42 protein-coding genes and 1 tRNA gene (1 of these 43 running past the window's edge) are annotated in these 41,878 nt (G+C 69.3%); 10 read left to right on the top strand and 33 right to left on the bottom strand.

All coding sequences use genetic code 11. The features are described 5' to 3' along the window. Positions 1-147 precede the first annotated feature (147 nt). The 17 genes from E3O23_RS05005 to recO form a co-directional block, all read right to left on the bottom strand. Positions 148-453, bottom strand: coding sequence for an AzlD domain-containing protein (locus E3O23_RS05005; protein ID WP_134488759.1), 306 nt, complete (start codon positions 451-453; stop codon positions 148-150). Continuing rightward, complete coding sequence (locus E3O23_RS05000) at positions 450-1,244, bottom strand: AzlC family ABC transporter permease (RefSeq protein ID WP_134488757.1); 795 nt, start codon at positions 1,242-1,244, stop codon at positions 450-452. Before E3O23_RS05000 ends, E3O23_RS05005 begins: the two co-directional genes overlap by 4 nt. Positions 1,245-1,257: 13 nt before the next feature. Beyond that, a complete protein-coding gene (locus E3O23_RS04995) occupies positions 1,258-2,133 on the bottom strand; it encodes a sensor histidine kinase (RefSeq protein WP_134488755.1) in 876 nt (291 codons plus the stop codon). 89 nt (positions 2,134-2,222) lie between these two features. Next, positions 2,223-2,295: transfer RNA gene (locus E3O23_RS04990), tRNA-Asn, on the bottom strand. A 78-nt stretch (positions 2,296-2,373) separates the two neighbouring features. Then, a complete protein-coding gene (locus tag E3O23_RS04985; protein WP_134488753.1) occupies positions 2,374-3,366 on the bottom strand; it encodes a D-isomer specific 2-hydroxyacid dehydrogenase family protein in 993 nt (330 codons plus the stop codon). Between the two features lie 13 nt (positions 3,367-3,379). Continuing rightward, positions 3,380-3,712: a TfoX/Sxy family protein gene (locus E3O23_RS04980; protein WP_134488751.1), complete on the bottom strand. Its 333-nt coding sequence runs from the start codon at positions 3,710-3,712 to the stop codon at positions 3,380-3,382. Further along, the gene (locus tag E3O23_RS04975) at positions 3,696-4,601 is read right to left on the bottom strand and encodes an ABC transporter ATP-binding protein (RefSeq protein WP_134488749.1); all 906 of its coding nucleotides are present in this window, start codon (positions 4,599-4,601) and stop codon (positions 3,696-3,698) included. The genes E3O23_RS04980 and E3O23_RS04975 overlap by 17 nt, the downstream gene beginning before the upstream one ends. A 4-nt stretch (positions 4,602-4,605) precedes the next feature. Then, a complete protein-coding gene (locus E3O23_RS04970; protein WP_134488747.1) occupies positions 4,606-6,294 on the bottom strand; it encodes an ABC transporter ATP-binding protein in 1,689 nt (562 codons plus the stop codon). Further along, a complete protein-coding gene (locus E3O23_RS04965; protein ID WP_134488745.1) occupies positions 6,291-7,367 on the bottom strand; it encodes an ABC transporter permease in 1,077 nt (358 codons plus the stop codon). Before E3O23_RS04965 ends, E3O23_RS04970 begins: the two co-directional genes overlap by 4 nt. 2 nt (positions 7,368-7,369) lie before the next feature. Beyond that, positions 7,370-8,473 (bottom strand): ABC transporter permease, encoded by a 1,104-nt coding sequence (locus tag E3O23_RS04960; protein ID WP_134488744.1) that lies wholly within the window; start codon positions 8,471-8,473, stop codon positions 7,370-7,372. Positions 8,474-8,570: 97 nt separating this feature from the next. Beyond that, positions 8,571-10,208 (bottom strand): ABC transporter substrate-binding protein, encoded by a 1,638-nt coding sequence (locus E3O23_RS04955; RefSeq protein WP_134488742.1) that lies wholly within the window; start codon positions 10,206-10,208, stop codon positions 8,571-8,573. A gap of 177 nt (positions 10,209-10,385) precedes the next feature. Then, positions 10,386-12,251 carry a DNA primase gene (gene dnaG / locus E3O23_RS04950; RefSeq protein WP_134488740.1) on the bottom strand — a complete coding sequence of 622 codons (1,866 nt, stop codon included), beginning with the start codon at positions 12,249-12,251 and terminating at the stop codon, positions 10,386-10,388. A gap of 26 nt (positions 12,252-12,277) precedes the next feature. Further along, positions 12,278-13,528: a deoxyguanosinetriphosphate triphosphohydrolase gene (locus E3O23_RS04945; protein ID WP_174776594.1), complete on the bottom strand. Its 1,251-nt coding sequence runs from the start codon at positions 13,526-13,528 to the stop codon at positions 12,278-12,280. Next, positions 13,521-14,702: a tRNA dihydrouridine synthase DusB gene (dusB, locus tag E3O23_RS04940; RefSeq protein WP_134488736.1), complete on the bottom strand. Its 1,182-nt coding sequence runs from the start codon at positions 14,700-14,702 to the stop codon at positions 13,521-13,523. The genes E3O23_RS04945 and dusB overlap by 8 nt, the downstream gene beginning before the upstream one ends. Positions 14,703-14,915: 213 nt before the next feature. After that, positions 14,916-15,575, bottom strand: a complete 660-nt coding sequence (locus tag E3O23_RS04935) for a DsbA family oxidoreductase (protein WP_134488734.1) — start codon at positions 15,573-15,575, stop codon at positions 14,916-14,918. Between the two features lie 37 nt (positions 15,576-15,612). Further along, positions 15,613-16,431 carry an isoprenyl transferase gene (locus tag E3O23_RS04930; RefSeq protein WP_134488732.1) on the bottom strand — a complete coding sequence of 273 codons (819 nt, stop codon included), beginning with the start codon at positions 16,429-16,431 and terminating at the stop codon, positions 15,613-15,615. Further along, positions 16,428-17,150 (bottom strand): DNA repair protein RecO, encoded by a 723-nt coding sequence (recO, locus tag E3O23_RS04925; protein ID WP_134488730.1) that lies wholly within the window; start codon positions 17,148-17,150, stop codon positions 16,428-16,430. The genes E3O23_RS04930 and recO overlap by 4 nt, the downstream gene beginning before the upstream one ends. Before the next feature lie 76 nt (positions 17,151-17,226). Between recO and E3O23_RS04920 the strand changes: the two genes are divergently transcribed. Both E3O23_RS04920 and E3O23_RS04915 read left to right on the top strand, forming a co-directional pair. Next, positions 17,227-17,928, top strand: a complete 702-nt coding sequence (locus E3O23_RS04920) for a trimeric intracellular cation channel family protein (RefSeq protein ID WP_134488728.1) — start codon at positions 17,227-17,229, stop codon at positions 17,926-17,928. Positions 17,929-17,988: 60 nt separating this feature from the next. After that, positions 17,989-19,362 carry a DHA2 family efflux MFS transporter permease subunit gene (locus E3O23_RS04915; protein ID WP_134488726.1) on the top strand — a complete coding sequence of 458 codons (1,374 nt, stop codon included), beginning with the start codon at positions 17,989-17,991 and terminating at the stop codon, positions 19,360-19,362. A gap of 25 nt (positions 19,363-19,387) precedes the next feature. Here the strand turns inward: E3O23_RS04915 and E3O23_RS04910 are convergent, their stop codons facing one another. Then, positions 19,388-19,756: a hypothetical protein gene (locus E3O23_RS04910; RefSeq protein ID WP_134488725.1), complete on the bottom strand. Its 369-nt coding sequence runs from the start codon at positions 19,754-19,756 to the stop codon at positions 19,388-19,390. A gap of 104 nt (positions 19,757-19,860) precedes the next feature. On the opposite strand from E3O23_RS04910, the gene E3O23_RS04905 reads away from it, so the two are divergent. Beyond that, positions 19,861-20,538 carry a hypothetical protein gene (locus E3O23_RS04905; RefSeq protein WP_198415135.1) on the top strand — a complete coding sequence of 226 codons (678 nt, stop codon included), beginning with the start codon at positions 19,861-19,863 and terminating at the stop codon, positions 20,536-20,538. Positions 20,539-20,583: 45 nt separating this feature from the next. On the opposite strand, the gene leuA is transcribed toward E3O23_RS04905, so the two are convergent. From leuA to hrcA, 9 genes are all read right to left on the bottom strand, one after another. Continuing rightward, positions 20,584-22,350: a 2-isopropylmalate synthase gene (gene leuA / locus E3O23_RS04900; RefSeq protein WP_134488723.1), complete on the bottom strand. Its 1,767-nt coding sequence runs from the start codon at positions 22,348-22,350 to the stop codon at positions 20,584-20,586. Positions 22,351-22,618: 268 nt separating this feature from the next. Beyond that, positions 22,619-23,521, bottom strand: a complete 903-nt coding sequence (era, locus tag E3O23_RS04895; protein ID WP_134488721.1) for a GTPase Era — start codon at positions 23,519-23,521, stop codon at positions 22,619-22,621. After that, positions 23,514-24,833, bottom strand: a complete 1,320-nt coding sequence (locus E3O23_RS04890; RefSeq protein WP_134488719.1) for a hemolysin family protein — start codon at positions 24,831-24,833, stop codon at positions 23,514-23,516. Before E3O23_RS04890 ends, era begins: the two co-directional genes overlap by 8 nt. Next, entirely contained in the window at positions 24,833-25,297 is a 465-nt protein-coding gene (gene ybeY / locus E3O23_RS04885) for an rRNA maturation RNase YbeY (protein WP_134488717.1), read from the bottom strand. The genes E3O23_RS04890 and ybeY overlap by 1 nt, the downstream gene beginning before the upstream one ends. Next, positions 25,294-26,331 carry a PhoH family protein gene (locus tag E3O23_RS04880; protein ID WP_134488774.1) on the bottom strand — a complete coding sequence of 346 codons (1,038 nt, stop codon included), beginning with the start codon at positions 26,329-26,331 and terminating at the stop codon, positions 25,294-25,296. The genes ybeY and E3O23_RS04880 overlap by 4 nt, the downstream gene beginning before the upstream one ends. 37 nt (positions 26,332-26,368) lie before the next feature. Continuing rightward, entirely contained in the window at positions 26,369-26,731 is a 363-nt protein-coding gene (locus tag E3O23_RS04875) for an HIT domain-containing protein (protein ID WP_134488715.1), read from the bottom strand. Between the two features lie 21 nt (positions 26,732-26,752). Continuing rightward, on the bottom strand, positions 26,753-27,493 hold the full coding sequence (locus E3O23_RS04870) for a 16S rRNA (uracil(1498)-N(3))-methyltransferase (RefSeq protein ID WP_134488713.1): 741 nt from the start codon (positions 27,491-27,493) through the stop codon (positions 26,753-26,755). 10 nt (positions 27,494-27,503) lie between these two features. Then, positions 27,504-28,610, bottom strand: a complete 1,107-nt coding sequence (gene dnaJ / locus E3O23_RS04865) for a molecular chaperone DnaJ (protein WP_134488711.1) — start codon at positions 28,608-28,610, stop codon at positions 27,504-27,506. An 81-nt stretch (positions 28,611-28,691) separates the two neighbouring features. Continuing rightward, positions 28,692-29,714: a heat-inducible transcriptional repressor HrcA gene (hrcA, locus tag E3O23_RS04860; protein ID WP_134488709.1), complete on the bottom strand. Its 1,023-nt coding sequence runs from the start codon at positions 29,712-29,714 to the stop codon at positions 28,692-28,694. A gap of 206 nt (positions 29,715-29,920) precedes the next feature. Here hrcA and E3O23_RS04855 point away from each other — a divergent pair, with 206 nt between their 5' ends. Together E3O23_RS04855 and E3O23_RS04850 are read left to right on the top strand one after the other, a co-directional pair. Then, on the top strand, positions 29,921-30,373 hold the full coding sequence (locus E3O23_RS04855; protein ID WP_134488707.1) for a DUF4870 domain-containing protein: 453 nt from the start codon (positions 29,921-29,923) through the stop codon (positions 30,371-30,373). 90 nt (positions 30,374-30,463) lie between these two features. Continuing rightward, positions 30,464-30,841, top strand: a complete 378-nt coding sequence (locus E3O23_RS04850; protein ID WP_134488705.1) for a DUF4870 domain-containing protein — start codon at positions 30,464-30,466, stop codon at positions 30,839-30,841. 18 nt (positions 30,842-30,859) lie between these two features. On the opposite strand, the gene hemW is transcribed toward E3O23_RS04850, so the two are convergent. Genes hemW through E3O23_RS04830 form a run of 4 tightly spaced genes read right to left on the bottom strand, consistent with a single transcriptional unit; the run spans position 30,860 to position 35,872 of the window. Beyond that, complete coding sequence (gene hemW, locus E3O23_RS04845; protein WP_134488703.1) at positions 30,860-32,083, bottom strand: radical SAM family heme chaperone HemW; 1,224 nt, start codon at positions 32,081-32,083, stop codon at positions 30,860-30,862. A gap of 6 nt (positions 32,084-32,089) precedes the next feature. After that, positions 32,090-32,737, bottom strand: coding sequence for a DUF1990 family protein (locus E3O23_RS04840; protein ID WP_134488701.1), 648 nt, complete (start codon positions 32,735-32,737; stop codon positions 32,090-32,092). A 4-nt stretch (positions 32,738-32,741) separates the two neighbouring features. Then, entirely contained in the window at positions 32,742-34,595 is a 1,854-nt protein-coding gene (gene lepA / locus E3O23_RS04835; protein WP_134488699.1) for a translation elongation factor 4, read from the bottom strand. 38 nt (positions 34,596-34,633) lie between these two features. After that, positions 34,634-35,872, bottom strand: a complete 1,239-nt coding sequence (locus E3O23_RS04830; RefSeq protein ID WP_134488697.1) for an amidohydrolase — start codon at positions 35,870-35,872, stop codon at positions 34,634-34,636. A gap of 137 nt (positions 35,873-36,009) precedes the next feature. Between E3O23_RS04830 and E3O23_RS04825 the strand changes: the two genes are divergently transcribed. From E3O23_RS04825 to E3O23_RS04805, 5 genes are all read left to right on the top strand, one after another. Further along, the gene (locus E3O23_RS04825; RefSeq protein WP_134488695.1) at positions 36,010-37,314 is read left to right on the top strand and encodes a sensor histidine kinase; all 1,305 of its coding nucleotides are present in this window, start codon (positions 36,010-36,012) and stop codon (positions 37,312-37,314) included. Then, entirely contained in the window at positions 37,311-37,937 is a 627-nt protein-coding gene (locus E3O23_RS04820; RefSeq protein ID WP_134488693.1) for a response regulator, read from the top strand. The genes E3O23_RS04825 and E3O23_RS04820 overlap by 4 nt, the downstream gene beginning before the upstream one ends. Next, a complete protein-coding gene (locus E3O23_RS04815) occupies positions 37,937-38,740 on the top strand; it encodes an alpha/beta fold hydrolase (protein ID WP_134488691.1) in 804 nt (267 codons plus the stop codon). Before E3O23_RS04820 ends, E3O23_RS04815 begins: the two co-directional genes overlap by 1 nt. Positions 38,741-38,860: 120 nt before the next feature. Next, entirely contained in the window at positions 38,861-39,124 is a 264-nt protein-coding gene (gene rpsT / locus E3O23_RS04810) for a 30S ribosomal protein S20 (RefSeq protein ID WP_134488689.1), read from the top strand. Between the two features lie 148 nt (positions 39,125-39,272). After that, positions 39,273-39,857 (top strand): hypothetical protein, encoded by a 585-nt coding sequence (locus tag E3O23_RS04805; protein WP_134488687.1) that lies wholly within the window; start codon positions 39,273-39,275, stop codon positions 39,855-39,857. Positions 39,858-39,884: 27 nt separating this feature from the next. On the opposite strand, the gene holA is transcribed toward E3O23_RS04805, so the two are convergent. Both holA and E3O23_RS04795 read right to left on the bottom strand, forming a co-directional pair. Next, complete coding sequence (gene holA / locus E3O23_RS04800) at positions 39,885-40,934, bottom strand: DNA polymerase III subunit delta (protein WP_134488685.1); 1,050 nt, start codon at positions 40,932-40,934, stop codon at positions 39,885-39,887. Positions 40,935-41,034: 100 nt separating this feature from the next. Then, a protein-coding gene (locus tag E3O23_RS04795; RefSeq protein ID WP_134488683.1) for a ComEC/Rec2 family competence protein crosses the window boundary here: on the bottom strand, positions 41,035-41,878 show its 3' portion. The gene runs 749 nt beyond the window's last position; only the last 844 of its 1,593 coding nucleotides appear in the window; the start codon falls outside the window, past its right edge; the stop codon is at positions 41,035-41,037.

Raw genomic sequence — 41,878 nt, 5'->3', positions numbered from 1 at the left:
CTCATCCCCCCACCCGGAATCGACCCCGACCAAACCCCGATCCGCCTCTCCAGCAAAAGCGCCCTCCACCTCGGCTCACCCGTCACCCTCCCGCCTGCGCAGCCAACGCCTCAGGCGCCGTAAGCCGAGAATTCAAAGGCTGCCGGCTCAGAAGAGCGCCCGGATCCCTGCCGCGACGCCGGCCGCCGCCAGAACGACCACGATGAACGGCACGCGGAGCGCGAACAGGGCGATCGCCACAATCACCGCGGGCACCCGCGCGTCGACGACGATCTCCGCGCCGGCGGCGAAGGTCTGCACGGCTGCGAGGGCGGCCAGGAGGGCAATCGTCAGGAGGTCGGCGACCCGTGCCGCGGCGGGCTTCTCGAGAAGGCTTGGCGGCACGAGGTATCCGGCGATCTTGAGGGCCAGCACCGCGATCGAGGCGAGGATGATGATCTGCCAGAAGGTCATGAGGCCGTCTCCCTCGTGCCGGGCACGGACGGTGTCTCGTCGGGCACCGGCAGGGTTTCCTCGGGCACCGGCAGGGTGCCCTCGGGCGACGGACGGTCCGGCATCCCCAACCAGTTGAACAGGCCGACGGCGACGGCCACGAGGGCGGCAACCAGAACGGGCAGGCCGGGCATGATGAGGGGCGTCAGGAACACCGCGACGACAGCGGCGGCTACGGCGACGGCTGCGGCCTGCATGCGCTTCAGGCGCGGCCAGAGCAGGCCGACGAAGGCGGCGGCGGCCGCGGCATCCAGACCGAAGGCACGCGTGTCGCCGAGAGCCTCGCCGATCAGGGCGCCGGCCAGCGTGGTCAGGTTCCAGCCGACGAAGACGGCCAGGCCGGTCACCCAGAAGCCGGTCCGCCGACTGCGCGGGGTCGGCTGGGCGAGAGCGACGGCCGTGGATTCATCGATGGTGATCCAGGCGGCGGCGAGCCGCTTCCAGCGGCCGGGACCGACGATCGGCGCGGTGCGGATCCCGTAGATCCCGTTCCGCGTGCCCAGGAGGGCCGCACCGGCGATGGCGGCAGGACCGGCGGCCGCGCCGCCTGCGGCCAGGACTCCGACGAGAGCGAACTGGGATCCGCCGGAGAACATGACGAGGCTGATGAAGCAGGTTTGCCAGACATCGAGGCCGGATGCCACGGACAGTGCGCCGAACGAAATCCCGTAGGCCGCCGTGGCGAGGCCGACCGCGAGGCCGGCTCGCAGCGCGGAACGTTGGTGGCGATCGAGGCCGCCGGACTCAGCCATTCGTGCTGCTGCTTCAGCGACCGAGGTCGACGCCGTGGACGCCGTTGTGGAAGCGCAGTGCAGGGAACATCGCCGACACCGAGAACCCGACGCCCGGCACGGTGCGCGCGCTGAGGACGCCGCCGAAGGCCTGGGCGCGTTCGCGCATCTGGGTGAGGCCCGCGCCGGTCAGGCTGTCGCTCAGCGACTTCAGGTCGTCGTCGATCGTGTACGCGGTGCGTGCCGCGATATCACCCTCGTCGGCCCCCTCACGCCGGGCCGCAGCCCGGATGCCGTCGTCGTCGACGAGCAACTGCAGGCCATCCTGGGTCCAGGTGAACGAAACCCGCGCCTCGGTGCCGACGCCCCCGTGGGTGAGGGAGTTGGCCAGCGCGCTCTGCAGAATCCGATAGATCGCGAGCTCGGCCCCCGGCTTGAGCGGGAACTTCTCCCCCGACTCGGTGAGGCTCACCTCGAGCCCCGCGTCCCGCATGACGCGGACCAGGTCATCCGTCGACTGCAGCCCGGGCGCGGGACGGTTCGTGGTGTCGGCGTCGCGCACGAGCGTCAGCACGCGACGCATGTCGGCCAGGGCGATCCGCCCGTCATCGACGAGTGCCGTGGCGGCACGCACGACCGTGGACGGGTCGCTTTTTGCCGCGTACCTGGCCCCCTCTGCTCGCGTGATCAGTTGTGAGACCGAGAGGATGGCGCCATCCTGGAGCTCGCCGATGATGCCGAGGCGGCCCTGCTGCTCTGCGAGCGAGAGCTCAAGCTCGATGCGCAGGCGTTCGGCAGTGGTGCGGTCGAAGACCGTGCGGCGGGACTTCGCGTCCGCCTGGCGCCACAGCACGAGCAGCGCGGCAACGGACAGCGCGAGGACAGCGCTGAGGATGAGCCAGGGGTCCACCCGAGCCGCCTTTCGTCGTGCACGCCCTTCGGGGGGGGGCGAGGGAAGAAAAAAGGCCGTCCAGGGTGGAGCCCGGAACGGCCTTTTCGCTCCCCGAGTTGGACTCGAACCAACAACCTGCCGGTTAACAGCCGGCTGCTCTGCCAATTGAGCTATCGAGGAATGCTTTGATCAGATAACGCTGAACACAGCGTTGCTACTTTAGCAAAGGTTCACCGTGTGCCAAATCCACTCGGCCGCTCAGTAGCCGGCCTGAGGGTCGACAACCCCGACAAACCGCCCGTTGTCGAGGAAAGCCCGCACATTCAGGCGAATTCTCTCGGCGAGCAGGGGCGCCGTCATCTCGGGCGTGTCGGCCATGTGCGGCGTGACCAGGCAGCGAGGTTCGCGCCACAGAGGATGCCCCTCCGGCAGCGGCTCCGGATCGGTCACGTCCAGCGCCGCACCGGCAATGACTCCCGCGCCGAGAGCCGCCACGAGGGCGTCGGTGTCGACAAGTGCCCCACGGGCGATGTTGACCAGGTTCGCGTGCGGGCCCATGAGGGCGAACTCCGCGGCGCCGAGCAGGTGACGGGTGCCGTCGGTGAGGGCCGCGGCCACGACGACCACGTCGGCGCCGGGCAGCACGTCGTGCAGGGCATCCGTCTGCACCGTGCGCGTCGCGCCGGGTACCGGCAGCGGGCTCCGGCGAACGACCGTGACCTGCGTGTCGAAGGGCGCGAGCAGCCGGATCAGTTCGAGCGCGATTCCGCCGGCGCCGATGATCACGATCTTCCGGCCGTAGAGCGAGGTGCCCAGTGGCACCGGGTCCCAGCTCGTGGCCCGCGCCCGCTTCGGCAGCGCGCGCAGCAGCGCCAGCGTGAGCGCCAGCGCGTGCTCGGCGACCGGCTGGGCGTACGCCCCCTTGCCGCTCGTCCACAGCAGGCGAGGGCGTGCCTGCGCGGCCAGCATCGGTCCGAACGCGTCGACCCCGGCCCAGGGCAGCTGCACCCATTCGATCTGCGGGTTCGCTGCGAGGGTGGCCCCCAGCTCGTCGACACGGCTGTTGGACAGCCAGATCAACCCCCGGGTACCGGCCGAGAGCTCGGAGACCAGGCCCCCGGCATCCCGAACGGCGTTGACAAAGACCTCCGAGGCCTTCGGCAGGACCGCAATCGGGCCGGGCGTCGGGCGTTCGCCCGGCGGAAGCGCGGTGACTTCGCCGGAAAGCACGGCGCGGTGCTGTCCGGTCATGCGTGCCGTCCGGTCATGAGTGCGGCTTCGCCTTCTTCGCGCGCGGAGCCGGCAGCGCGTCCGCGGTCGCCTGCACGGCCGCGCCGAGCCAGTCACGGTCCTCAAGGGCGTCCCCGGGCACACGGTGGTAGTCCTTGGCGCCCGGATACGGCGGCGCGAGTTCGGTGCGGGCGAACAGCTCCGGATCGGCCGACGAGGGCTTCAGGAACAGGGCGTCGTCGCAGATCAGGCCGACGATCTTCTCGTCACAGTAGATCCCGAATTCGCCGAACATCCGCAGGGTCCGCACGCGAAGTCCGGCGAGCTGGTCCTCGATGAACGTGACGGTCTCAGGATCCGTTGACATGCTCTGCCATCCCGGTTTCGGTGGCCGGTGCGTCCTCGTCCACGGCCAGGTGGACCCGGGCGGCCGGGCCGTCTCCGGACAGCGCCGCCCCGAGGCCGGCCACATAGGGGTGCCACGGGTTGTCGAAGACCTCGTCGATCGTGCCGAGGCCGACCAGGACGCCCTGGTACATCACGCCGATGCGGTTCGCCACGCGGCGCAGGACGGCCAGGTCGCTGCTGATCACCAGCGCCGAGAAGGCGCGTTCCCGCTGCAGCTCGCCGATCAGGTCGATCACCGCGTTGCGCACGGTGACGTCCACGCCGGCGGTGGGCTCATCGGCGATGAGCAGTGACGGACCGAACACGAGGGCCCTGGCCAGCGCGACTCGCTGGCGCTGACCGCCGCTGAGTTCGTAGGGGAACTTGCCCAGCAGGGACAACGGCAGCCGCACCGCGTCGACCATCGTGGCCACCCGGGTGTCCAGGTCCTTGCGGTCGAAGTGATGGTCGCGTTCGAGCACGGGTTCGGCGACGATCTCGGCCACGGTCATCGTTGGCGGGAGTGTGTCGGCGGCGTCCTGAGCCACGAGCCCCACCCCGAAGGTCAGCCGGGCGAGCGCCCGCCGGCTGATCCGCCGCAGCGGGATCCCGAGGACGGAGGCCTCTCCCCCGGTGATCTGCGCGCGCACCCCGCCGAAGCCGCCCGAATAGGCGGCGCCGGAGAGGACGCGGGCGATCGTGCTCTTGCCCGAGCCGCTCTCGCCGAGCAGGCCGAGTACCTCGCCGGGCGCGATGCGCAGGGTGAGCCCGTGCACGGCCACGAAGGCCGGGCTGGCGCCGTGCGCCGGATACTCGATCGTCAGGTCACTGGTGGTGATCGGGTAGTCCGGTGCGGCGCCGCGTGTCATGGCTCTATCCTGCCGCACGCAGCTTGCGGAGCCCCTCCCGACGCAGGGCCTGTTCGGCCGGGTCCGGAACGGGCAGCGAGGCGAGCAGCCGCTGGGTGTAGGGGTCCTTCGGTGCGCCGAGGACTTCGGCGCCGGTGCCCTCCTCCACCAGCTTGCCCTTGTACAGCACGGCAATCCGGTCGGCCAGGATGTCGACGACCGCGAGGTCGTGGCTGATGAACAGGGCAGCGAAGCCGAACTCCCGCTGGAGTTCGGCGAAGAGTTCGAGCACGCGTGCCTGCACCGAGACGTCCAGGGCCGACGTGGGCTCGTCGGCGATGAGCAACGACGGCTCGAGGGCCAGGGAACGGGCCAGGCTGGCGCGCTGGCGCTGGCCGCCGCTGAGCTCGTGCGGGTAGCGGTCGCCATAGGCGCGCGGGAGCTGAACGGCCTCGAGGAGTTCGTTCACCCGCGCCCGGGCGGCGCCGGGGTTGGACGCCCTCCCATGCACGACGAGCGGCTCGGCCACGCATTCGGCGATCGTCAGGAGCGGGTTGAAGCTGGACGCCGGGTCCTGGAAGACGAAGCCGATGTCGCTGCGGAACTTCTTGAACTCGCGCTCCTTGAACCCGTGCATCTCGTGTCCGAGCACCTTGAGCGAGCCCCCGGTGACGCGGGTCAGGCCGGCAATGGCCCGTCCGGTCGTGGTCTTGCCCGACCCGCTCTCACCCACGAGGCCGAGGACTTCACCGGGACGGATCGAGAAGCTGATCCCGTCGACGGCGACGAAGCCCGGACGGCCGAGCCGTCCGGGGTACTCGATCCGCAGGTCCTGGGCGACGACGACGGGCGCCTGGTCGGTCCAGCCGGGCGCGCGAGCCTCGGCCCTGGCCGCGGCCCGGACGATGCCCTGGCCGACGTGCGGCACGGCGGCGAGCAACTTTTTCGTGTATTCGTGCTGCGGCGAGCTGAACAGCTGTTGCGCGGGGGCCTCTTCGACGACCTTGCCCTCGTACATCACAGCGACGCGGTCGGCCAGGTCGGCGACGACACCCATGTTGTGGGTGATCAACACGATCGCCGTGCCGAATTCATCGCGGACGCGACGGAGAAGGTCGAGGATTTCCGCCTGGACCGTCACGTCGAGCGCCGTCGTCGGCTCGTCCGCCACGATGAGTCCCGGATCGAGCACCAGCGCCATGGCGATGATCACACGCTGCTTCTGACCGCCCGAGAACTGGTGCGGGTAGTAGTTGACGCGGGTTTCGGGGTCGGGGATGCCGACGCGTCCGAGGATCTCGATCGCCTTGGCCCTGGCCTCCTTCTTGCTGAACTCCCCGTGGGCGCGGATGCCCTCGGCGATCTGCCAGCCGACGGTGTACACCGGGTTCAGCGCGGTCGACGGCTCCTGGAAGACCATCGAGACGTCTTTGCCGCGCACCTGGCGCAGCTGCTGCTTGCTGAGCGAGACGATGTTGCTCTGGCTGGAGCCGTCCTTGCTGCTGAGGAGGACGGCGCCGTTCATGGTCGCCGTCTCCGGCAGCAGGCCGAGGATCGTCTTGGCGGTGACGGTCTTGCCGCTGCCGCTCTCGCCGACGATGGCCAGGACCTCGCCGGGGGCGACGGTCAGGCTGACGTCGTCGACGGCCTTGACCGCGCCGGCGTCCGTGGCGAAGGAGATGCCCAGGTTCGTGATCGTGAGGACATTGCTCATGGCCTGGTTTCCAATCCATTGTCGGGGTGCGTGGCGTTGCTCTCCAGGCCGTCGAGGCCGCCGGGGCCGGCGATGAGGGTGCCGCCGGGAACGACGGAAGTCTCCGCGACCAGGCCCGACGCCTGGGCTACGCGGCGTCGGCCGCGCAGGCGCGGGTCGGCCAGGTCGTTGAGGCTCTCGCCGACGAGGGTGATGCCGAGGACGACGAGCACGATCGCGAGGCCGGGGAACAGCGACGTCCACCAGATCCCGCTCGTGACATCCGACAGGGCCTTGTTGAGGTCGTAGCCCCACTCGGCCGCGGCGGTCGGCTCGATGCCGAAGCCGACGAAGCCGAGGCCGGCGAGGGTGAGGATCGCCTCGGAGGCGTTGAGCGTGAAGATGAGCGGCAGCGTGCGGGTGGCGTTGCGCAGCACGTGCCGGAACATGATCCGGCCGTTGCTGGCGCCCAGGACGCGGGCGGACTCGACATAGGCCTCCGCCTTGATTCGCACGGTTTCGGCGCGAATCACCCGGAAATACTGCGGGATGAAGACCACGGTGATCGAGATCGCCGCGGCCAGCACACCGCCGATCAGGTCTGACCGCCCGCCGGAGATGACGATCGACATCACGATGGCCAGCAGCAGCGACGGGAAGGCGTAGACGGCGTCGGAGACGACGACGAGCACACGGTCGAGCCAGCCGCCGAAGTAGCCCGAGACCAAGCCGAGGACGACCCCGGCGAAGATCGACAGGACGACCGCGACGACGATCACGAAGATCGCGGTCTGCGCACCCCAGAGCACCCGGGAGAACACGTCGTAGCCGCCCACCGTGGTGCCGAAGAGATGTGCGCCGCTCGGAGGCTGCTGCGAGCCGAAACGACCGTTCTCGTCACGCAACTGGCTGAAGCCGAAGGGAGCGATCACGGGCGCGAAGATCGCGGTCAGGATGAAGAGGCCGGCGATGATGAGGCCGGCGATGAGCATCCCGCGCTGCAGGCCGACGCTCTGGCGCAGCTGGTGCACGACCGGAAGGCGGGAGAACAGGCTGGGCTTGTGCGGGGCTGCCAGGTCGGAGTTCGAGGTCATGACTAGTACCTCACTCTCGGGTCGATGATCGCCGCGATGATGTCGACGATGAAGTTGGACAGCGCGACGATGACGGCGAGCAGGGCGACAATGCCCTGCACGGCGACGTAGTCCCGAGCCTTGATGAACTCAATGAGCACGAAGCCCAGGCCCTTCCATTCGAAGGTGGTCTCGGTCAGCACTGCGCCGCCGAGCAGCAGGGCGATCTGCAGGCCGATGACCGTGATGATCGGGATGAGCGCCGGACGGTAGGCGTGCTTGCTCACCAGCCGGAACTCGCTCACTCCTCGTGAGCGGGCGGCGTCGACATAGTCGGTGCCGAGCGTGCCGATGACGTTCGTGCGGACGAGCCGGAGGAAGACTCCGGCGGTGAGGAGACCGAGGGCGAGCGACGGCAGCACGGCGTGCTGGAGCACGTCGGCGAGCACTTCGGTGTTGCCGGTCTGCGCGGCGACCTGGATGGCATCGATCGTGTACAGGCCTGTCGGGTTCGGCAGGAGCTGCATTTCGAGTTCCGAACCGGTCGTGGCGCGGCCCGCGACGGGGAGAACGTCGAGCCAGACCGCGAAGACGAGCTTGAAGAGCAGGCCGGAGAAGAACACCGGGGTGGCGTAGCAGAGGATCGCGAAGACCCGCAGGAGGGCATCCTGTCCCTTGTCGCGCCAATAGGCGGCGACCATGCCGAGCGGGATGCCGACGATGAAGGCGACGAGGAGCCCGTAGAAGGCGAGTTCCGCGGTGGCCACACCGTAGGTCATGAGGACTTCGGAGACCGGGCGGTTCGTGCTGATCGTTGTGCCGAAGTTGCCGGTGAAGATCTGCCCGAGGTACTCGAAGTACTGCACCAGGATCGGGCGGTCATAGCCGGCCGCGTGGATCCGTTCGGCCAGCTGTTCCGGCCCGAGGCGTCCACCGAGGGCCGCGGTGATCGGGTCACCGGTCGTCCGCATCAGCCAGAACACCATGGAAACCAGGATGAAGATGGTGGGGAAGATGAGCAGGAACCTGATCAGCAGATAGCGCCCGATCCCGCCTCCGGATGGTTTGCTTTTGCGCCCAGCCGGCCGACTGTCCTTTGCTGCCGGCGACGTTGCCACAGTGGTCATTCCTACCTCACGATTACAAAGATTCGGGGGCGCCCAGCGAAGAAACGCCGGGCACCCCCGCTTACCGAACTAGAGAAGACTCTAGTCTCTGAACCGCCTAGCCCTTGGCCAACGCGGCGTAACGGAACTTGAAGGACGCGTCGAGCGTGTCCTTGACGCCCGTCACGTCGGTTCCGGTGACAGCAACCTGCGCGCCCTGGAGGAGGGGCACGGTCGACAGCTGGGCCGCGACCTTGTCCTGGATGTCCTCGATGATCTTGGTGCGCTCCGCCGGGTCGGAGGTGACGGCCTGCTTCAGGATCAGGTCGTTGACTTCCTGGTCCTTGTAGTGGTTCTTCAGGAAGTTCTCGTTGAGGAAGAACGGCGTCAGGTAGTTGTCAGCGTCCGAGTAGTCCGGGAACCAGCCGAGCTGGTACGCCGGGTAGGCGTCCGTGGTGCGGTCCTTGGCGTACTGAACCCACTCGGTCGACTGCAGCTTGACCGAGAACAGTCCGGATGACTCCAGCTGGTCCTTGACGAGTGCGTACTCGTCGGCGGAGCCGGGGCCGTAGTGGTCCGGGTTGTACTGCAGGTTCAGCTCGACCGGGGTGGTCACGCCGGCGTCTTCGAGGGTGGCCTTCGCCTTGTCGGCATCCGGTCCGCCGTCGCCGTCGCCGTAGAGGCCCTTGAGGGACTCGGTGGCGCCGGTCAGGCCGTCGGGCACGTAGGAGAACAGCGGCGTGTAGGTGCCCTTGTAGACCTGGTCGGCGATTTCCGCACGGTCGACGAGGTCGGCGACGGCCTGGCGGACGGCGAGTGCCTTGGCCGGGTCGGCATCGGCGGTCTTCGCACCGAACGGCTGCGTGTCGAAGTTGAAGACGATGTAGCGGAGTTCGCCACCCGGTCCGTCGACGACCTTGACCTTGTCGTTTCCGCGCAGGTCCTCGATGTCGGTGGCCGACAGGCTGCGGAATGCAACGTCGATGTTGCCTTCCTGCACGTCGAGCTTCAGGTTCGAGGCCTCGGTGTAGTACTTGACCCGGACGACGTCGGTCTTCGCGGCTCCCAGGAGGCCCTCGTAGTCCTTGTTCGCCTTGTAGCCGATGAGGTTGTTGAAGTCGTAGCTCGTGATGACGTACTGTCCGGCGAAGGCGTTGGCCTCCACGATGTCGTCGTCGGGCGTCAGGGCATCGGCGGAGAAGGATTCCTCGTCGACGATCGGTCCGGCCGGGCTGGACAGGATCTGCGGGAAGATCTGGTCGTTCGCGGCCTTGAGCGTGAAGACGACGGTGGTGTCGTCCGGTGCCGCGGTGCTCGCGAGGTTGTAGAGCAGCGAGGAAGGCCCGTTGTCGGCGGCGATCTTCAGCTGGCGGTCGAAGCTGAACTTCACGTCGGAGGACGTGAGGTCGTTGCCGTTGGCCCACTTGAGGCCCGGCTTCAGCGTGACCGTGTATTCGGTCGGAGCCGTGAACTCGGCCTTGGTCGCGATGTCGGGTTCGACGTCGGGGCTGCCGTACGGGGTGTTCATCAGGAAGGGAAAGACCTGGTTCTGCACGGCGAACGAACCGTTGTCGTACGAACCGGCCGGGTCAAGCGTGGTGACCTTGTCCGTGGTCCCAATGGTGATGGGCCCGCCGGTCTTGGTGTCGCCGCCGGTTGAGCCGCCAGCGGAGCAGCCTGCGAGCACGAGTGCTGCGGCTGCGAAGGCAGCCGAAGCAGCGAGAACGCGCTTGCGGTTTGTGGATGCGGATGTCATATCCGAAACCTCTTCCTGTAGGTGATTCCATAGGTGTGACTTGTGCACGGCGGCGCGCGGTAACGGCAGCCGTGCATAGCTGTATGGATAGAACTAGCACAGAATGAGCGGTTCTTCGGGGATACACAAGGCATCTTTACAGAGCTGCAACCTAACCCGGCCGGAAAGCGCGGCACCTCATTCCTCGCGGAGGTTGCGCCGTTCGGCTTCGACGCGCACGAGTTCACGCTGCAGGGTGGAGTAAACCTCGCGGTTGGCGGCATCCGTGCGCTGGAGCCTGCCCAGCAGCTCCGCCTTCTGGCGCAGCAGGTCGCGGTCGACGAGGGCGATCACGATGTCACGGACGTAGCGGTCGATGTCGCGCTGGGTGCGTTCGGGCAGCGGGGCCATGGCGAGCTGCCTGACCAGGTTCGCGAGTTGATCCGGCACCTCGGCGACGACGAGGTCCAGCCAGTCCGGGGACGCGGTGTGCGGCAGGCTGGCAAGGATCCCGTCCCGCACGACGGCCAGGGACGGGTTGGCGAATGTGGTGTGCACCGCGCGGGCGAGCAGCTCAGGGGTGACGACGCCCGGATGCTGCAGGATCGCCATCAGGCCGTCCCGCTCCAGGCGGGTGACCGGGTCGGTCGGCAGTTCGAGGAGCGAGAAGGGCTTCTCGACGGGGGCGCTATCCCCGTCGCCCAGCTGTCTGTTCGCCGCGGCGGGCTCCGGGGCGCGGCCGCGGGCCTGGGCGGCCGAGACGGCCTTCTTCACCTCGGTCAGGTCCATGCCGAGCATCCTGGCGAGCTCATGGGTGTAGCCCGGTCGGAGCGCGGGGTCGCGGATGTCGCCGACGATCGGCGCGGCCGAGCGGAGGGCGGCGACGCGTCCCTCGACCGTGTCGAGGTTGTACTGGGTGAGCAGCTGGCGGATCATGAACTCGAACATGGGCTTCTTCGAGTCGACGAGGCGGCGAACCGCGTCGTCGCCGCGGTGCAGGCGCAGGTCGCACGGGTCGAGGCCGTCCGGCCCGACGGCGACGAAGGTCTGCGCGGCGAAGCGTTGCTCCTCGCTGAACGCGCGGACGGCGGCCTTCTGGCCGGCGGCATCCGGGTCGAAGGTGAAGACCACCTCGCCGAGGCGGCTGTCGTCGCCGAGGACGCGGCGCAGCACCTTGATGTGGTCGACGCCAAACGAGGTGCCGCAGGTGGCGACGGCCGTGGTCACCCCGGCCATGTGGCAGGCCATGACGTCGGTGTACCCCTCGACCACGACGACCTGGTGGCTGCGGGAGATGTCTCGCTTGGCCAGGTCGAGGCCGTAGAGCACTTGGGCCTTGTGGTACACCGGCGTCTCCGGCGTGTTGAGGTACTTCGGGCCCTTGTCGTCCTCGAGCAGCTTGCGCGCGCCGAAGCCGATGGTCTGCCCGGTGATGTCCCGGATGGGCCAGACCAGCCGGCCGCGGAACCGGTCATAGACGCCGCTGGAGCCCTCGCGGCTGGAGACCAGGCCGGCGAGGGTGAGCTCCTCGGTGGAGAATCCCTTGCCGCGCAGGTGGTTGGTGAGCTCATCCCAACTCTTGGGGGCGAAGCCGACCCCGAATCGTTCGGCGGCCGTGGCGTCGAAGCCCCGCTCGCCGAGGAAGGTGCGGCCGACCTGCGCGCCGGGGCTGCCGAGTTGCGCGACGAAGAAGTCGGCGGCGGCCTGGTTGGCGGCGAGGAGGCGCGCGCGGTTGCTGTGGTCGGGGGCTCCCCCGCCGTCCTCGTAGTGCAGCTGGAGGCCGACCCGGCCGGCCAGGCGTTCGACCGCCTCGGAGAAGCTGACGTGGTCCATCTTCTGCAGGAACGAGTAGACGTCGCCGCTCTCGCCGCAGCCGAAGCAGTGGTAGAAACCGACCTGCGGGCGCACGTGGAAGCTGGGGCTGCGTTCGTCGTGGAACGGGCACAGGCCCTTCATCGAGCCGACGCCGGCGGACTTGAGGCTGACGTAGTCGCCGATGATGTCGGCGATGTTGGTTCGGGCCTTGACCTCTTCGATGTCGCTTTGTCGGATCAGGCCTGCCATAGCTGAATGCTAGTCCCGCCCATGGGTCAGTCCTGCACGAGATGCTCGTACCAGGCCAGCGCGGACTGGTCGGTGAGGCTGGCGACCTGGTCGACGACGACCCGCTTGCGGGCGGCGTCGTCCGGCGCGGCGTGCCAGTCTTCCCGGAAACCGGGGTCGAGCTGGGCGTCGCCGGTGGCGAGGAGGGCGTCGGCGAGGAGCGTGAGCACCTGCCTCTGCTGCACGTAGATCGGCTTGCGAGTGTTCCGGGTCATCACGAAGGCGGCCACGATTCCCTTCAGCACGGCGATCTCGGCCTGGATCTCGATCGGCACGACGACGTGCGCCCCGAACCGGATGAGGCTTTCCGCCGGGTAGGCCTCGCGCGTTGCCCGCACGGCCGCCCCGGAGAATCGCCCGATCAGCTGGCTGGTGAGGTTCTTCAGGCGCCCCTGGTCTCGCCGGCCGGCGGTCCAGCCGTCGAGCCACACGTCGAGCGAGTCCAGGCGGTCGAACGCCCGGATCAGCTGGTCGTAGGTGAGCTCACCGCCGATCCACTCGTACATCGACGACACGAGTTCGTCGTGGTCGACCCTGCTGCCGAGCGCGGCGACATCCACGTAGCCGTTGACGACGGCGTCTTCGAAATCGTGCACGGAATAGGCGATGTCGTCGGAGAGGTCCATCACCTGGGCCTCGATGCAGAGCTGCCGGTCCGGCGCTCCCTGGCGCAGCCACTCGAAGGCGGCGACGTCGTCGTCGTAGAAGCCGAACTTGGCGCGGCCGCTCGGGTCGGCCACCGAGGAGTCCTCGGGCCACGGATACTTGCAGCTCGCGTCGAGGCTCGCCCTGGTGAGGTTGAGACCGTAACTGCGGCCGTCGTCACCGAAGACCTTCGGTTCGAGGCGGGTGAGCAGGCGCAGGGTCTGGGCGTTGCCCTCGAACCCGCCGACATCCAGCGACCAGGTGTTGAGCGCCTTCTCGCCGTTGTGGCCGAAGGGCGGATGACCGATGTCGTGCGCGAGGCAGGCCGTGTCGACGATGTCGGGGTCCAGGCCGAGGCGCAGGGCGAGCTCGCGTCCGATCTGCGCGACCTCGAGCGAGTGGGTGAGCCGGTTGCGGGCGAAGTCGAGGCCCGCCGTCGGGCTGAGCACCTGCGTCTTCGCTGCCAGGCGCCGAAGGGCGCTGGAGTGCAGCAGTCGTGCCCGGTCGCGCGCGAAGTCGCTGCGGCGCGAACTGTGCTCCTCCGGTAGCCAGCGTTCCTCGGCCTGCGTGCCGTACCCCGTAGCGTTAGCCACCGCTTGTGTCCCCTTCACCTTCGGTCAGATTGGCGCGTTCGGCGCCGGCCAGTTCCTGGGAGTCCAGCCAGTGCTCCGGCAGCGCCGTTCGCTTGGGCGTCCCGGCCCGGCCGCGAGGCCCCTCGGCTCCTTCGCCCGGGTAGGGCTGGGTGCCGTCGAGGGTGCCCAGGAGCTCCTCGAGCTGGGCCAGCGAGCCGACCGTGGCCAGGCTGGCGCGGAGGTCCCCGCCGACCGGGTAGCCCTTGAAGTACCAGGCCACGTGCTTGCGCACATCGCGGCAGGCGCGCTCTTCGCTGTCGAAGAACTCGGTGAGGAGTTCGGCGTGGCGGTAGAAGGTGGCCGCGACCCGGCCGAGGTCGGGCTGGATATTCGCGGTCGACAGGTCGCCCCGGAACGCCGCGGCGAGGTCGCCGAACAGCCACGGGCGACCGAGGCATCCGCGGCCGACCACGACGCCGTCGCAGCCGGTCTCGGCGACCATGCGCAGGGCATCCTCCGCCGACCAGATGTCACCGTTGCCGAGCACGGGCGGGCCGGTGATCGCGTTCTTGAGCTTTTCGATGGCCGGCCAGTCGGCCTGGCCGGAGTAGAACTCGGCGGCCGTGCGCGCGTGCAGCGCGATCGCCGCGACGCCTGCGCCCTCGGCGGCCTTGCCGGCCTCGAGGTAGGTGAGGTGGTCGGAGTCGATGCCCTTGCGCATCTTGATGGTCAGCGGAATCGGTCCCGCGGCCTTCACCGCCGCCTCGACGATCTGCCGGAACAGGCCGAGCTTCCACGGCAGCGCCGCTCCCCCGCCCTTGCGGGTGACCTTGGGCACCGGGCATCCGAAATTCAGGTCGATGTGGTCCGCCCGGTCTTCGGCGACGAGCATGGTGACCGCCTCGGCGACCGTCTTCGGGTCGACGCCGTAGAGCTGGATGGAGCGCGTCGACTCGCTCTCGTGGTGGTTGATCAGGCGTATCGAGCCGGGAGTGCGTTCGACCAGGGCGCGGGAGGTGATCATCTCGCTCACGTAGAGGCCTGCGCCGAATTCGCGGCAGAGCCGGCGGAACGCGGTGTTGGTGATGCCGGCCATGGGCGCCAGGACGACGGGCACGTCGAGAGTGAGCGGGCCGATGGAGAGCGCCGGGGCGGCCGCCGGGGCCGTCGGCGTGGTCAGGGCTGAGGGAGTCATCGTGATCAATTCTCCCAGACTTTAAATACCACCGCGAAACCGCAGTTGTGCTTGATATGAGCGCGTTTTAGCGCGCACAACTGCGGTTTCGCGGGGGGTGAGGCTATGAACCGCAGGCGGAACCGCCGCAGCAGCCGCCGCCGGACTGGCCGAGCAGCTCGATCTGGGGGACGGTGACGTCGGTGGGGACTTCCTGGGTGGTGGTTGCGTCAGTCATGCGCTGTGCTCCTCGGATTTGTCGGTCCGCACCTGGCGGAGGGCTTGGGCAAAGGTATCAGGATCCTGCGCCCCCGAGATGCCGTATCGTCCGTCGATCACGAAGAACGGGACACCCTGGATGCCGTAGGCGGTGGCCTGGGCGACGTCCGCCTTGACGTCGGCCAGGAACTCGTGGTCGGTGAGCGACCGCACGACGTCGGCCCGGTCCAGACCGATGCTCTCGGCCAGGTCGGCGAGATCCTCGATCCGGCCGACATGCCCACCGTCGACGAAGTACGACTTGAGCAGGGCCTCTTTCATGTCGAGCTGTCGCCCGCGGGACTTGGCGTAGTGCAGCAGCTCGTGGGAGATGACCGTGTTGGTCTGGTGCACGGAGTCGTAGTCGTAGTGCAGGCCGACGCTTTCGGCGATGCCGGTGACACGCTCGAGCATCTCCTCGACCTGGGCGAGCGGCAGGCCCTTGCGCTGGCTGAGGTAGTCGACCGGGCTGCCGTCGAAGTCGACGGGGGTATCCGGCGCGAGCTCGAAGCTGTGGTATTCGACCTCGATCTCCCCGCCGAACAGGGCGGCCCCGGCCTCGAACTTGCGCTTCCCGATGTAGCACCAGGGGCACTGCACGTCGGACCAGATGTCTACTTTGATGGTTTCACTCACTCTGGCGCAACCGCGAGGGGCAGCCGGAGTATTCCCGTCAGGCGGTCGGCGTGTCGACGGCGCCGCCGTAGCGGCGGTTGCGGGAGGCGTAGAGCTCGATGGCCCGCCAGAGGTCCACCCGGGTGAAGTCCGGCCAGAGCGTGTCGAGGAACACCATTTCGGCGTAGGCGCTCTGCCAGAGCAGGAAGTTGCTGGTGCGCTGCTCCCCCGAGCTCCGCACGAACAGGTCCACGTCGGGCAGCTCCGCGGTGTACAGGTGCCGCTGGATGGCCTTCTCGGTGATGCCGGACGGCTTCAGCCTGCCCGCGGCAACGTCCTCGGCGAGGGCGCGCACGGCATCCGTGATCTCGGTGCGGCCGCCGTAGTTCACGCACATCGTCAGGGTGAGCACGTCGTTGCCGACGGTGAGTTCCTCGGCGAACTGGAGTTCGTTGATGACGGATGCCCACAGCCGGGGCTTCCGGCCGGCCCAGCGCACCCGGACCCCCCACTCGTTCAGCTGGTCCCGGCGGCGGTGCAGCACGTCCCGGTTGAAGCCCATCAGGAAACGCACCTCGTCGGGCGAGCGCTTCCAGTTCTCGGTCGAGAATGCGTACACGCTGAGGTGTTTCACGCCGATCTGGATGGCCCCAGCGACGACGTCGAGCAGTGACGCCTCGCCCGCCTTGTGCCCCTCGACCCGGGGCAGGCCGCGCGCATTGGCCCACCGGCCGTTGCCGTCCATGACGACGGCCACGTGCTCGGGAACCGCCCTCGCCGGCATCGAAGGAGGGTACAGGCCCGTCCAGTCCAGCGGTTTGAATGGGACGGCGTTTTTGTGGGTGATCGGCTTGGGGCTGAAGGGGTTCAGGCTCATTTGCTGACATGCTCCAGTGATCGAAGGCCGCGTTCCAGGTGGAACTGCGTGTAGGCGGCGACGACGCCGGTGGCCTGGGCCTGGGTGCGTTCCGCGGTGGATGCCGCGTGGTCCCAGTCGCCGGTGAGCAGGGCGCTGAGCAGGGCGATCGTGGCACCGTCGAGCCTCGGCGAACCCGGCGGGGCGCAGTTGTCACAGACGATGCCGCCCAGTTGCACGACCATGGCGGAATGGTCGCCGACCGTGCCGCAGCGCGCGCAGTCCTGGAAGCTCGGCGCCCAGCCGGCCATCGAGAGGGCACGAAGCAGGTACGAGTCGAGGGTCAGCCCGGCACCGTGCTCCCGCCGGGACAGCGACCTGAGCGCCCCGACGAGCAGCAGGTACTGCTGCAGCGAGCCCTCGGACTCGGTGAGTTTGTCGGCCGTTTCGACCATCACGCTGGCCGCGGTGTAGCTGGGGTAGTCCGCCGTGATCAGGGCGCCGTAGGAGCCGAGGGACTCCGCCTGGGTGATGATGTCCAGGCTCCGGCCCTCGTAGAGCTGCACGTCGGCGACCATGAACGGTTCGAGCCGGGCGCCGAATTTCGACGCCGTGCGCCGGACGCCCTTGGCGACCGCGCGGACCTTGCCGTGCTGCCGGGTGAGCAGGGTGACGATACGGTCGGCTTCACCCAGTTTGTGGGTGCGCAGCACGACGGCTTCATCACGGTAGACAGGCACGGCGCAATTCTCCCACTATCGGCTGGGTCGGGAGTGAAGGGCGCGGCGGGCCGGTCGCCGGGCGTGGTACTAGTTGATGGTGCCCTCCACCCTCTTCACCATTCCTCTCTGGCTCGACCTCGCGGCTGTCGGGATCGGCGCGATCCAGGGCGCCATGTTCGCCGGCCGGTTCAAGGATGCCCGCTTCGACCTGCTCGGAGTGGCCCTGATCGGCGTCGTGGTCGGCCTCGGCGGCGGACTCCTGCGCGACATCTTCCTCGGCGGCGTCCCGGCGGCACTGCAGAGCAACTGGTATCTCCCGGTGGCGACCGGCGCCGCGCTCCTCGGGATGCTGCTGCAGAGCCTCTTCAACCGGCTCGGCCCGCTGATCATCGGGCTCGACGCCGTCACGATCGGCCTGTTCGGCGCCATCGGCACCTCGAAGGCGCTCGCCGCCGGGCTGCCCGAGATTCCCTCCCTCTTCGTCGGGGTCGTCTCGGCCGTCGGCGGTTCGGCCGTGCGGGACATGATGCTCAACGTGCCGATCGCGGTCATGCACGTCGGCTCGCACTATGCCGTGGCGGCAGGGGTCGGCAGCGGGCTGCTCGTCATGCTCTTCCTGCTCAACGTGCCGATCACGATCGCCGGGATCGTCTGCGTGGTCGCGACCACCGTCATCCGGGTGCTCTCCGCCCGCTACGGCTGGAGCCTGCCGCAGCAGCGCGCGATCGGCAGCTGGCCGCGCTGGCGCCGGCCCGAGCCGGGCACAACGGCCCGTCGCTGGCGCTGGGGCAGCTGAGGCCGGCCGGTCGCGGCCCGGCCGTTGTCGCGCAGGGGCGCGGGGTAATACGCTGTGCCTGTGACCAGAGCCCAGCGGGTACTCCTCGTCGCCATCCTCGTCACCTTTGTGGCGTTCCTCGACGGTGCGGTCATCAACGTCGCGTTGCCGGCCATGCGCGAGGATCTGGGCGGCGGGCTCGCCCTGCAGCAGTGGGTCGTCGACGGCTACCTGATCACCCTGGGCGCGTTCATCCTGATCGCCGGATCCCTGTCGGACTCCTTCGGCCGGCTGCGGATCATGCGCATCGGCCTGTACGGCTTCGGCGCCACCTCCCTGCTCTGCGCCCTGGCCCCGAGCGCTCTGGTGCTCGTCATCGCCCGGATCCTGCAGGGGGCGACCGGGGCCCTGCTCGTGCCCAGTTCCCTCGCCCTGATCATCTCCACGTTCGCGCCCACCGAGCAGGGGAAGGCCATCGGCAGGTGGACGGCGTGGACGACGGCCGCCTTCGTGGTCGGGCCGCTCATCGGCGGCGTGCTGGTCGACGCGGCGTCCTGGCGGCTGATCTTCGCGATCAATGTGCTGCCGATCGCGGTCGCCCTGTGGTTGCTCGCGGGTCTGGGCACGGACGAACCCAATCCGGCCCGGCCGCGCGTCGACGTCGTGGGCGCGACCCTCGGCGTCCTCGGCCTCGGCGGACCGGTCTTCGCCCTGATCGAACAGGGACGGCTGGGCTGGTCGAGCCCGGCCATCTACCTGCCGCTCGTGCTCGGGATCGCCTGCTTCGTCGCCTTCCTCTGGTGGGAACACCGCACGACGGATCCGATGATGCCGCTCGAGATGTTCGCCGTGCGCAACTTCGGCATGGGCAATATCGCGACCCTCTTCATCTACGCCGCCTTCACCTTCGGACCGTTCGCCCTGACCGTCTTCCTGCAGGAAATCGGCGGGTACACCGCGCTGGCGGCGGGGGTGGCGACGCTGCCCGCCGTCGTCCTGCTCATCGTGCTGGCCTCCTGGTTCGGCGCCTGGGCCGATCGGATCGGGCCGCGCCTGTTCATGACGCTTGGCCCGATGGTCTGCGCGGTCGGCTTCCTCCTCACCCTGACCATGACCGAGGCGGCGGAGTACTGGACCCAGGTCCTGCCGGGAGTCTCGGTGTTCGGCCTCGGCATGGCCATCACTGTCGCGCCGCTGACCACGGCCATCCTGGGCGCCGTCGACCCGGCCAGGGCCGGCATCGGCTCCGCCATCAACAATGCCGTCGCCCGGGTCGCCGGCCTCGTCGCCGTCGCCTGCACCGGCATCATCGTCGGCTCCGCCCTGGACCTGGACGGCTACCTTCGGGCCGCGATGGTCACGGCGGGACTCCTGGTGGTGGGCGGCCTCGTCTCGCTGGCGGGCATTCGCAACCCCGCGCTGACCGCGGCGAAGGCTGCGGAGTCCGCGCCGTGAACCGGTCCGCCGGGCACCGGTCGCCTCAGGCAGCCGAGTCGGGCTCTTCCATCCACCACTCGGTGAACTCGTTCGCCCGACCATCGGGAGCCAGCCGGATCACCCAGAGGTTCCGGTAGCTCGGCCCGTCGCGGTAGACCGTCGTCGCCACGACGATCTGGACCTCGTCGGTGATCGCCAGGGGCGCCCAGCGGAACGAGGTCTCCCCCGGTTCGTCGGCTGCGAGCAGCCACTCGGCGACGATGGCATCCTGCCCGACCCACGGATCGGCGTAGGGCTCTGTTCGGTAGACTGCCCGCTCGGTGAACAGCGCCTGGATGTCCCCCGGCAGGTTGGATTCCCAGGCGCGACGATAGCCGTCAATCCACGAGGCAAGCGCCGCCAGGTCAGCCATGGCACCGTTCTACCCCGTGCGGGCGCCCGCGGGGAGGCCACTGGTATTTCCGACCCTGCGGGGTGAGACTAGAAGGCAACAGTTCACGTCTCATGGAGGTCCTCATGACACACCACTCGGCCGGCGCGCCGGAGTTGATGCCGGTGCTTTCCCGAGGGAAGCACCGCACTCCCCGGAACGGCGGATGCTTCATGGAATTCGCGTCGTATCTCGCCGGCGAGTCCTGGAGCGACCATCCGGCCTGCACCCACCCGGCGCTCGCGTCGCTCGCCAGGATGGTCAACGATTGCACCTCGGATGCGGCCAGGTCCCGGCTGACGAGCCTGATCCCGTCCGTCATCGGCCTCCGCGGCGACGACCCGCGGGTCGGCCTGCTGGTGGCCCTCCGCGCCGCGACCGAGGCGTTGCCCGTCGCCAGCATGGAACGCCAGCGCGCGCTGGCGGTGGGCATCCTGACCTGCGAACGCAACCTCGCCGGGCTGGACGACTCTTCGTCGGCCGGCGTCACGTCCCTGGTACGGCGGGCGTTCGAGCAGGCGCCGGACACCGAACGGTGGGCGCGGGACTTCATCGGGTTCGTCGGCTCTCGGCCCCGTTCCAAGTTCACCGCCCAGACGGCGGAGTCGATCCTGCGCATTTCCGTGCCGGGTATCGCCGAGGCCTGCGTGCCCGACGCGGACGCGCGGCTGTACGACCTGCTCGCCCAGGCGATCGAGGATTGCACCCGCATTCTCGCCGCGCCGGAGGCTGCCCGCTCCGCGCCGGTCCCGGTCCTGCGCTGACGGCAGGCAGGACCCGGGTCCGGGGCTTCTCCAGGCCGTGGCGAGCTAGGCCGTGGCGAGCTCGCGGTTGCCGACCTCGGCGCGGACGCCGCGGTTGACCGCCGAGACCACCGACTTCAGCGACGCGGTGGAGATGTCGGCGTCGATTCCGACTCCCCAGTAGCGCTTGCCGTTGACGTCGAGCTCGACGTAGGCGGCGGCGAGGGCGTCCCCGCCGGCGGACATGGCGTGCTCGACGTAGTCGTAGAGCGTGATCTCGATGCCCCGCTCGGCCATGATGCCGAGGAACGCGGCGATCGGGCCGTTGCCCGAACCGGTCGCATTGGCCACGGTGTCGTCGTCGCGGAGGTCGACGGTCAGTTCGACCGTGCCGGACAGGTCGCTGGCGGTGCGGGTCGAGTAGAGCTCGAAACGCCCCCACTTGGCATCCGGGTTGGACCGCTTCGCCGGCAGGTACTCGTCGTTGAAGATCTCCCAGATCTGCTCGCTCGTCACCTCGCCGCCCTCGGCGTCGGTCTTGGCCTGGACGACGCCGGAGAACTCGATCTGCAGCTTGCGCGGCAGGTCGAGGGCATGGTCGGTCTTCAGCAGGTAGGCCACGCCGCCCTTGCCGGACTGCGAGTTGACGCGGATCACGGCCTCGTAGCTGCGGCCGAGGTCCTTCGGGTCGATCGGCAGGTAGGGAACGGCCCACGCCAGCTCGTCGACGGAGCGGCCCTGGGCCGCGGCATCCGCGGCCATGGCCTCGAAGCCCTTCTTGATGGCGTCCTGGTGCGAGCCGCTGAAGGCGGTGAAGACGAGGTCGCCGGCCCAGGGGCTGCGCTCGGGGACCGGCAGCTGGTTGCAGTACTCGGCCGTGCGCTTGATCTCGTCGATGTTGCCGAAGTCGATCTGCGGGTCGATGCCCTGGGTGAACATGTTGATGCCCAGGGCGACGAGGTCGACGTTGCCGGTGCGCTCGCCGTTGCCGAACAGGCAGCCCTCAATCCGGTCGGCCCCGGCCAGGTAGCCCAGCTCGGCGGCGGCGATCGCGGTGCCGCGGTCGTTGTGCGGGTGCAGGGAGAGGATGACGTTCTCGCGGTGGGCGAGGTGACGGGACATCCACTCGATCGAGTCCGCGTAGATGTTCGGGGTGGCCATCTCGACCGTGGCCGGCAGGTTGATGATGACCTTGCGCTCCGGCGTCGGCTCCAGGATCTCGATCACCTGGTTGCAGACGTCCACGGCGAACTCGAGCTCGGTGCCCGTGTAGCTTTCCGGCGAGTACTCGTAGTACACGGTGGTGCCGGGGATCGTGGCCTCGGCGGCGCGGCAGAGGCGCGCACCGGCCAGGGCGATGTCGGTGATGCCCTGCTTGTCCTGGCGGAAGACGACCTCGCGCTGCAGCACGCTCGTGGAGTTGTAGAAGTGCACGATCGCCTGCTTCGCCCCGGCGATGGACTCGTAGGTGCGGTGGATTAGGTGCTCGCGCGCCTGGGTCAGCACCTGGATGGTGACGTCATCCGGGATCGCGTTGTCGTCGACGAGGCTGCGCACGAAGTCGAAGTCGGTCTGGCTTGCCGACGGGAAGCCGACCTCGATCTCCTTGTAGCCCATCCGGACCAGCAGGTCGAACATGATGCGCTTGCGCTCTGGGCTCATCGGGTCGATGAGCGCCTGGTTGCCGTCGCGCAGGTCGACCGCGCACCAGCGCGGGGCCTGAACGATGTGCTTGTCCGGCCAGGTGCGGTCGGGCAGTTCCACCCGGAACTGCTCGTGGTACGGACGGTACTTGTGGATCGGCATGGCCGATGCGGTCTGATTGTTCTTCATGATCCCTGATCTCCTCGCGAATGGTGGTCAGCCACGACAGACTCCGCGACGAGGGAGGCCTCAGATTAGGTCTCGTCGCGGCAGCTAAGGAGGAGCACACCGAACAGCACCATTTCAGGCTAGCACCGTTCGCCGGCCGTGATGCTGGGCTTTTGCTCACGATGCCGCAACGGATGCCCGCAGCGAGAATCGCCGTTTCCGCCGAGAGTCGCCGTCGGACCGGCGATTCTCGGCGGAAACGGCGACTCTGGGCGAGCGGCCGGGACGGCTAGAAGCCGAGGCGGCCGAGCTGCTTCGCGTCGCGCTGCCACTCCTTGGCGACCTTGACCCGCAGTGAGAGGAAGACCCGCTTTCCCACCAAGGGCTCGATCTGCTTGCGGGCGCGCATGCCGACATCCTTCAGCCGGCTGCCCGACTTGCCGATGATGATGCCCTTCTGGCTGTCCCGCTCGACGAACAGGTTCGCGTAGATCTCGACCAGCTCCTGGTCGTCGCGCTCGATCATGTCGTCGATGGTCACGGCGATGGAGTGCGGCAGCTCGTCGGTGACGCCCTCCAGCGCGGCCTCGCGGATGTACTCCGAGATGCGCGACTCGAGGGTCTCGTCGGTCACCGTGTCCGCCGGGTAGAGCGGAGCGTCTGCGGTCGGCAGCAGCCGCAGGAGCTCGGCGGCGAGCACGTCGAGCTGGATGCGACTGGTCGAGGAGATCGGCACGATCGCCTCCCAGTCCCGCAACTCGGAGACGGCGAGGAGCTGCGCGGCAACGCTGGTCTTCGACGAGGCGTCGATCTTGGTGACGATGGCCACCTTCTTGGCGCGCGGGAAGGAATCCAGCTGTTCGTTGATGAATCGGTCGCCCGGGCCGATCGGCTCGTTGGCCGGGATGCACAGGCCCACGACGTCGACCCCGGCCAGCGTGGTCTGCACGAGGCTGTTCAGGCGTTCACCGAGCAGCGTGCGCGGCCGGTGGATGCCGGGGGTGTCGACCAGGATCAGCTGGCCGTTCTTCTGGTGCACGATGCCGCGGATGGCGCGGCGCGTGGTCTGCGGCTTCGAGGAGGTGATCGCGACCTTCTCCCCCACCAGCGCGTTCGTCAGCGTGGACTTGCCGACGTTCGGCCTGCCCACGAAGGACACGAATCCCGCCCGGTACGCGTCTTCTTTAGCCATGGCCATTTGCTCCTTCGTCGTCCGACATCCCAAGGAATGCGGTCTGCGCATCAATCAGCGCTTCGTCTCGTTCCACCAGCACGGTGCTAATTCTCTTGCGTCGGCCCTCTGTGCGCTCCGCGGTGAGGACCAGGCCGCTCACCGTGGCGACGGATCCGGCGACCGGCAGGCGTCCGAGCGTCTTGGCCAGCAGACCCCCCACCGAGTCGACGTCGTCGTCGTCCAGGTCGAGGTCGAACAGCTCGCCGAGCTCGTCGACGGGCAGCCGGGCGGCCACCCGGAAGCGTCCGCCGCCGAGATCCTCGACCTCCACGACATCCCGGTCGTATTCGTCGGAGATGTCGCCGACGAGTTCCTCGATCAGGTCCTCCAGGGTGACCAGGCCGGCGATGCCGCCGTACTCGTCGACCACCATCGCGAGGTGGTTGGACTCCAGCTGCATCTGGCGGAGCAGGTCGTCGGCCTTCTTCGACTCGGGCACGAACACGGCGGGGCGGGCCAGTTCGCCCACGCTGAGCTGCTCGACGTTCAACGGCCGCTCATAGACGAGCCTGGCCACATCGCGCAGGTACAGGATGCCGGTGACGTCGTCGACCTCGCCATCGACGACGGGGACGCGCGAGTAGCCCTTGCTCAGGAAGACGCCCATGGCTGCGCCGATCGACGCGCCCGCGTCGATGGTGACCATGTCGGTGCGCGGGATCATGACCTCCCGGACGACGGTGTCGTTGAACTCGAAGATCGAGTGGATGAGCTCCCGGTCCTCCTCCTCGAGCACGTCGAGTTCGGTGGCCTCGTCGACCATGCTGAGCAGCTGGTTCTCCGAGGTGAAGGTGGCGAGGCGGATGCGGCCGGGCGTCACCCGGTTGCCCAGCGCGACCAGGGCGTTGGCGACCGGACCGAGCAGCACCCGGACGAAGTGCACGAGCGGCGCCGTGCCGGCCAGGAGGCTGGTCGGGTGTGCGCGGCCGACGCTGCGCGGGCTGGCCCCGACGAGCACGAAGGACACGGCGGTCATGATCAGCGCGGAGAGGAGCAGGGCCAGCCACAACTCCTCGATCGAGGTGGCGAAGACGAGGGTCACCAGCACCGCCGCGGTCGTCTCGGCGATGATCCGCACGAAATTCAGGGCGTTGAGGTGGGCGCCGGTGTCCCGGGCGATCGCCAGGAGGGAGCGCTTCGCCCGTGAGGTTTCCGCCAGTTCGAGGATGTCGGCCCGCGATTGCGCCGTGATGGCGGCGTCGACGGCGGCCATCAGCCCGCCGAACGCCACCAGCAGGATCGCCGCCGTGACAAACCATCCGATCATCATCAACCGCGCGTGCGTTCCTGCAGGGCGAAGCCGATCAGGATGTCCCGCTGGATGCCGAACATCTCCTTTTCCTCGGCCGGCTCGGCGTGGTCGAAGCCGAGCAGGTGCAGGATGCCGTGCGTGGTGAGCAGGAGCAGTTCCTCGAGGGTGGAGTGCCCGGCGGTCTCGGCCTGGGCCTGGGCCACCTGCGGGCAGAGCACAATGTCGCCGAGTAGCCCGGGCGGGGTCTCGTTCTCCTCCGTGCCGGGGCGCAGCTCGTCCATCGGGAAGCTGAGCACGTCGGTCGGCCCCGGCTCGTCCATCCACTGCACGTGCAGCTGCTCCATGGCGCCCTCGTCCACGAGCACGATCGCGAGTTCGGCATCCGCGTGCACGTGCATCGCGTCGAGCGCGTACGCGGACAGGCGCAGGATGGCGGCCTCGTCGACCGGGATGTTCGACTCGTTATTGATTTCGATGCTCAACTGGGTCTCCGTTTCGGAAGGCGGTCACGCGGGCCGGCGGAGCGCGGGGTGGCGCGGGCGGCGAATTCGCGGGCCTGCTCGCTTTCGTAGCGCTGGGCCTGCTTCTGCGCGTCATATTCGGTGTACGCGTCGACGATTCGTCCCACGAGGGAATGGCGCACGACATCCGCGCTGGTCAGCTGCACGAAGTGGATGTCGTCCAGGTTGTCGAGCACCCGGGTGACGAGCTTGAGCCCGCTCGCGCCGGCGGGCAGGTCAACCTGGGTCACGTCACCGGTGATGACCATCCGGGAGCCGAAGCCGAGCCGGGTGAGGAACATCTTCATCTGTTCCGGCGTGGTGTTCTGGGCCTCGTCGAGCACGACGAAGGAGGAATTGAGCGTGCGCCCGCGCATATACGCGAGCGGGGCGACCTCGATCGTGCCGGCCGCGAGCAGCTTGGGGACGAGCTCGGGGTCCATCATCTCGAAGAGGGCGTCGTAGAGCGGCCGGAGGTACGGGTCGATCTTCTCGGTGAGGGTACCGGGCAGGAAGCCGAGGCGTTCACCGGCCTCGACGGCCGGGCGGGTCAGGATGATCCGGTCGACCTCCTTGCGCTGCAGGGCCTGCACGGCCTTGGCCATCGCCAGGTAGGTCTTGCCGGTTCCGGCCGGGCCGATTCCGAAGGTGATCGTGTTCTCGTCGATCGCGTCGACGTAGTGCTTCTGGCCGAGGGTCTTCGGGCGGATGCTCTTGCCCCTGGACGTGAGGATGGCCTGCCCGAGCAGCTCGGACGGGCTCTGGGTGCTGTCGGCGCCGAGCATCCGCGCCGAGGTGGAGATCTCCGTCTCGCCCAGGTCGCGACCGCCGCGGAGCATCAGCTGAAGTTCCTCGATCAGGCGCCGCACCGCCTCGACCTGTGCGGGCTCCCCGGTCAGGGTGATGTCGTTGCCGCGCACGTGCACGCTGACTTCGGGATACTCGTGTTCGATCGTGTCGAGGAAGCGGTCCTGCGGCCCGAGGAGACGCACCATGGCGATCCCGTCGACCTGCATCCGGAGCTCCGCGCGTTCGGCGCCGGCCGATGTCGCGTCAGTGGGAGCCAAGCGACCCCTCCTTCAGCTGTCCGCCCATGAGGTGGGCGTGCACGTGGAACACGGTCTGGCCCGCCGACGGGCCGGTGTTGAAGACGAGGCGGAACTCCCCGCCCGTGCGCTCGTCGGCGACCTGCCGGGCCACGGCGACGAGTTCGGCCAGCAGGGCGGGATCGGCCGCCGCGAGTTCGACCACGTTGCGGTACTCCTGCGTTTTCGTCGTGATGACGATGTGCACGGGCGCCTGCGGGTGGATGTCGTTGAAGGCGATGATGCGGTCGGTCTCGGCCACGATCGTCGCCGGGATTTCGCGGGCGACGATGCGGCTGAAGATGGACGGTTCTGCGCCGGAGGAAGACATGTCTCTATCTTAAGCGGCGCGCTACCAGCGGCCGAGCGTCGCGTTCAGGATGGCCACGGCCGCCGGACCCGCGGTGGAGGTGCGCAGGATGGTGTCGCCGAGGCGCACCCGCGTCGCGCCGGCCGCCTCGAGGATGGCCAGTTCGGACGGTGCGATGCCGCCCTCGGGCCCGACGACCAGCAGGATGTCGCGGTCATCGGTCGGCGGGGCCACCTCGGTGAGTTTGCCCGCCGCGGTCGGCTCAAGCAGCAGCATCCGCGCCGTGCCGGCCATCACCGCCAGCTGCTTCGTGCCGGCCAGTCCCTCGACGCCCGGCAGCCAGGGTCTGATCGACTGTTTGCTGGCCTCGCGCACGATGCTCGTCCAGCGGTCGCGGCCCTTGGCGACCTTTGCGCCCTCCCAGCGGGACACCGAGCGGGCGGCGGCCCACGGGATCACGCCGTCGATGCCCAGTTCCGTTGCGGCCTGGATGGCCAGTTCGTCCCGGTCGCCCTTGGCGAGGGCCTGCACGAGCACGATCCGGGGCGTGGCCGCCGGCGTGACCGTGCTCGTGTCGACGCTCAGGGACAGCTCGCTGGGCTCCGCGGTCACGACCGTGCCGGCGACAATGAGCCCGGCGCCGTTGCCGAGGAGCAGCTGCTCCCCCGGCCGGATGCGGCTGACCGTGACCGCGTGCCTGGCTTCGCTGCCGCCCACCCGGACGACCGCGCCCGGGACGCAGTCCCGGGCGCGGAGCGTCTCGTCGAGGAAGAAATGCGCCATCGGGCGGCCGCTAGCCGAGGAACCGATCGCGCAGTTTCGCGAAGAGTCCCTGCTGGAAGTGGCTGAGCGAGGGTGCCGGAACCTTGTGCCGGGCCGCGAACGCCTCGATCAGCTCGCGGTCCTTGTGGTCCAGCTTGGTCGGGGTGACCACCTGCACGCCGATCCGCAGGTCGCCGCGGCCGGTGCCGCGCAGCTTGGTCACGCCGCGGTCCTTGATCGTGAGGATCTCGCCGCTCTGCACGCCGGCGCGGAGTTCCACGTCGATGTCGCCGTCGAGCGCGCTGACGGAGGTCGTCGTGCCGAGGATCGCGGAGGTCATCGGGATTTCGAGGGTGCAGAGCAGGTCGTCCCCGTCGCGGCTGAAGACGTCGTGGTGGCGCACCTTCATCTCAAGGTACAGGTCGCCGTTGGGGCCGCCGGCCGGTCCGGCCTCGCCGCTGCCGGGCATCTGCAGACGGAGGCCGGTGTCGACGCCGGCCGGGATGTCGACCGGGACCGTGCGGCGGGCCCGCACGCGCCCCTGGCCCTGGCAGGTGACGCACGGGGTGGCGATGATGGTGCCGTAGCCGCGGCAGGAGCCGCACGGGCTCGACGTCATGACGTTGCCGAGGAGCGAACGGACGGCCCGCTGGATGTTGCCGGTGCCGTGGCAGATGTCGCAGGTGACCGGCGCGGTGCCCGGCTGGCAGCAGGTTCCGCTGCAGGTGGCGCAGACGACGGCCGTATCGACCTCGATGTCGCGGTGCGTGCCGAAGATGACCTCGTCGAGGTCGAGCTCCACCCGGAGCAGCGCGTCCTGGCCGCGTTCGCGACGCGATCGGGGGCCGCGGCTCCCGCCGCCGCCTCCGCCGAAGAACGTTTCGAAGATGTCGCCGAAATTGCCGAACTGGCCGTTGTCGAATCCGCCGCCGCCCTGGCCGCCGCGGTCGTACTGCTGGCGCTGTTTCGCGTCGCTCAGCACGTCGTAGGCGTGCGTGACCGACTTGAACCGTTCGGAGGCGTCGGCCCCGGGGTTCACGTCGGGGTGCAGCTGGCGGGCCAGGCGCCGGTAGGCCTTCTTGATCTCGTCGGTGGTGGCATCGCGGGCGACGCCGAGTACTTCGTAATGGTCAGCCAAAGCTGGCTCTCCTTGAATTTCTTGAGTGAGGATCTGGGGCAGGGAGGTTCTGGGGCAGGGAGGTTCGGGGGTGCCGGACGGTCAGTTCTCGCCGAGGAGGCGGGACAGGTACCGGGCGACGGCACGCACGGCCGCCATGTTGTTGGAGTAGTCCATGCGGGTCGGGCCGAGCACGCCCAGCCGGGCGAGGTCACCGCCCGGGGAGGTGTAACCGCTGGTCAGCACGGATGTCTCGCCGAGCCCGAACGGCGCGTTCTCCCGTCCGATGCTCACCGAGACGCCGTGCTGGTCGGTGGCCATCTCGCCGAACAGGCGCAGCAGGACGACCTGCTCTTCGATGGCCTCGAGCACCGGGTAGATGCTGCCGCTGAAGTCGTGTTCGGTGCGCACCAGGTTCGCCGCGCCGGCCATCACAAGCTTGTCGTGACGGTTCGCGCCGATCTGGTCGCCGAGGGTGGCGGTAATCGGGCCGACGACATCCTCAAGCTCGCTGGGCACCAGCCCCGCCGGGCCGGAGAGGGCGCTGGCCGCCTCGCTCATGGTGAGGCCGGCCACCGCCGAGTTGAGCCGCGCGCGCACGTCGCCGAGCAGCTGTTCGTCGAGGGCCCGCGGCAGCTCGATCACCCGCTGCTCGACCCGGCCGGAGTCGGTGATGAGCACGGAGAGGATGCGGGTGCCGCCGAGGGGCACAAGCTCGATGTGACGCACCGTGGCGCGGGACAGCGAGGGGTACTGCACGAGCGCGACCTGGTGGGTGAGCTGGGACAGCAGCCTGACGCTCCGGGCCAGGACCTCGTCGAGGTCGGCGGACTCGCCGAGGAAGGTCTCGATGGCCTGTCGCTGCGCGGCGGACAGCGGTCGCAGGTCGGCGAGGTGGTCGACGAAGACCCGGTACCCCTTGTCGGTGGGGATGCGTCCGGATGAGGTGTGCGGAGCGACGATGAGCTCCTCCTCTTCGAGGAGGGCCATGTCGTTGCGGATCGTCGCGGCGGAGACACCGAATGAGTGCCGGTCGACGATGGTCTTGGAACCGACCGGTTCCCGTGAAGCGACATAGTCCTGCACGATCACCCGCAGGACCTCGAGGCTGCGATCAGACACCATGCCGGGTCGCCTCCTCTCCGCTCTTGTTGCCGTGTTCTCGGCCTGATTCATGGGCGGTGCTGGCACTCGCCCTTCCTGAGTGCCAATCATACCGCGACCCGCTGGGGATCACCCATTGCTACAAGCCGATCGGGGGCAGTAGCTTATGCATATCGGCGCGGGAATCCCTGTCCGCCGACATGCACGATTCGCTGGAAGGCACCATGATGAGCGATCCGAATGCGCAGATCCCCGACGACCCGTACCGCGGACAGCGCCCGCCCACGGACCCGTACCAGGCCCCGTACCAGGGCGCGGCCCCGGCCGCCCCGCTCAGCGAGACCGACGACCGGCAGTGGGCCTCGTTCGCCCACCTGGGCGGCATCCTGAGCTTTCTCCCCGCCCTGCTGATCTGGCTGATCTTCAAGGATCGCGGCCGCTTCACGGCCGTGGAAGCCAAGGAAGCCCTCAACTTCCAGATCACCGTGCTGTTCGGCTACGTCGCGATCAACATCGTCGCCAGCTTCCTCGCGGCGATCACGTTCGGGATCGGCGGGGTCTTCGGCATGCTGTCCGGCGCCCTGTGGCTCGTCAGCCTGATCTTCTCCATCCTCGGCTTCATGCAGGCCAAGGACGGACACCACTACCGTTACCCGTTCGCGGTGCGCCTGATCAAGTAGGCCGGCCGCTACTCTGGTGTCGGCGTGGTCGCACCGGCGCCGGCCCAGGCCGACACAGCAAGGCCGTCACAGCCCAGAAGGAGTCCGAAGATGTCCGCAGCACCTCCCCCGCCCCCCTCGAACCAGTACCAGGCCCCGACCCCGATGAACCCGGCGGACGAGAAGCTCTGGGCGACGCTCATCCACATCGGCGGAATCCTCTTCGGCCCGCTGCCGGCGCTGATCGGCTACCTGGTCCTCAAGGACCGTGGCCCGTTCATCCGCGCGCACACGGCGACGGCCCTGAACTTCCAGATCACCCTGCTGATCGCCTACGTCGTCGGCGGCATCACGGTGTTCATCCTGATCGGCTTCCTCATCCTCGCCGCCGCGTGGATCCTCGCCATCGTCTTCGGAATCATGGCCGCGATGGCAGCCAACAACGGCCAGTACTACACCTACCCGCTCACGATCAAGTTCGTCAGCTAGGGCCGGGCGGCGGCGCGGTCAGTCGGTCAGGCGGCGGACGACCGCGTCCGCCAGCAGCCGGCCCCGAAGGGTGAGCTCGATCGAGCCGCCGATGGCCGCCGCGCCGTCGACGAGCTCGTCAGCGATCAGCCCGGCAACCTCACGGCGTCCCTCTGCCGACAGCGACGCGACCGGGATGCCCTCCCGGATCCGGCTGAGCAGCAGGACCCGCTCGACCTCCCGCGTCGCGGCGTCGAGCGTCTCCCGGCCGGCGGCCGGCGACTGCCCGGAGAGCACCCGGTCCGCGTAGGCGGCCGGGTGTTTGACGTTCCACCAGCGCACTCCGCCGATGTGGCTGTGCGCGCCGGGCCCGACGCCCCACCAGTCCTGGCTGCGCCAGTAGGCGAGGTTGTGGCGGGAGCGGTGGGCGTCATCCGTCGCCCAGTTGCTCACCTCGTACCAGGAGTAGCCGGCGGCCGCGAGCAGGTCGTCGGCGAGCTCGTAGAAGTCCGCCTGGAGGTCTTCGTCGGGCTGGACCAGTTCGCCGCGGCGGATCTGGCGGGCGAGCTTGGTGCCCTCCTCGACGATCAGCGAGTAGGCGCTGAGGTGGTCGGGGGCCTGGGCGATGGCGTGCTCCAGGCTGGCTCGCCAGTCGGCGAGGGTCTCCCCCGGCGTGCCGTAAATGAGGTCGAGGCTGACGTCGAGCCCCGCGTCCCTGGCCCAGCGCACGACGAGCGGCACCCGCTCGGGGTCGTGGGTGCGTTCGAGGGTGGCCAGCACGCTCGGGACGGCCGACTGCATGCCGAAGGACACCCGGGTGAAGCCGGCCTCGGCGAGGCGGCCGAGGTAGGCCGCGTCGACGGAGTCGGGGTTGGCCTCGGTGGTGACCTCGGCGCCGGGGGCGATGCCCCAGACGCTCCTCACGGACTGCAGCATCCGGGCCAGGTGCTCGGCCGGCAGGAGCGTCGGGGTGCCGCCGCCGAAGAAGACCGTCGAGGCCTCGCGGGCCGGCAGCCCGGAGTCTTCGAGGATGCGGCCCGCCGCCTCGACCTCGAGGACGGCCTGGCCGGCATAGTCGCTCTGCTTGACGCCGCGCAGCTCGGTGGCGGTATAGGTGTTGAAGTCGCAGTATCCGCAGCGCACACGGCAGAACGGCACGTGCAGGTAAACGCCGAAGTCGCGATCCGACGCGCCGAGGGCGGCCGAGACGGGCAGGATGCCGTCGGGCGGGGCTGGATCTCCGAGGGGCTGGGGACCGGCCATTGCCGCCTACATTCCCCCGACCGGGTGCAACGCCAGCAGGTATCGTTTCGTGAACTTCGCCTGCTGGAGCCGCAGGATCGGCCAGGCCAGGCGGAAGTACCAGGTGCTCGGGCGGGAGAACGCCCGGATGGTCAGCCAGACGGAATCATCGTCACGCTTGTCGACGACGAAGGACTCCTCGCCGCTCTCCGGGTGGCCCTTCATCGTGCCGTAGGCGAAGCCGACCTGGCCGGGTTCGTCGATCACGTAGACGACGCGCACCGGGGTGGTGACGGTGAATGGCCCGAACGGAATTTTCAGCCGGGCGGTCATGCCGTTTTCGATGTACGGCGTTCCGTCGTCCGCGAAGGTCGCCTCGGTGTCCGCACGCTTCTGGTCGGCCGCCGCCGTGCCGTCGTTGTTGAAGAGGAGGCCGGTGTATTGCACGCCGGTTCCGCTTTCCAGGTCGGTGACGGTCATGCCGCTGCCGCGCTGCACACCCCAGGTCATCAGGGATTTGGAGGCCAGGCGGAAGCGTTCGTCTCCGCTGCCGAGCCTGACGCTGCGTTCGAGCGGGCGGTGGCCGGTCGGCGGGTAGCGGAGCAGGTCGGGCGCGAGGGTGCCGCCGATGGCCCCGTAGGTCACGGCCGCGTCGGTGAAGGTTGCCCGGCGCATCCGGTTACTTCTTCTCTTTCTTGGGCGGTTCGTCGCCGGAGAGCGCGGCGATGAACGCCTCCTGCGGCACCTCGACCCGGCCGACCATCTTCATGCGCTTCTTGCCCTCTTTCTGCTTCTCCAGGAGCTTGCGCTTGCGGGAGATGTCGCCGCCGTAGCACTTGGCCAGCACGTCCTTGCGGATGGCGCTGATCGACTCGCGGGCGATGATCCGGGCGCCGATGGCGGCCTGGATCGGCACGTCGAACTGCTGGCGCGGGATCAGTTTCCGCAGCCGCCCGGTCATCAGCACGCCGTACTCGTAGGCCTTGTCCCGGTGCACGATCGCGCTGAACGCGTCGACCTGTTCGCCCTGGAGCAGGATGTCCACCTTGACCAGGTCCGCCTCCTGCGAGCCGATCGGCTCGTAGTCGAGCGAGCCGTAGCCGGCCGTGCGGCTCTTGAGGTTGTCGAAGAAGTCGAACACGATCTCGCCGAGCGGCATGGTGTAGCGGATCTCAACCCGGTCCTCGCCGAGGTAGTCCATGCCGAGGAGGGTGCCGCGGCGGCCCTGGCAGAGTTCCATGATCACGCCGACGTAGTCCTTGGGAGCGAGGATGGCCGCCTTGACGATCGGCTCCTCGACCTTCGCGATCTTCCCGTTCGGGAACTCGCTCGGGTTCGTGACCGTGACGGTCTTCTTGTCGTCGGTGGTGACCTCGTAGATCACGCTGGGCGCGGTGGTGATCAGGTCGAGGCCGAATTCGCGGTCGAGGCGTTCGGTGATGATCTCGAGGTGCAGCAGGCCGAGGAATCCGCAGCGGAAGCCGAAGCCGAGGGCGACGGAGGTTTCCGGCTCGTAGACGAGCGAGGCGTCGGAGAGCTTGAGCTTGTCGAGGGCCTCGCGGAGGGCCGGGTAGTCGCTGCCGTCGATCGGGTAGAGCCCGGAGAAGACCATCGGCTTGGGCTCGGTGTAGCCGGGGAGGGCGACCGTGGCCGGCTTCAGCGCGGTGGTGACCGTGTCGCCGACCTTCGACTGGCGCACGTCCTTCACGCCCGTGATCAGGTAACCGACCTCGCCGACGCCGAGGCCCTGGCTCTGGGTCGGCTCCGGGGAGCTGACGCCGATCTCGAGGATCTCGTGGGTGGCGCGGGTGGACATCATCTGGATCTTCTCGCGCGGGCCCAGCTTGCCGTCGATCATGCGCACGTAGGTGACCACGCCGCGGTAGCTGTCGTAGACCGAGTCGAAGATCATCGCGCGGGTCGGGGCATCCGGGTCGCCGACCGGGGCCGGGATGAGCCGGGTGGCGCGGTCGAGCAGTTCGCTGACCCCGACGCCGGTCTTGCCGGAGACCCGCAGCACGTCGTCGGGGCTGCCGCCGATGAGGCTGGCCAGTTCCTTCGCGTACTTGTCGGGGTCGGCCGCCGGCAGGTCGATCTTGTTCAGCACCGGGATGATGGTGAGGTCGTTCTCGAGGGCGAGGTAGAGGTTCGCCAGCGTCTGCGCCTCGATGCCCTGGGCCGCGTCGACGAGCAGGATCGCGCCCTCGCACGCGGCGAGGCTGCGGGAGACCTCGTAGGTGAAGTCGACGTGGCCGGGCGTGTCGATCATGTTCAACGCGTAGGTCTGGCCGTCAAGCTCCCAGGGCATCCGCACGGCCTGGCTCTTGATCGTGATGCCGCGCTCGCGCTCGATGTCCATCCGGTCGAGGTACTGGGCGCGCATCGACCGTTCGTCGACGACGCCGGTGATCTGCAGCATCCGGTCGGCCAGCGTGGACTTGCCGTGGTCGATGTGGGCAATGATGCAGAAGTTACGGATGAACGCCGGCGGGGTGGCGGACGGTTCAAGCGCCTTGAGAGCTCTGGGTGACATGGTGGCCCAATTCTTTCATGCTCAGCGGCTCTGCCGGTCTACCCGCGTGCTGAGAGCCGCTCGCTGCGCTCGATGACGTGTCCCGCGCCGTCCGCCCAGCGGTAGACCGGGGTCCCGGAGATGAGCACGAGTTCGGCGCGGGAGGTGATTTCGAGGGGGTCCCCGGACCAGACCACGACATCCGCGTCGAGGCCCGGCGTGAGCGAACCGACCCGGTCCTGGAGGCGCATCATCACGGCGGGGTTCACCGTGAGGGCCTCGAGGGCGACCCGGGCCGGCAGGCCCTCCTTGACGGCGAACGACGCCTGGTGCACGAGGAAGTTGATCGGGACGACGGGGTGGTCGGTGGTGATGGCCACCCGCACGCCGGCCGCGGCGAGCGCGACGAGGTTGCCGATGGCGCGGTCGCGGAGCTCGACCTTGGTGCGGGAGGTGAACAGCGGCCCGAAGATCACCGGGATGTCGCGCTCGGCGAGCACGTCGGCGAGCTTGTGTCCCTCGGTTCCGTGGTTGATCACCAGGCGGTAGCCGAATTCGTCGGCCAGGCGGAGCGCGGTCGCGATGTCGTCGTGGCGGTGCACATGCTGGTCCCAGGCGAGCTCGCCGGACAGCACCCTGGCCAGGGTCTCCTTGCCGAGGTCGCGGGTGAAGGGTTCGTTCTTCAGTTCGGCGGCGTCGCGGGCCTCGGCGTAGTTGCGGGCCTCCACGAAAGCCCGGCGGATGACCAGGCTCACGCCCAGCCGTGTGCTGGGGGTCTGCGTCCGGTCGCCGTACACCCGTTTCGGGTTCTCGCCGAGGGCCGACTTGACGCTGACCGACTCGCTGACGACCTGCTCGTCGACGGTGCGGCCGCCCCAGCTCTTGATCGCGACCGTCTGTCCTCCGATCGGGTTGCCGGAACCCGGCTTGACGACGATCGTGGTGATCCCCCCGGCCAGCGCGTCACGGAATCCCTCATCGTCGATGTTGATCGCGTCGATCGCCCGGACTCCGGCCATGTTCGGGTCGGTCATCTCGTTGGTGTCGTTGCCCGCCCAGCCGTTGGCCTCCTCGTCGATGCCGACATGGCCGTGCGCCTCGATGAAGCCCGGCAGCACCCACTTGCCGGTCGCGTCGATGACCACGGCGTCGGCGGGGACGGCCAGGTCGGTGCCGACGGCCTCGATTCGGCCGTCGCGGATCAACACGGTGCCCCGCTCGAGCGGGTCGCCCGCGATCGGGAGCACGCGGGCGTTGACGATGGCGATCGGCTGGGGAGAATTCGTCGGTGAAGTCATCTGTCGAGACTAGTGAGTCGAGTCGGGCCGGGTAGTCCCGGGCCCAGCGGGGTGTGCCGGGGTCCAGCGCGTCGAGCGGCGAGGTTCATCCCTTCGACGGATGCCGGGACGCCGGCGCTCTGGTTAGGCTGGGCGCAATGTCCAGCCGTCCCGCCGTCAGACCTGCCGCCATCGGCAGTGCTGCCGCCAGCCCTGCCGCCCGCGGCCCTGCCGCCGGGGACGCTGCCGCCGTCATCGGCGGCGGTCTGCCCCCGTCGGCGCTCACCCCCGTCTTCACCGGCCTGAGGATGGGCCTGCACCTGTTGATCGCGGCGCTGACCGCCCTCGTCGTCGTGCGCGCCCTGTTCGGCGCCTGGCCGAACCCGGAACTCGTCGTCGGCCTGTCCGCCGTGTTCCTCGGCACCTACGTCGCGGGCAGCTACCTCGCCCGCACGCGCCGGGAACGGTGGATCATCCCCCTCTGGCTGGGCCTGCTGCTCGTCGAGTGGCTGGTGCTCACCCTCCTGGCGCAGGACGCGGCCTACATCGTCTTCCCGCTGTTCTTCCTGCAACTGCACGTGCTCCCACTGCGCTGGGGCGTGCCGCTCGTCCTGGTCAGCGTGCTGCTGGCCGTCTGGGCGCTGAGCCGCAACCTCGGCTTCACCGTGGGAGCCGCGCTCGGCCCCCTCGTCGGCGCCGGCGTGGCCGTCGCGATCGGCCTGGGGTACCGGGCCCTGCTGCGCGAGGCCGCGGAGCGCCAGGCCCTGATCGGTGAGCTTCGCGGCGCCCAGGCCGACCTCGCCGCGACCGAACGCCAGGCCGGCATCCTCGCCGAGCGCGGACGGCTCGCCCGGGAGATCCACGACACCCTCGCCCAGGGCCTCTCCAGCATCCAGTTGCTGATCCATGCCGCCGAACGCACGGTGACGGATGCCGCGGCGCTTGAGCACCTGCGCCTGGCCCGGGACACGGCGGCCGCCAACCTGCAGGAGACGCGGCGGTTCATCCGCGAGCTCACTCCCCCGGCCCTGGACACCCAGACCCTTCCGGGCGCGCTCGCCCGGCTGGCCGATACCGCCACCCGGGAGGCGGCCGGGAGCGCGGAGTCCACGGCGGTGAGCCTGCACGTCACCGGGGAGCCGGTCGAACTGCCCATGCGGCTCGAAGCCACCCTGCTGCGGATCGCCCAGGGCTCGCTGGCCAATGTGGCGCAGCACGCTGCGGCGACCCGCGCCGAGATCACCCTCAGCTACATGAGCGACGAGGTCAGGCTCGACGTCGTCGACAACGGGCGGGGCTTCACCCGGGCGGCGCCGACACCGGGGCTGCGGACGGAGTCGTTCGGGCTCGTGGCCATCCGCCAGCGGGTGGAACAGCTCGGCGGAACCTTCGTGGTCGAGTCGCGGCCCGGCCGCGGAACGGCCATCGCGGTGACATTCCCCCTGGCCGAGGGGGCGGCGTGATCCGCCTCCTGCTGGCCGACGACCACCCGGTGGTGCGCGCGGGCCTGCGTGCCCTGTTCTCGGCGGAGGCCGACATGGAGGTCACCGCGGAGGCCGGCACCGCGGAGGAGGCGGTCGCGCTCGCCGCGGCGGGCGAGGTCGACCTGGTGCTCATGGACCTGCAGTTCACCGGCGAGCTGCAGGGCGCGGAGGCGACCCGGGCCGTCCGCTCGCGTCCCGGCGCGCCGCGCGTGCTCGTCCTGACCAACTACGACACCGATGCCGACATCCTCGGCGCAATCGAGGCCGGGGCGAGCGGCTACCTGCTCAAGGATGCCCCGCCGGTCGAGCTCGTCGCGGCCGTGCGCGCCGCGGCGGCCGGGGAGAGCGCCCTGGCGCCGGCCGTCGCCTCTCGGCTGGACACCTGCACCCAGGTGCCGGAGACCCGGCTGTCGCTGCGTGAGGCGGAGGTGCTCACCCTCGTCGCGGCCGGGCGATCCAACCGCCAGATCGGGCAGGACCTGTTCCTCAGCGAGGCCACGGTCAAGTCACACCTCGCACACATCTTCGCCAAGCTCGGGGTGGGGTCGCGCACCTCGGCCGTCGCCGCGGCTCGGGCCGCCGGAACCATTCGGAGCAGCTGATGGCCCCGGTCCCGATCCTGCTCGTCCACGGCATCCGCACCTCGGCGACGATGTGGCGCCGGCAGGCGGAACTGCTCCGCGCCGACGGGCACCCCGTGCTGGCGATCGATCTGCCCGGCCATGGCGCGCTGATCGGCGAGGAGTTCACGGTGGAGGGTGCCCTCCGCGAGATCGATGCCGGCGTGACCGCGCTGGGCGGCCGGGTGATGCTCGTTGGCCTCTCGCTCGGCGGCTACTACGCGATCGCCTACGCCGGCGAGCACCCCGAGCGGGTGGTCGGGCTGGTAGCGGCCGGTTGCTCCACCGTGCCGGGAGGGCCGGGGCTGGCCGCGTACCGCGGCCTCGCCCGGGGCATCCATCGGCTGCCCGACCGCGGGCTCTGGCTGCACACCGCGATGGTGCGCGCCCTCGTTCCCCGCCAGGGCGCGCTCGACGTGCTGGCCGGCGGGGTGGCCCTGGACGTCATGGATGCCGGGCTGCGGGCAACCGGGACGCTCAGGCCGCTGGCGAGCCTGGCCGCGTACCCGGGGCCGGTGTGGCTGGTGAACGGGGCACTGGACCAGTTCCGGCTGAACGAACGGCGCTTCCTCGCGGCCTGCCGCCGCGGACACCTCGTGATCGTGCCCGGCGCGACCCACCTGGTGAGCCTGGCGCAACCGCAGCGCTTCGCCACGGTGCTCCGCCGGGTCGCCGCCGAGCTGTCGGCGGACTTCCCGGCCGGGGACCACGGCGGGGAACAGGCCGGGGAACCGGCCGGGGAACCGGCCGGGGAACCGGGGCCGATTGTCGGGCCGGGCGAATAGCTGGTATCGTTTCCTGTTGGCTTGCGTGTTGGGTCCCACCCCACACGATTTTCGCCGCGAAGCGCCCTCTACCCGCTGAGTGGCATGTCCGTACAAGAATCTAAACGAAAGCGTGCAAACGTGGCAAACATCAAGTCGCAGATCAAGCGCATCCTCACCAACAAGAAGTCCCAGGAGCGCAACAAGGCGGTCAAGAGCGAGTTCAAGACCGCCATCCGCATCGCGCGCGCCGCGATCACCTCCGGTGACAAGGACAAGGCCACCGCCACCCTCGCCGTTGCTTCGAAGAAGCTCGACAAGGCTGTCAGCAAGGGCGTCATCCACCGCAACCAGGCCGCGAACAAGAAGTCCGCGCTGGCGAAGTCGGTTTCCGCCCTCAAGTAGTCCCGGACCGGGGCTTCCTGCCCTCGGTTCACAGAGTCCCCGCCCTGACCGGCGGGGACTTTTTTGCGTTCGCCCTCCTTGCCCCCGTCTTTTTCGGCCTTTTCCCGGCTTTCCCGGCGCGACGGGCAATTCACGCTACGCTGACCGCGTGAAGAGCGAAGCTGCGGGCGGTATGGCTAGTGAGCCGGACGGGATCGGTCCCGTCGGCGCGGCGCGGGGTCATGCCCGGTTGATGGCCGTCCTCGCCTCCGTGGGCGCCCTCGCGCTCACCGTCGGCCTGGTGACGACGCTCCCCGCGGACTCGCGCCCGCCGATCTGGGCGATCGTGGCGTTCGTCGCGGTTGTCCTCCTCCTCGCGAGCGTTGGCCTCTACGGCGGGGCGCTGCTGGCCGGCACCGCCGCGGACCGCGCTCGCTCCCTCGCGTCCCGCGGATCCCTGCTGGCCCTCGTCGCCCTCGCCGCGATCGCGGTCGCGCTGGGGATCAAGCTCTTCGTCCCCACCCCCGTGGAGGCGGTCTTCGTGCAGTTCTCCGACCTGGCCGGGCGGGTTCAGCTCGAGTACTGCCCATCGCTGCCCGGTTCGTTCGAGGCGAAGGCGACGGCGGCGGACGTTCGCGGGACCTCGGCCGTCGTGCCGGTGCTGGTGTCCGGGGACGTCTGCGGGAACACCGACTTCACGGACGGGGTCTGGCTCCACCTGAAGCGTTCCTCGGTGACCATCGCGGTCGAGTAGGCGACCATCGCGGTCGAGTAGCGCCGGTCAGCCTTCGCCGCGCCGGGCGATCACGCCGATCAGGCGCTCGAGCGCGAACACGGGGTCGCGCCCGCCGCCCTTCACGTTGGCATCCGTCTCGGCGAGCATGCTGATGCAGCGGGCGAGGCCCTCGTCGCTCCAGCCGCGGAGGTCCCGCTGGGCGCGCTCGACCTGCCAGGGCGCGAGCCCGAACTGCGAGGCGAGCTGGCCGGAACCGCCCCGGACGCCGAAGAGCCTGGCCATGGTGCGGATCTTCATGGCGAAGGCGGCCACGATGGGCACGGGATCGGCGCCGGAGGACAGCGCGTGCCGGAGCGTGACCAGCGCCTCGCCGTGGCGCCCGGCGATGGCGGAATCGGCCACCTTGAACGCGTTGGCCTCGACCCGGCCGCCGTAGTACCGGTCGACGGTCACCTCGGTGACCTCGGCGCTCGAGTCGGAGATGAGTTGCTGGCAGGCGGCCGACAGTTCAGCCAGGTCGTCGGAGAACGCCGAGACGAGGGCGCGCAGGGCGCTGGCGGTGACGCGTTTTCCCGCGGTCTTGAATTCGGCCGAGGCGAAGTCGTACTTGTCGGTGTCCTTCTTGAGTTCGGCGCAGACGATCTCGATGCCGCCGCCGACGCCGCTGCGGATGGTGTCGAGGAGCTTCTTGCCGCGCACTCCCCCGCCGTGCCGGAGGACCAGGTAGGTGTCTTCGGCGGGGTTCTCGAGGTAGTCCAGGGCCTCGGTGAGGAACGTATCGCTGCACTTCTCGACGTTGCTCACCCGGATCAGCCGTGGCTCGCCGAACAGCGACGGGCTGGCGAGGGTGAGGATCTCGCCGGGCGCGTAGCTATCGGCCTGCACGTCGCTGACCTCGAGTTGCGGGTCCTCGAGCTTGAGGAAGTCGCGAAGCTGCCGGATCGCGCGTTCGGCCAGGAAGGTTTCCGTGCCCGACACGAGCAGGATCGGGGCCGGACGGACCTGGTGCCAGGCCAGCTGCGGGATCGCCGCGGACTTCGAGGCGGACTTCGAGGCCGGCCTCTGTGCTCCTGCTGCGGTGGTTCGAACGGCCACGCGGTTCCCTTCGATTGCTCATTCCAACCTAGCCGGGGCCGGTGACAAGTCGTGCGACCGACCCGCCTCGTCCCAGGGCGGCAGCCAGGCGGGCGGCTTTCTAGGGCGGCATCTTCTCGGTCCACACGGTGAGCGCGCCGCCGCGCTCGGCCGCGGGTGCGACCACCACCATCCCGCGCAGATCGGTTCTGAAGGCGGTCGTGCCGACTCCGGCCAGGATGTCCAGCAGCGCATCCGTCGGGTGCCCGTAGCCGTTGTCCGCTCCCACCCCGATCAGGCCGACCGTGGCGCGGAGCCGGGCGTACAGCCGGGCACTCTGGTCTGCCGAGCCGTGGTGGGCGACCTTCACCACGTCCAGCGGCGCCGGCTTCGAGGCGCGCCACATGGCATCCTGGGCTTCCTCGCCGAGATCGCCGAGGAACAGCGACCGGATGCCGCGGCCGTCGAAGCCGATCGTCACGCTTCCCGGGTTGCCGACCTGCATCACCGGCGAGCCCCTGACCGGCCAGAGGATCTCCCAGCGGAGCCCGCCGAGGACGCCGGTGTCGCCCCGGGCGGATTGCCGCACCAGCGCGCCGCCCTCGGCGAGCCGCTCGTGCAGGCGCCGGTCCTGGTCGTTCTCGGGGATCCCGACCAGGGCGGTGTCGACCCGGCCGAGGACGGCGTCGATCCCGCCGATGTGGTCCAGGTCGTAGTGGGTCAGCACGAGCAGGTCGATCCGGTCGATGCCGAGGGTCCGGAGGCACTCGGCCATAGGTTTCGGATCGGGCCCGACGTCGACGAGCGCATACCGGTCCCGGTCGCGCACGACCACGGCATCGCCCTGGCCGATGTCGCAGGCGGCGATCTGCCAGTCGTCGGGGAAGGCCGCGGCCCGTCCGACCCCCGTGCCGACGAGCGACCCGGAATACGCGCCGAGGGAGCCCAGCAGCACGGCCAGCGCC

The sequence above is a fragment of the Cryobacterium tagatosivorans genome (assembly GCF_004402215.1).
Lineage (GTDB): Bacteria > Actinomycetota > Actinomycetes > Actinomycetales > Microbacteriaceae > Cryobacterium > Cryobacterium tagatosivorans.
Note: the sequence above shows the minus strand (reverse complement) of the source record. Positions and strands in the feature narration are given on the sequence as shown.

Excerpts from the sequence above, each read along its gene's own strand:
- E3O23_RS05005 (WP_134488759.1), bottom strand. The coding sequence starts at position 453 with ATGACCTTCTGGCAGATCATCATCCTCGCCTCGATCGCGGTGCTGGCC.
- E3O23_RS05000 (WP_134488757.1), bottom strand. The coding sequence starts at position 1,244 with ATGGCTGAGTCCGGCGGCCTCGATCGCCACCAACGTTCCGCGCTGCGA.
- E3O23_RS04985 (WP_134488753.1), bottom strand. The coding sequence starts at position 3,366 with ATGACCGGACAGCACCGCGCCGTGCTTTCCGGCGAAGTCACCGCGCTT.
- E3O23_RS04980 (WP_134488751.1), bottom strand. The coding sequence starts at position 3,712 with ATGTCAACGGATCCTGAGACCGTCACGTTCATCGAGGACCAGCTCGCC.
- E3O23_RS04975 (WP_134488749.1), bottom strand. The coding sequence starts at position 4,601 with ATGACACGCGGCGCCGCACCGGACTACCCGATCACCACCAGTGACCTG.
- E3O23_RS04970 (WP_134488747.1), bottom strand. The coding sequence starts at position 6,294 with ATGAGCAATGTCCTCACGATCACGAACCTGGGCATCTCCTTCGCCACG.
- E3O23_RS04965 (WP_134488745.1), bottom strand. The coding sequence starts at position 7,367 with ATGACCTCGAACTCCGACCTGGCAGCCCCGCACAAGCCCAGCCTGTTC.
- E3O23_RS04960 (WP_134488744.1), bottom strand. The coding sequence starts at position 8,473 with ATGACCACTGTGGCAACGTCGCCGGCAGCAAAGGACAGTCGGCCGGCT.
- E3O23_RS04955 (WP_134488742.1), bottom strand. The coding sequence starts at position 10,208 with ATGACATCCGCATCCACAAACCGCAAGCGCGTTCTCGCTGCTTCGGCT.
- dnaG (WP_134488740.1), bottom strand. The coding sequence starts at position 12,251 with ATGGCAGGCCTGATCCGACAAAGCGACATCGAAGAGGTCAAGGCCCGA.
- dusB (WP_134488736.1), bottom strand. The coding sequence starts at position 14,702 with ATGACTCCCTCAGCCCTGACCACGCCGACGGCCCCGGCGGCCGCCCCG.
- E3O23_RS04930 (WP_134488732.1), bottom strand. The coding sequence starts at position 16,431 with ATGAGCCTGAACCCCTTCAGCCCCAAGCCGATCACCCACAAAAACGCC.
- E3O23_RS04920 (WP_134488728.1), top strand. The coding sequence starts at position 17,227 with ATGGTGCCCTCCACCCTCTTCACCATTCCTCTCTGGCTCGACCTCGCG.
- E3O23_RS04910 (WP_134488725.1), bottom strand. The coding sequence starts at position 19,756 with ATGGCTGACCTGGCGGCGCTTGCCTCGTGGATTGACGGCTATCGTCGC.
- E3O23_RS04905 (WP_198415135.1), top strand. The coding sequence starts at position 19,861 with ATGACACACCACTCGGCCGGCGCGCCGGAGTTGATGCCGGTGCTTTCC.
- leuA (WP_134488723.1), bottom strand. The coding sequence starts at position 22,350 with ATGAAGAACAATCAGACCGCATCGGCCATGCCGATCCACAAGTACCGT.
- era (WP_134488721.1), bottom strand. The coding sequence starts at position 23,521 with ATGGCTAAAGAAGACGCGTACCGGGCGGGATTCGTGTCCTTCGTGGGC.
- E3O23_RS04890 (WP_134488719.1), bottom strand. The coding sequence starts at position 24,833 with ATGATGATCGGATGGTTTGTCACGGCGGCGATCCTGCTGGTGGCGTTC.
- E3O23_RS04880 (WP_134488774.1), bottom strand. The coding sequence starts at position 26,331 with ATGCAGGTCGACGGGATCGCCATGGTGCGTCTCCTCGGGCCGCAGGAC.
- E3O23_RS04875 (WP_134488715.1), bottom strand. The coding sequence starts at position 26,731 with ATGTCTTCCTCCGGCGCAGAACCGTCCATCTTCAGCCGCATCGTCGCC.
- E3O23_RS04870 (WP_134488713.1), bottom strand. The coding sequence starts at position 27,493 with ATGGCGCATTTCTTCCTCGACGAGACGCTCCGCGCCCGGGACTGCGTC.
- hrcA (WP_134488709.1), bottom strand. The coding sequence starts at position 29,714 with ATGGTGTCTGATCGCAGCCTCGAGGTCCTGCGGGTGATCGTGCAGGAC.
- E3O23_RS04855 (WP_134488707.1), top strand. The coding sequence starts at position 29,921 with ATGAGCGATCCGAATGCGCAGATCCCCGACGACCCGTACCGCGGACAG.
- E3O23_RS04850 (WP_134488705.1), top strand. The coding sequence starts at position 30,464 with ATGTCCGCAGCACCTCCCCCGCCCCCCTCGAACCAGTACCAGGCCCCG.
- hemW (WP_134488703.1), bottom strand. The coding sequence starts at position 32,083 with ATGGCCGGTCCCCAGCCCCTCGGAGATCCAGCCCCGCCCGACGGCATC.
- E3O23_RS04840 (WP_134488701.1), bottom strand. The coding sequence starts at position 32,737 with ATGCGCCGGGCAACCTTCACCGACGCGGCCGTGACCTACGGGGCCATC.
- lepA (WP_134488699.1), bottom strand. The coding sequence starts at position 34,595 with ATGTCACCCAGAGCTCTCAAGGCGCTTGAACCGTCCGCCACCCCGCCG.
- E3O23_RS04830 (WP_134488697.1), bottom strand. The coding sequence starts at position 35,872 with ATGACTTCACCGACGAATTCTCCCCAGCCGATCGCCATCGTCAACGCC.
- E3O23_RS04825 (WP_134488695.1), top strand. The coding sequence starts at position 36,010 with ATGTCCAGCCGTCCCGCCGTCAGACCTGCCGCCATCGGCAGTGCTGCC.
- E3O23_RS04815 (WP_134488691.1), top strand. The coding sequence starts at position 37,937 with ATGGCCCCGGTCCCGATCCTGCTCGTCCACGGCATCCGCACCTCGGCG.